47 protein-coding genes and 1 tRNA gene are annotated in these 53,473 nt (G+C 73.1%); 28 read left to right on the top strand and 20 right to left on the bottom strand.

What is annotated here, in order from left to right; all coding sequences use genetic code 11:
* Positions 1-184: 184 nt before the first annotated feature.
* The 3 genes from BIU97_RS02310 to BIU97_RS02300 all read right to left on the bottom strand — a co-directional run bounded on the left by BIU97_RS02310 (position 185) and on the right by BIU97_RS02300 (position 5,234).
* Complete coding sequence (locus BIU97_RS02310) at positions 185-2,677, bottom strand: MDR family MFS transporter (protein ID WP_071296974.1); 2,493 nt, start codon at positions 2,675-2,677, stop codon at positions 185-187.
* Positions 2,678-2,935: 258 nt separating this feature from the next.
* The gene (locus tag BIU97_RS02305; RefSeq protein WP_071296973.1) at positions 2,936-4,180 is read right to left on the bottom strand and encodes a glycoside hydrolase 5 family protein; all 1,245 of its coding nucleotides are present in this window, start codon (positions 4,178-4,180) and stop codon (positions 2,936-2,938) included.
* A gap of 13 nt (positions 4,181-4,193) precedes the next feature.
* On the bottom strand, positions 4,194-5,234 hold the full coding sequence (locus tag BIU97_RS02300; RefSeq protein ID WP_071253634.1) for a LacI family DNA-binding transcriptional regulator: 1,041 nt from the start codon (positions 5,232-5,234) through the stop codon (positions 4,194-4,196).
* 122 nt (positions 5,235-5,356) lie between these two features.
* Between BIU97_RS02300 and BIU97_RS02295 the strand changes: the two genes are divergently transcribed.
* Genes BIU97_RS02295 through BIU97_RS02275 form a run of 5 tightly spaced genes read left to right on the top strand, consistent with a single transcriptional unit; the run spans position 5,357 to position 12,040 of the window.
* The gene (locus BIU97_RS02295; RefSeq protein WP_071296972.1) at positions 5,357-6,646 is read left to right on the top strand and encodes an ABC transporter substrate-binding protein; all 1,290 of its coding nucleotides are present in this window, start codon (positions 5,357-5,359) and stop codon (positions 6,644-6,646) included.
* A 28-nt stretch (positions 6,647-6,674) separates the two neighbouring features.
* Entirely contained in the window at positions 6,675-7,613 is a 939-nt protein-coding gene (locus tag BIU97_RS02290; RefSeq protein WP_071253638.1) for a carbohydrate ABC transporter permease, read from the top strand.
* A 31-nt stretch (positions 7,614-7,644) separates the two neighbouring features.
* Complete coding sequence (locus BIU97_RS02285) at positions 7,645-8,499, top strand: carbohydrate ABC transporter permease (protein ID WP_071296971.1); 855 nt, start codon at positions 7,645-7,647, stop codon at positions 8,497-8,499.
* Positions 8,496-10,769 (top strand): glycoside hydrolase family 3 protein, encoded by a 2,274-nt coding sequence (locus BIU97_RS02280; RefSeq protein WP_071296970.1) that lies wholly within the window; start codon positions 8,496-8,498, stop codon positions 10,767-10,769. The genes BIU97_RS02285 and BIU97_RS02280 overlap by 4 nt, the downstream gene beginning before the upstream one ends.
* Positions 10,757-12,040 (top strand): glycoside hydrolase family 125 protein, encoded by a 1,284-nt coding sequence (locus BIU97_RS02275; protein ID WP_071296969.1) that lies wholly within the window; start codon positions 10,757-10,759, stop codon positions 12,038-12,040. The genes BIU97_RS02280 and BIU97_RS02275 overlap by 13 nt, the downstream gene beginning before the upstream one ends.
* 7 nt (positions 12,041-12,047) lie before the next feature.
* Here the strand turns inward: BIU97_RS02275 and BIU97_RS02270 are convergent, their stop codons facing one another.
* The 8 genes from BIU97_RS02270 to BIU97_RS02235 form a co-directional block, all read right to left on the bottom strand.
* Complete coding sequence (locus tag BIU97_RS02270; protein WP_139195865.1) at positions 12,048-12,959, bottom strand: hypothetical protein; 912 nt, start codon at positions 12,957-12,959, stop codon at positions 12,048-12,050.
* Between the two features lie 33 nt (positions 12,960-12,992).
* Positions 12,993-14,612 (bottom strand): phosphoglucomutase (alpha-D-glucose-1,6-bisphosphate-dependent), encoded by a 1,620-nt coding sequence (gene pgm, locus BIU97_RS02265; RefSeq protein ID WP_071296968.1) that lies wholly within the window; start codon positions 14,610-14,612, stop codon positions 12,993-12,995.
* Positions 14,613-14,718: 106 nt separating this feature from the next.
* Complete coding sequence (locus BIU97_RS02260) at positions 14,719-14,964, bottom strand: hypothetical protein (RefSeq protein ID WP_071296967.1); 246 nt, start codon at positions 14,962-14,964, stop codon at positions 14,719-14,721.
* A gap of 115 nt (positions 14,965-15,079) precedes the next feature.
* Positions 15,080-15,742, bottom strand: coding sequence for a class I SAM-dependent methyltransferase (locus BIU97_RS02255; protein ID WP_071253652.1), 663 nt, complete (start codon positions 15,740-15,742; stop codon positions 15,080-15,082).
* Positions 15,739-16,371: a TIGR04282 family arsenosugar biosynthesis glycosyltransferase gene (locus BIU97_RS02250; protein WP_254782840.1), complete on the bottom strand. Its 633-nt coding sequence runs from the start codon at positions 16,369-16,371 to the stop codon at positions 15,739-15,741. Before BIU97_RS02250 ends, BIU97_RS02255 begins: the two co-directional genes overlap by 4 nt.
* A complete protein-coding gene (locus BIU97_RS02245; protein WP_071296966.1) occupies positions 16,368-17,114 on the bottom strand; it encodes a glycosyltransferase family 2 protein in 747 nt (248 codons plus the stop codon). Before BIU97_RS02245 ends, BIU97_RS02250 begins: the two co-directional genes overlap by 4 nt.
* 198 nt (positions 17,115-17,312) lie before the next feature.
* Positions 17,313-18,383, bottom strand: coding sequence for an NAD-dependent epimerase/dehydratase family protein (locus BIU97_RS02240; RefSeq protein WP_071253658.1), 1,071 nt, complete (start codon positions 18,381-18,383; stop codon positions 17,313-17,315).
* Positions 18,380-19,297 carry an MTAP family purine nucleoside phosphorylase gene (locus BIU97_RS02235; protein ID WP_071253660.1) on the bottom strand — a complete coding sequence of 306 codons (918 nt, stop codon included), beginning with the start codon at positions 19,295-19,297 and terminating at the stop codon, positions 18,380-18,382. Before BIU97_RS02235 ends, BIU97_RS02240 begins: the two co-directional genes overlap by 4 nt.
* Before the next feature lie 106 nt (positions 19,298-19,403).
* Between BIU97_RS02235 and BIU97_RS02230 the strand changes: the two genes are divergently transcribed.
* The 7 genes from BIU97_RS02230 to BIU97_RS02200 all read left to right on the top strand — a co-directional run bounded on the left by BIU97_RS02230 (position 19,404) and on the right by BIU97_RS02200 (position 25,600).
* Positions 19,404-20,630: a molybdopterin molybdotransferase MoeA gene (locus BIU97_RS02230; protein ID WP_071253662.1), complete on the top strand. Its 1,227-nt coding sequence runs from the start codon at positions 19,404-19,406 to the stop codon at positions 20,628-20,630.
* The gene (gene moaC / locus BIU97_RS02225; RefSeq protein WP_071253664.1) at positions 20,627-21,109 is read left to right on the top strand and encodes a cyclic pyranopterin monophosphate synthase MoaC; all 483 of its coding nucleotides are present in this window, start codon (positions 20,627-20,629) and stop codon (positions 21,107-21,109) included. The genes BIU97_RS02230 and moaC overlap by 4 nt, the downstream gene beginning before the upstream one ends.
* The gene (locus BIU97_RS17880; RefSeq protein ID WP_071253666.1) at positions 21,106-21,618 is read left to right on the top strand and encodes a MogA/MoaB family molybdenum cofactor biosynthesis protein; all 513 of its coding nucleotides are present in this window, start codon (positions 21,106-21,108) and stop codon (positions 21,616-21,618) included. The genes moaC and BIU97_RS17880 overlap by 4 nt, the downstream gene beginning before the upstream one ends.
* Positions 21,615-22,061, top strand: coding sequence for a molybdenum cofactor biosynthesis protein MoaE (locus BIU97_RS17875; RefSeq protein ID WP_071253668.1), 447 nt, complete (start codon positions 21,615-21,617; stop codon positions 22,059-22,061). The genes BIU97_RS17880 and BIU97_RS17875 overlap by 4 nt, the downstream gene beginning before the upstream one ends.
* A 458-nt stretch (positions 22,062-22,519) precedes the next feature.
* Positions 22,520-22,918, top strand: coding sequence for a PLDc N-terminal domain-containing protein (locus tag BIU97_RS17870; protein WP_071253669.1), 399 nt, complete (start codon positions 22,520-22,522; stop codon positions 22,916-22,918).
* Positions 22,919-22,921: 3 nt separating this feature from the next.
* Positions 22,922-23,614 (top strand): hypothetical protein, encoded by a 693-nt coding sequence (locus BIU97_RS02205; RefSeq protein ID WP_071296965.1) that lies wholly within the window; start codon positions 22,922-22,924, stop codon positions 23,612-23,614.
* A gap of 114 nt (positions 23,615-23,728) precedes the next feature.
* Positions 23,729-25,600 (top strand): ABC-F family ATP-binding cassette domain-containing protein, encoded by a 1,872-nt coding sequence (locus BIU97_RS02200; protein ID WP_071253673.1) that lies wholly within the window; start codon positions 23,729-23,731, stop codon positions 25,598-25,600.
* Between the two features lie 156 nt (positions 25,601-25,756).
* Here the strand turns inward: BIU97_RS02200 and dacB are convergent, their stop codons facing one another.
* Together dacB and BIU97_RS02190 are read right to left on the bottom strand one after the other, a co-directional pair.
* Positions 25,757-27,079, bottom strand: coding sequence for a D-alanyl-D-alanine carboxypeptidase/D-alanyl-D-alanine endopeptidase (gene dacB, locus BIU97_RS02195; RefSeq protein ID WP_071253676.1), 1,323 nt, complete (start codon positions 27,077-27,079; stop codon positions 25,757-25,759).
* 112 nt (positions 27,080-27,191) lie between these two features.
* Positions 27,192-27,686, bottom strand: coding sequence for a MarR family winged helix-turn-helix transcriptional regulator (locus BIU97_RS02190; protein WP_071253678.1), 495 nt, complete (start codon positions 27,684-27,686; stop codon positions 27,192-27,194).
* Positions 27,687-27,765: 79 nt separating this feature from the next.
* Here BIU97_RS02190 and BIU97_RS02185 point away from each other — a divergent pair.
* A tRNA-Gln gene (locus tag BIU97_RS02185) sits at positions 27,766-27,837 on the top strand.
* A 29-nt stretch (positions 27,838-27,866) separates the two neighbouring features.
* Here BIU97_RS02185 and BIU97_RS02180 read toward each other — a convergent pair.
* Complete coding sequence (locus tag BIU97_RS02180; RefSeq protein ID WP_071253680.1) at positions 27,867-28,463, bottom strand: TetR family transcriptional regulator; 597 nt, start codon at positions 28,461-28,463, stop codon at positions 27,867-27,869.
* Between the two features lie 84 nt (positions 28,464-28,547).
* Here BIU97_RS02180 and BIU97_RS02175 point away from each other — a divergent pair, with 84 nt between their 5' ends.
* A complete protein-coding gene (locus tag BIU97_RS02175; RefSeq protein WP_071296964.1) occupies positions 28,548-29,306 on the top strand; it encodes an SDR family NAD(P)-dependent oxidoreductase in 759 nt (252 codons plus the stop codon).
* Positions 29,307-29,464: 158 nt separating this feature from the next.
* Here the strand turns inward: BIU97_RS02175 and BIU97_RS02170 are convergent, their stop codons facing one another.
* Both BIU97_RS02170 and BIU97_RS02165 read right to left on the bottom strand, forming a co-directional pair.
* Positions 29,465-29,998, bottom strand: a complete 534-nt coding sequence (locus BIU97_RS02170) for a hypothetical protein (RefSeq protein WP_071296963.1) — start codon at positions 29,996-29,998, stop codon at positions 29,465-29,467.
* Positions 29,995-30,534 carry a MarR family winged helix-turn-helix transcriptional regulator gene (locus tag BIU97_RS02165; RefSeq protein WP_071296962.1) on the bottom strand — a complete coding sequence of 180 codons (540 nt, stop codon included), beginning with the start codon at positions 30,532-30,534 and terminating at the stop codon, positions 29,995-29,997. The genes BIU97_RS02170 and BIU97_RS02165 overlap by 4 nt, the downstream gene beginning before the upstream one ends.
* A gap of 95 nt (positions 30,535-30,629) precedes the next feature.
* Between BIU97_RS02165 and BIU97_RS02160 the strand changes: the two genes are divergently transcribed.
* Positions 30,630-31,868, top strand: a complete 1,239-nt coding sequence (locus BIU97_RS02160) for an FAD-dependent monooxygenase (protein WP_071296961.1) — start codon at positions 30,630-30,632, stop codon at positions 31,866-31,868.
* A 4-nt stretch (positions 31,869-31,872) separates the two neighbouring features.
* On the opposite strand, the gene BIU97_RS02155 is transcribed toward BIU97_RS02160, so the two are convergent.
* From BIU97_RS02155 to otnK, 3 genes are read right to left on the bottom strand one after another with little or no spacing between them, the layout of a single operon-like run.
* Positions 31,873-32,691, bottom strand: a complete 819-nt coding sequence (locus tag BIU97_RS02155; RefSeq protein WP_071296992.1) for a DeoR/GlpR family DNA-binding transcription regulator — start codon at positions 32,689-32,691, stop codon at positions 31,873-31,875.
* 19 nt (positions 32,692-32,710) lie between these two features.
* On the bottom strand, positions 32,711-33,400 hold the full coding sequence (locus BIU97_RS02150; protein ID WP_071253692.1) for a class II aldolase/adducin family protein: 690 nt from the start codon (positions 33,398-33,400) through the stop codon (positions 32,711-32,713).
* Positions 33,397-34,617 carry a 3-oxo-tetronate kinase gene (gene otnK / locus BIU97_RS02145; protein WP_071296960.1) on the bottom strand — a complete coding sequence of 407 codons (1,221 nt, stop codon included), beginning with the start codon at positions 34,615-34,617 and terminating at the stop codon, positions 33,397-33,399. The genes BIU97_RS02150 and otnK overlap by 4 nt, the downstream gene beginning before the upstream one ends.
* A gap of 163 nt (positions 34,618-34,780) precedes the next feature.
* Here otnK and BIU97_RS02140 point away from each other — a divergent pair, with 163 nt between their 5' ends.
* The 13 genes from BIU97_RS02140 to BIU97_RS02080 all read left to right on the top strand — a co-directional run bounded on the left by BIU97_RS02140 (position 34,781) and on the right by BIU97_RS02080 (position 50,388).
* Entirely contained in the window at positions 34,781-36,094 is a 1,314-nt protein-coding gene (locus BIU97_RS02140) for a homoserine dehydrogenase (protein WP_071296959.1), read from the top strand.
* The gene (locus BIU97_RS02135) at positions 36,091-37,383 is read left to right on the top strand and encodes an MFS transporter (RefSeq protein WP_071296958.1); all 1,293 of its coding nucleotides are present in this window, start codon (positions 36,091-36,093) and stop codon (positions 37,381-37,383) included. Before BIU97_RS02140 ends, BIU97_RS02135 begins: the two co-directional genes overlap by 4 nt.
* Positions 37,376-38,311, top strand: coding sequence for an amidohydrolase family protein (locus BIU97_RS02130; RefSeq protein WP_071296991.1), 936 nt, complete (start codon positions 37,376-37,378; stop codon positions 38,309-38,311). Before BIU97_RS02135 ends, BIU97_RS02130 begins: the two co-directional genes overlap by 8 nt.
* Positions 38,308-39,252 carry an amidohydrolase family protein gene (locus tag BIU97_RS02125; protein ID WP_071253699.1) on the top strand — a complete coding sequence of 315 codons (945 nt, stop codon included), beginning with the start codon at positions 38,308-38,310 and terminating at the stop codon, positions 39,250-39,252. The genes BIU97_RS02130 and BIU97_RS02125 overlap by 4 nt, the downstream gene beginning before the upstream one ends.
* Positions 39,253-39,276: 24 nt before the next feature.
* Positions 39,277-40,584, top strand: coding sequence for an MFS transporter (locus BIU97_RS02120; RefSeq protein WP_071296957.1), 1,308 nt, complete (start codon positions 39,277-39,279; stop codon positions 40,582-40,584).
* Between the two features lie 80 nt (positions 40,585-40,664).
* A complete protein-coding gene (locus BIU97_RS02115; RefSeq protein ID WP_071296956.1) occupies positions 40,665-41,783 on the top strand; it encodes an Lrp/AsnC family transcriptional regulator in 1,119 nt (372 codons plus the stop codon).
* Positions 41,780-42,727 carry a polysaccharide deacetylase family protein gene (locus BIU97_RS02110; protein ID WP_071296955.1) on the top strand — a complete coding sequence of 316 codons (948 nt, stop codon included), beginning with the start codon at positions 41,780-41,782 and terminating at the stop codon, positions 42,725-42,727. The genes BIU97_RS02115 and BIU97_RS02110 overlap by 4 nt, the downstream gene beginning before the upstream one ends.
* 99 nt (positions 42,728-42,826) lie before the next feature.
* Positions 42,827-44,170, top strand: coding sequence for an MFS transporter (locus BIU97_RS02105; RefSeq protein WP_071253706.1), 1,344 nt, complete (start codon positions 42,827-42,829; stop codon positions 44,168-44,170).
* Positions 44,167-44,997, top strand: coding sequence for an SDR family NAD(P)-dependent oxidoreductase (locus BIU97_RS02100; protein ID WP_071296954.1), 831 nt, complete (start codon positions 44,167-44,169; stop codon positions 44,995-44,997). Before BIU97_RS02105 ends, BIU97_RS02100 begins: the two co-directional genes overlap by 4 nt.
* Positions 44,994-46,022: a ketopantoate reductase family protein gene (locus tag BIU97_RS18240; protein WP_071253710.1), complete on the top strand. Its 1,029-nt coding sequence runs from the start codon at positions 44,994-44,996 to the stop codon at positions 46,020-46,022. Before BIU97_RS02100 ends, BIU97_RS18240 begins: the two co-directional genes overlap by 4 nt.
* The gene (locus tag BIU97_RS18235) at positions 46,019-47,227 is read left to right on the top strand and encodes a M20/M25/M40 family metallo-hydrolase (protein ID WP_217640092.1); all 1,209 of its coding nucleotides are present in this window, start codon (positions 46,019-46,021) and stop codon (positions 47,225-47,227) included. Before BIU97_RS18240 ends, BIU97_RS18235 begins: the two co-directional genes overlap by 4 nt.
* 124 nt (positions 47,228-47,351) lie before the next feature.
* Complete coding sequence (locus BIU97_RS02085) at positions 47,352-48,233, top strand: serine hydrolase domain-containing protein (RefSeq protein WP_071296953.1); 882 nt, start codon at positions 47,352-47,354, stop codon at positions 48,231-48,233.
* A gap of 205 nt (positions 48,234-48,438) precedes the next feature.
* Complete coding sequence (locus tag BIU97_RS02080; protein ID WP_071253731.1) at positions 48,439-50,388, top strand: potassium transporter Kup; 1,950 nt, start codon at positions 48,439-48,441, stop codon at positions 50,386-50,388.
* Between the two features lie 35 nt (positions 50,389-50,423).
* Here BIU97_RS02080 and BIU97_RS02075 read toward each other — a convergent pair whose 3' ends face one another.
* Positions 50,424-52,847: an excinuclease ABC subunit UvrA gene (locus BIU97_RS02075; RefSeq protein ID WP_071253715.1), complete on the bottom strand. Its 2,424-nt coding sequence runs from the start codon at positions 52,845-52,847 to the stop codon at positions 50,424-50,426.
* Between the last annotated feature and the right edge of the window lie 626 nt (positions 52,848-53,473).

Raw genomic sequence — 53,473 nt, 5'->3', positions numbered from 1 at the left:
CCGCAGTGCCGCAGTGCCGCGGTGGCGGTGCATGTGTGTGCACCGTGCGACGGAGCACGAGTCGATCGACACGTGCTCCGTCGCAGGATGCTCACGCACCGGATGCACGCGCATGTGACGACGGACCACGAGCCGATCGACGCGTGGTCCGTCGGAACATGCACCCGCAAGGAGTGCAGGGCGCCTACTCGGCCGAGTGCCGCCCGTGCGGGTGCGTGTCATCGGACACCGGAGCCGACGGCGAACCCGAACCCGGAGCCGACTCCGCAGCCGGCGCCGGAGCTCCGGCGACGTGCGCGGCGTGGGTCCGGATCGCGCCGGTGGCGGTCGGCGGCTCGTCCACCGGTGCCGCGGCCGAGTGCGCACCGTGCGTGGTGGCGTCGGGCAGCGGGGCCCGGGTGTCGTCCGGCTCGGAGCGGGTGTCCGACGGCAGGACGGACACGTCGCCGGCGCCCGCGGAACGGGCCGATCGCGGCTGCGCCACGACGTCCGGCGAGGTCGGCACGGCATCGGCACCTGACGAGGCGACGGCGGCCGGGACCCCCGAGGCACCAGACCCGCCCACGGCGCCGGACCCACCCGAGGCTCCCGACCCGACCGGGGCGGCAGCGCCCACGCTCGGCCCGGGGCCGGCGACGGTGTCCGCGGTGCGTGCGGCGTCGGCCTGCTCCTGCAGGGCCGAGGTCTTGCGCAGCGGTGGCACCCGGAAGAACCAGGTCAGCACGAACGCGAGCAGGATCACGGCGAGCCCGACGTAGTAGACGCGGACGGCCGAGTCGCTGAAGCCGACCAGGAACGGCCGGGTCAGCCGCTCGTCGGCGCCGTTGAGGAACGAGGTGTTGCTCGTGGTCGCGTTGCTCGACGAACTCGCGCTCGTGTCGCCCCGCTTGAGCTGCTCGATGAGCGACGGGGCGACCCCGTCGACGACGTTCTGGCGCTGCGACCGGTTCGAGTAGTCCACCTGCACCGAGCCGTCGACGACCTCGGCGTCCGCCTTGGCGGCCACCGCCTCGAGCGCCTTCTGCTCGGCGGCGGGGGTGGCGTCGTCGACCTGCTGCGCGATGACGGTGTCGGCTGCGGCGGCCGGGAGCGTGCCCGCGTCGACCTGCTCCTGGACGGCGGCGGTGACCTGCTCCGTGACGGCCCGGTCGGCGGACTGCTTCGCCTGCGCGGCGGCCTTGTCGAGGCCGTCCTGCACGTTGCGCTGCACCGGGTCGACGATCTTCGACCAGATCTGGTCCATGACGCCCTCGTTCTCCGAGGCGCTGGCGACCGACGGGGTGAGCGCGGCGTTGAGCGCACGCTTCAGGTCGCCCTCGTTCTGCATCGCGGCCGTGATGTTCGTGGGCATGAGCGTGAAGAGCACGGAGAGCAGGACGGCGGTGCCCATGGTGCCGCCGATCTGGCGGAAGAACGTCGCGGCGCTGGTGGCGACGCCGATGTCGCGCGGGGAGACCGAGTTCTGCGCGGCGAGGGTCAGGGTCTGCATGAGCTGGCCGAGGCCGAGCCCGATGAGGAACATGCCCGTCATGAGGAACCACAGCGGACGGTCGGCCGTCAGGAAGGTCAGGACCGTGAAGCCGACGGCGGTGAAGGCGGTGCCGGTCACCGGGAACACCTGGTAGCGGCCGGTGCGCGAGATGATCTGGCCGGAGGCGATCGACGAGATCATCAGGCCGAGGACCATCGGGAGCATCGCGAACCCGGACTCGGTCGGTGTGACGCCCTTCACGATCTGCAGGTACAGCGGGATCGTCAGCATCGCGCCGAACATGCCGAAGCCGACCAGGACGGACAGGATCGCCGCCATCGAGAAGACCCGCGAGCCGAACAGCTTCATCGGCAGGATCGCGTCGTCGCCCATCGCCCGTTCGACGATGATGAACGCGATGAGCCCGAGCGCTCCGATGGCGTAGCAGGCGAACGCACCGGGGGAGTCCCAGCCCCACTCGCGGCCCTGCTCGGCGATGAGCAGCAGCGGCACGAGGGTGACGATGACGAGCGTCGCGCCCCACCAGTCGATGCGGGGCTTGCCGCGGTCGCCGAACTTCGGCAGGTGCAGGAACGTGAGCACCATGAAGAGGGCGATGATGCCGATCGGCACGTTGATGAGGAAGACCCAGCGCCAGCCGGCGATGAAGAGCAGCTGGTCGGCTCCGGCGAAGACACCCCCGACGAGCGGGCCGATCACCGACGAGATGCCGAAGACCGCCAGGAAGTACCCCTGGTACTTCGCGCGCTCGCGCGGGGCGAGCATGTCGCCCATGATCGCCAGCGGCAGGGACATGAGGCCACCGGCACCGAGGCCCTGCAGCGCGCGGAACCCGGCGAGCATGAGCATCGAGGTCGAGAACGACGCGGCGAACGACCCGATGATGAAGATCGCGATCGCCGTGATGAACAGTGGGCGGCGGCCGAAGATGTCGGAGAGCTTGCCGTAGATCGGCGTGGTGACGGTCGACGCGATGAGGTACCCGGTGGTGACCCAGGCCTGCTGGTCGAGGCCGTGCAGGTCGTCGCCGATGGTGCGGATCGCGGTGCCGACGATCGTCTGGTCGAGGGCGCCGAGGAACATGCCGGCCATCAGGCCGTAGATCACCAACAGGATCTGTCGGTGGTTCATCACGACGTTGGACGCCGTGGTGGGGGCCGCGGGTGCGGTCGCCGTCTGGGTCATGAGCAGGGTCTCCCGGTCCGGTGCGCTGGCGCACACGAATTTTGCGCTGCGTGCAAAGTTACAGCAGCCGCAACGTGCTCGCGCCCGTGGGTTCGGCTTCCTGAACGGATCGGCAGGGATCTGCACGGGTGGCACCGAGGGACGCGCCGGGGGCACCCGATCGGCATCACCGTACGCCTGGTCCGCTCCGCCGGTGCGCCGGCTCCGGACGTCGGCGCGCGGCGTGGACGGACGGCCGGGAGGCCCGGCTCGGCCCCGTCAGACCGCCGCGGGTTCCACGACCCGGGTCACGCCCCGTGCCGCCAGCTCGGTGGGGTCGGCTGCGGTCCGGCTCGTCACGACCGTGACCGCCTGACCGGCGGCACGGAGGCGGTGCCACTGCTCGAACACGGCGCCGCCCGGGGCCAGGTCGGAGCGGCGCAGGGGCAGGTCGGCGTGGTCGACGTCGACCACCACGGCGCTCGTGCGCGGCGTCGGCGCGGGTGCGGCGCGGCGTGCGTCGGCGACGACCTCGGCGTAGCGGCGACCGAGCGGCTTCACCCGGTTGTCGACGTCGAGCAGGCCGAGCGAGTACTCGAGGTCCTTGAAGTCCCCGAGGTCGCGGGAGACGTCGTGCGAGCACCACCACGTCACCGCGTGCAACCGCTCGGTCGTCAGGGCGGCCGCCACCGTGCGCTCGAGGAACTCCGGCATCTCGGACTCGGCGAGGTGCCGGTCCGGGGCGCCCACCTCCTGCAGCCAGACCGCCCGGTCGGGGTCGGTGGCGAAGGCGCGGGCGAGCTCGATCATCCACTCGGCGTGGCGGACGGACTCGTCGGACAGCGCCCCGTAGCGATCGGCGACCCCGTTGAAGATCCACGAGTGCACCGTCGTGACGTCGCCGAGGCGGCTGGCGTGCGCGGGGACGAACGGGTGGCCGTCGCGGTACCAGAGGTGGTCGTTCTCGGAGTGGGTGACGACGTGCCGCGGGTCCTTGTCGTGGGGCGCCCCGAGCAGCGACGTCAGCCAGTGCGTCACCTGGTCGGTGTCCGCGGGCATCGCAGCGGGGTTCGGCGGCTGGAACTGGTTCAGCTCGTTGCCCAGGGTCAGGCCGGTGAAGTTCGGGCGGTCGCGGACGGCGTCGTACACGGCGGCGACGAGGGCGGCCTGCGCGTCGATCGCCGGCTGGTCGGTGAACATGTTGCCGTCGTGCCAGTTCACGAGCCAGGCGGGCACGAAGTCGAAGCCGGACATGTGCCCCTGCACGACGTCGACACTGGCGTCCAGCCCGAACTCGGCGGCGAGGTCGACCACGAGTGCCACGTCGTCGAGCGCCCGGCGGCGGATCAGCGTGCGGTTCGGCTGCAGGGTGGGCCAGAGCGGGAAGAGCCGGACGTGGTCGAGCCCGAGCGCCGCGATCGCCTCGAGGTCGCGACGGACGACGGTCTCGTCGACGGACTGCCACTGGAACATCCAGTCGGTGGACGGTACGTAGTTGACGCCGAAGCGGGTGGCGGTGGTCATCGGTCTCCTTCGGTCAGGGAGCTGGGGTGGGCGCCGGTCCGGTCGACCCACGGACGTGCAGGGCGCGACCGCCGACCTCGGCGTCGGCGACCTCGTCGCCGCGCACGAGTCGTTCGACGAGCGCGACGGCGGTGCGGGCCGAGTCCTCGACCGGGGCGTCGAGCGCCGTGAGCGCGGGGCGGACGATCGTGGAGACCCACGAGTCCTCCCACGCGACGACGGACAGGTCGTCGGGGACGCGGACGCCGAGCTCGGGGGCGTGGGCGACCACCTCGGCGGCGATCGCCTCGCCGTCGAGGACGATGGCGGTCGCCCCGTCGAGCCGGGCGAGCAGGTCGGCGACGGGGTCCTCGGCGCCGGCGCGCCAGTCGAGCACGAGGGCCTCGACGCCCCGGCGCCGCGCGGCCCGGGTGAACCGGGCGTCACGCGCGCCCGTGTGGGCGAGCGCCGGTCCGTCGCCCACGCGGGCGATCCGCCGGTGGCCCAGCGTGCCGAGGTGGTCGAGCAGCGACTCGGTCGCGTCGGCGTCGCTGACGGTCACCGCGGGCACGGTGCTGCCGGGGATGGGGGCACCGAGCATCACGGCCGGTGCGGCGAGGTGCTGCAGCAGGGAGATGCGGGGGTCGTCGGTGCGGACGTCGACGAGCAGGAACCCGTCGACCCGCTGCTCGGTCCACCACTGGCGGTACACGGCGGCTTCGTCGTCGGCCTGCACGAGGGTCACCGACAGCGACCAGCCGATCGCGGCGAGCGGTTCGGTCAGCCCGGCGATGAGGCGCATCGTGAAGGGGTCGCGCTGGAAGGTGTCGCGGGAGCGGGCGAGCACGAGCCCGAGGCTGTGCCCGGCGTTGCCGGAGAGCTTGCGGCTCGCCAGGTTCGGCCGCCAGTTGAGGTCGTCGGCGGCCTTCCGGATGCGTGCGGCGGTGGCGGCCGACACGTTCGGTCGTCCGTTGAACACGTGTGAGACCGCCGACGTCGAGACGCCGGCGCGCTTGGCGACCTGCGCGATGGTCACGCGGCGTCGGTCGACGGCGCCGGCGGTGGTGTCGCTCATGCGGTCGAGCGTAGAGGCTTGACCACCTCGTGTAAAGCGGTATACGTTGCTCGTCACCTGAAGTACACCGCTGTACCGAATCGCATCGGGACCGCTCCACCATCCACTGCCAGGGAGGCACCGTGACGGACGGCATCAGCAGACGCACCCTCCTCGGAGCCGGGTTCGGCGCCGGCATCCTCGCGCCGATCCTGGCGGGGTGCAGCGCCCTCACGCCGGCGTCGAGCGGCCCGGGGACGCTCAGCGTGCACACCCAGCTCAGCGGCGCGGTCGCCGGCGCGCAGACGTTCACGGACGTCGTCGCCGCCTACCGCCGCCGTACGGACCGCCGGGTCGCCCTGCTCTCGAACGGGTCCGACCTGCCGATCGTCTTCGAGACGAGTTCCCTGGCCGGCAAGGAAGCCGACGTCGCGATCGTGAACATGGTCGGGCGCACGCTGTCCTGGACGGGCGAGGACGCCACGATCGACGTCTCCCGCTACCTCGACGAGTGGGACCTGCGCGACAAGATCATCCCGGAGGCGCTCGAGGAGTGGACCGACGACCAGGGGCGGCTCCGGGCGTTCCCGTTCACCCGGACGAACTGGCCGGTGTCGTTCAACACGGCGCTGCTCGAGGAGGCCGGCGTCAGCGAGATCCCGACGACCTCGGACCAGCTCATCGCCGCGGCCGACCGCCTGCGGGCCGCCGGCATCGGCCCGGTCACCGTCGGCGGGTCGGACTGGAGCGGGCAGAAGCTCCTCATGCAGGTCATCCAGGGCTTCGTCACCCAGGACGAAGCCGCGACGGTGTTCTCCACCGGCAAGATCTCGGAGAGCCCCGGGGCGGTCCGCGGCGTCGAGCACTTCGTCGAACTCCGCGACGCCGGGGTCTTCGTGGACTCGGTGCAGGGGTTCACCTCGGACTCCGAACTGACGCAGTTCACCACGCGCAAGGCCGCCATCGTCCCCGCGATGTCCTCCGCCCTCGCGCTGGTGTCGAAGGAACGCGCGAAGGAGGTCACGGTCGGCGGCTGGCCGGTGCCGTCGAAGGACGCCGCCATCGCGCACCCGAGCGTCATCAAGAGCTACAACGGCCACGGCATCTGGATCAGCGAGAACGGCCGGGCGAAGCTCGACCTCATCAAGCCGTTCGTGCAGTACCTGTACTCGTCGGCCGTCACGAGCGAGTTCGTCCTGAACTCCGGCCGCGACATGAGCCGGATCACGGACACCGTCAGCCGTGACTTCCCGCTCGTCGCCCAGGCGTCGAAGCTCACCGACGACCAGGTCACCCCGGTGATGCTGCCCGACCTGCTCGTGCCCGACTCGGCCTACGAACCGATGATCCGCGCGACGAGCCTGGCGTACGGCTCCGGCACCTCGGCCGACCGCATCATCGACCTCTTCGAGCGCGCCTACACGGCCGCCTGACCACCCGATCCGCGAGAAGGAGCTCCCCATGGCAGTGCTCGTCGAGGAACCACCCGTCCGGTCGGCGTCGACGCCGTCCGGCCCCGGCCGCCGGGGCAACCGTGCCGTCGGGACCGCTCGCGGCGCCTTCCCGACCTTCGCGGTCCCCGCGCTGGTCTGGTACGGCCTGTTCATGATCGGGCCGGTGCTCGCGATGATCATCATCGCGTTCCTCAGCTGGCCGGGCATGCTCGTCTCGCCCACCTTCGCGGGGCTCGACAACTTCCGGGTCCTGTTCTCGGACGAGACCTTCTGGGCGGCGGTCCGGAACAGCACCGTGCAGATCGTCGTCGGCTTGCCGATCATGATCGTGCTGGCGTTCCTGCTCGCGTTCCACGTCGTGCAGAAGCCGCGCGGGCACAAGGTGCTCCGCTACCTGCTATTCATCCCGGCGCTCATCTCCGCGCCCGCCACCGCGATGATGTTCTACGCGATGCTGAACCCCGACGGCCTGGTGAACGGCGTGCTGGCGACCGTCGGGATCGGGGGCAAGGCCTGGCTCGCCGATCCCGCCACGGCCCTCGGCGCGCTCATCGTGGTCGACCTCTGGGCCGGCATCGGCTACTCGGCGGTGCTCATCGCGAGCCGCCTCGACGGCGTCGACGCCGAGGTCGTGCAGGCCGCCCGGATGGACGGCGCCGGCTCGTGGCGGCTCGCCTGGGGCGTGTACTGGCCGATCGCCCGCGACTTCATCGGCGTCGTCGCGATGCTCCAGTTCCTGGCGATGCTGTTCAGCTCGGCGCAGAACGTGCTGCTCCTGACCCAGGGCGGACCGGGCACCGCCACCACGACGCTGTCGTACCTCGTGTACCAGAAGGCCTTCGTCGACACCGACCTCGGCTACAGCCAGGCGGTCGGCGTCGTCCTGTTCGTCCTCGGGCTCGTCGGGATGTTCGTCATCCGCCGGGTCCTCCGCAAGACCCACTGAGCCACTGAGCCACTGACCCCGGGAGACCACCATGGCGAAGCCCACCGCCGGCATCCGGCTGCGCGACCGGATCGGTTCCATCACGAGCGGCACCGTGGCGTGGATCTACGCCGCCCTGCTGATCCTGCCGTTCTACTACTTCGTCGTCTCGTCCTTCAAGGACAACGACGGCATCTTCGAGTCCCCGCTCGCCCTGCCCGCCTCGTGGGACCTGTCGAACTTCACCGACGCGATCCGGCAGGCGTCGCTCGGCCCGGCGATCGCGAACTCCGTCATCACCACGGTGGCGGCGCTCGTGCTGACGCTCGTGCTCGCGCTGCCGGCGTCGTTCGCCCTGGCCCGGGCGACCGGCCGCGCTGGTCGCGTCGTCGAGGCGCTGTTCTCGCTCGGGTTCCTCATCCCGTCGTTCGCGGCGCTGTTCCCGACGTTCCTGCTCGCGGCCGGCATGGGCCTGTTCCACACCCGGACCTTCCTCGTGCTGCTGCTGCCCGCGACCGCCATGCCGCTCGCGGTCGTCATCCTGACCCAGTTCATGCGGACGATCCCGCGCGAACTCGAGGAGGCCGCGTCGATGGACGGCGCCTCGGCGTGGCAGGTCATGCGGCAGGTCTACCTGCCGATCTGCATCCCGGGCATCGCCACCGTGCTGCTGCTCAACTTCCTGTCGTTCTGGAACGAGTACCTGTACGCGCTGGTGCTCATCGGCCCGGACACCGCGCAGCGGACCATCCAGGTGGCGCTCCCGACGTTGAAGGTCGACGCCGGCACCGACTACGGGATGCTCATGGCCGGCACCCTGTTCACCCTGCTGCCGGTGTACCTCGTCTACTCGATCCTGCAGCGCCAGATGCAGCGCGCGCTGGTGTCCGGAGCGATCAAGGGATGACCGGGCACCCGACCGCGACGAGCCTCGACGTGCGCGCCCGGATCGGGCAGGTCAACCAGCGGCTCAAGGGGTGGGAGGCCGTCCGCTGGGTCGACGGCCGCCCCCGCATCACCGATGTCCTGCGTGCCGAGGTCGACCGCTGGGGCGGCATCGGCGCGGTGTACGGCGTGCTCCGCGCCGACCCGTGGTCGGGCGTGCACTGGGGGAACGGCACCCCGCCCGAGCGGTCGGCCGAGGCGTACGCGGCCGTGCAGGAGCACGTCGTCGCCCACGCCGACGGAGGCGTCCCGACCCTCTTCGTGGAGGAGGTCCCGCACGGCCTGCAGGCCCTCGGCGGCACGACGGTGCCGGTGAACCTCGCCCTCGGCGCCGCGATGGACGAGCAGCTCGTCGAGGACCTCGCAGCCGCGGTCGCTGCGGAGGTCCGCGCGCGCGGCACCCACGTCGCGCTCGTCTCCGGGCTCGACGTGCTGCGCGACCCCCGCTGGGGGCGGAGCGAGGAGTGCTGGTCGGAGGACGCCGCCCTCGCGGCGGTCATGGTCGCCGCGACCGTGCGCGGCATGCAGGGCGGCGGGGACGGCCCGATCGACGGGCGGCACGTCGCCGTCGTCGCGAAGCACCTGGCCGGGCAGGGTGCCGGCATCGGTGGCCGCAACGGCTCCGGCGCGCCGATCGGCCGACGCGAGTTCGCCGAGGTGCACCTGCCGCCCGCCCTCGCTGCGGCGCGTGCGCACGTCGCCGGGTTCATGGCGGCATACAACGACGTCGACGGGGTGCCCTGCTGCGGCAACCACGACCTGCTCACCACGACGATCCGCGACGCCTGGGGGTGGGACGGGCTCGTGATGGCGGACGGCACCGCCGTCGACCGACTGCGCGACGTCACGCCCGACCCGGCCTCGGCTGCGGCGCTCGCGCTCCGGGCCGGCGTCGACCTGAGCCTCTGGGACGACGCCTTCACCCACCTCGACGAAGCACTCGACCGCGGGCTCGTGGACCTGGCGGACCTCGACCGTGCGGCCGACCGCGTGCTCGCCCTGAAGCGGCGCGTCGGGCTGCTCGGCGCGCCGCCGGCCCCGGTCGAGCACCGGACACCGCCGGAGCGCGCCACGGTGCTGCTCGCCGAGCGTGCGGCCCGGCGGGCGGTGGTGGCCCTCGGCGGGCCGCTCCCGACGATCGCCGCCGACGCCGTCGTGGCCGTCGTCGGCCCGAACGCCGACGACGTCGACGCGCTGCTCGGCGACTACGCGCCGCCGCGGCCGCCCGTCGACCCCGGTGCGTCCACCGTGCGCTCCGCCCTGGAGGCCCGGCTCGGCCCCGACCGGATCCGCACCGCCCGGGGCAGTCGCCTCCGCCACCCGCTGCCGGGCCCCGACGGGATCGCCGCGGTGGACGCGGCGCTCGCCGACGCCGACGTCGCGGTCGTGGTCCTCGGCGGGTCGAGTCGCCGCACCTACGACGACGGCTTCGAGGACAACGGCGCGGTCAGCGGTCCGGCACCGGACACGACGAACGGCGAGGGGGTCGACCTGGCCTCCGTCGCGGTGCCCGAGGCACAGCTCGACGTCCTCCGCGCCGCGCGGGGGAGCGGTCTGCCCGTCGTGGCGGTCGTCGTCGACGGTCGGCCGAGGGTCCTGACCGAGGTGCTCGCCCTGGCGGACAGCGTGCTGGTCGTCCCGTTCCCGGGACCCGCCGGCGGCGGGGCCGTCGTCGACGTGCTGCTCGGCGCCCCGGCCGAGGGGCGGCTCCCCGCGACCTGGCCCGGCGCGGACGGCGTGCTGCCCGTCGCGCACGACGAACGCCTCGAGACGGCGCGCGGCTACGTGGACGTCTCCGCGCCGCCGACCGTCACCGGTGCACCCGGACCGGGAGCCGGCATCCAGGTGGAACTGGCGGACGGGACCGACGCGGTGACGGCCGTGCGCCTCCTGGCCGGGGGCACGGTGACCGTCCCGGTGACGGTGCACAACGCATCGGACGCACCCCGTCGGGTCTCGGTGCCCCTGTGGGGGCGGCGGCGCGAACCGGGCGTGCGGCCGCGGCGTCGGCGGCTGCTCGCCCTGGTGACCGTGGACGTGCCGCCGGGCACGACCGTCGAGACCGCGTTCACCCTCGGACTCGATGCACTCGGCACGTGGGACGCTGGTCTGCGGCTCGGTGCACGGCCGCTCGACCTCGACTGCTGGACGGACGACGTGCTCGATCCGCCCGGGTCGACGCGGACCGTCCGCGTCACCGACGGACAGGAGGCAGTGCGATGGGTGTCGTGACGCAGGTGCGGCTCGAGGAGGTCACCCCGACCCTGGCCGCGGCGGCCGACCGGGCGCGGGCCACGATCGGCGTCGAGGTCGGCGACCGGGTGGAGCGCGCGCTCGTGCGGACCCTGCGCGACACCATCACGCTCGACGACGACGGCGCCTTCGTCATCACGGGGGACATCCCGGCGATGTGGCTCCGCGACTCGACGACCCAGATGACGCCCTACCTGCGCTTCGTCGCGGACGACGCGGCGCTCGCCGACCTGCTCTGGGCGGTCGTGCGCCGCCAGCTCCGGCTCGTCGAGCACGACCCCTACGCCAACTCGTTCAACCGTGAGCCGAACGGCGCGCACTACGACGAGGACGACCTCAACGCGGACCCGCTGGTGTGGGAGCAGAAGTACGAGGTCGACAGCCTCGCCTACCCGGTGACGTTCGCGCACGCGCTGTGGCGGGCGACCGGGCGCACCGACGTGCTCGACGAGCGGGCGCACCGGGTGTTCCGGACGATCGTCGCGCAGTGGCGTGCCGAGCAGGACCACGACGCGTCGGCGTACCGCTTCGTCCGCGATGGTGCGATCCCGACCGAGACCCTGGCGCGGGACGGCCGCGGCACCCCGGTCGCGGTGACCGGCATGACCTGGTGCGGGTTCCGCCCCTCGGACGACGCCTGCACGTACGGCTACAACGTGCCGGCGAACCTGTTCGCGGCCGAGGCGCTGCTCGCCGTCGCGGCGATCGCGCGCGAGGTCTGGGCCGACACCGGCCTCGCGGACGACGCCGACCTGCTGCGGAGCACGATCACGGACGGCGTCCGACGGCACGGCATCGTGCCGGGGCCGTCGGGGACGGACGTGTACGCGTACGAGGTCGACGGGCTCGGCGGCGTGCTGCTCATGGACGACGCGAACACCCCGTCGCTGCTGTCCCTGCCGCTGTCGGCGCCGTCGGTGGTCGACCGAGCGGTGTGGGCGGCGACGCAGGAGTTCGTCCTGTCGCCGGCGAACCCGTACTGGTCGAGCGGTGCTGCGGCGGCCGGGGTCGGCAGCCCGCACACGCTGCCGAACCGGGTGTGGCCGATCGCCCTGGCGGTCGAGGGACTCGTCTCCGGGTCGCCCGCACGGCGGCGGCAGCTCCTCGACGTGCTCGTGGCGACCGACGGCGGGACCGGCGACATGCACGAGGCGTTCGACGTCGACGACCCGACGCGGTTCTCGCGACCGTGGTTCTCGTGGGCGGACGCGATGTTCTGCGAACTGGCGCTCGCGGCCGCCGACGACTGAGCGGTCGTCAGGCCATCGCCTGCTCGAGCGCCTCCTGGAAGCGCTCGTCGACCTCGATGCGCATCGCCCCGGACTCCGGGTCGAACGACGACACGATGCTCACCTCGCCGTCGCGGGCGAACAGCAGCCGGTCGCTCAGCACACCGCCGGGTGCTCCCCGCGGGTCGGACACGAGCTGGACGAGTGCTCCCGCCAGCGTGTTCACCGCGGTCAGGCTGTCTGCGTCGCGGATCGGGACGGCGAGCAGCAGGTGCCGGTGCGGGATCGCGATGACCGCCCCGTACGGCAGCGCTCCGAGCACGGCGGGCAGGTTGACGGCCTTCGACGCGGTGAACAGCGACTCGCCCTCGACGACGACGAACCCGGGGGCGACCTCGCTCTGCTGGTCGACGGGCTCGTCGTCGCTGTTCAGCTGGCCGATCGCGAAGAGCTCGTCGATGCCGAGCGGCAGCCGGTGCACGGTCTCGGCGGAGAGCGTCGCGACGGTCGTCGGGAAGTCGACGCAGAGCGCCGCGACCACGCCCGGCACGAACGGCCGCGCGTAGGACAGGTCGATGCCGTCCGGACCCCGCTCGGCGAGCAGCCGCAGCCGGATGCGCTGCCGGAGCTCGTCGGGGGACATGTCCTCGGCCGCCGGGTCGCTCCGCGACGCGAGCATGGCGTCGAGGTGGCGTCGGACCGCGGCCTCCTGCGTGGCGGCGTCGGCCCCCTCGAGCATCCCCGCGAGGTTGCCGAACAGGTAGACCTGCCCGTCGGAACCGCGCAGCCGGGCGGCCGACGGGTCGTCCGCCGGCCCCTCGACCGTGGTCTCGACGCCCCGCTCGGCGAGCACGCGCCGCGCGAGCACGACGAGCGACGGTGCCGCTCCCGCTCCCGCTCCCGCTCCCGGTTCCCGCTTCTTCCGTCCGAACAACCCCATGACGTCCCCGTCCCCCTCGTGGTCCGCTCGTGCTCAGCCGCCGAGGGCGGCGTCCACGATCTCCTTGGCCTCGCGCTGCACCTGCTCGAGGTGCTCCTGTCCGACGAAGCTCTCGGCGTAGATCTTGTAGACGTCCTCGGTGCCGGACGGTCGCGCCGCGAACCAGGCGTTCTCGGTCACGACCTTGACGCCGCCGACGGCCGCGCCGTTGCCGGGCGCCTCGGACAGCTTCGCCGTGATCGGGTCGCCGGCCAGCGTGTCGGCCGCGATGGCCTCGCCGTCGAGCTTGCCGAGGCGGGCCTTCTGCTCCTTGCTCGCCGCCGCGTCCACGCGCTGGTAGACCGGGTCGCCGAAGCGCTCGGTGAGCTCGGCGTAGAGCTGCGACGGGGTCTTGCCCGTCACCGCGATGATCTCCGACGCCAGCAGCGCGAGGATGATGCCGTCCTTGTCGGTGGTCCACGCGGTGCCGTCGTGACGCAGGAACGACGCTCCGGCGGACTCCTCGCCGCCGAACGCCACGGAGCCGTCGATCAGCCCGGGCACGAACCACTTGAAGCCGACCGGGACCTCCCACAGGCGACGGCCGAGGGACTCCGCGACGCGGTCGATGATGCTCGATGAGACGAGCGTCTTGCCGACGGCGGCGTCGTCGCGCCACGCCGGGCGGTGCGCGTAGAGGTACTCGATCGCGACGGCCAGGTAGTGGTTCGGGTTCATCAGGCCACCGTCGGGGGTGACGATGCCGTGCCGGTCGGAGTCTGCGTCGTTGCCGGTCAGGACGTCGAAGTCGTCCTTCCGGGCGAGCACCGAGGCCATCGCGGAGGGGCTCGACGGGTCCATCCGGATCTTGCCGTCCCAGTCGAGCGTCATGAACGCCCAGGTGGGGTCGACGTCCGGGTTCACGACGGTCAGGTCGAGGCCGTAGTGGTCGCGGATGGCGTTCCAGTAGGGCAGGGAGGCGCCACCGAGGGGGTCCGCCCCGATCCGCACACCGGCACGCTTGATCGCCGCGATGTCGATGATGTTCTCGAGGTCGGCGACGTACGTGTTCAAGAAGTCGTAGCGATCCGGCGTGGCCTGCTCCGTGCGCTGCACCTCGGCGTTGCCGCCCGCGATGATCGCGTTCGCGCGGTCCGCGATCCAGCTCGTGGCGTCGCTGTCGGCCGGGCCGCCGTGCGGCGGGTTGTACTTGAAGCCGCCGTCGCGGGGCGGATTGTGGCTCGGGGTGATCACGATGCCGTCCGCCGTGTCGGCGTGGTCCTCGCGGTTGTACCGGATGATCGCGTGGCTGAGCGCCGGGGTGGGAACGTAGCCGTCCGCGCTGTCGGCCAGGACGTGCACGCCGTTCGCGGCGAGGACCTCGAGGGCGGTGCGCTCGGCGGGGGCGGACAGGGCGTGCGTGTCGCGGCCGATGAAGAGCGGGCCGTCGGTGCCCTGCGACCGGCGGTACTCGACGATCGCCTGCGTGATGGCCGCGATGTGGGTGTCGTTGAACGCGGAGTCGAGCGACGACCCGCGGTGGCCGGACGTGCCGAACACGACCTTCTGCTCGGCGACGGAGACGTCCGGCACGCGGTCGTGGTAGGCGGCGACGAGTGCGTCGAGGTCGACGAGGTCGTCTGCGGTGGCTGGGGTGCCGGCACGGTCGTTCATGGACCCATCCTGGCATCGCGCAGCCGCTCGCGTCCGGCCGGCACACAGCACGACGCCGCCCGGCCGGGGGAGGGCCGGGCGGCGTCGGGTGTGCGCCGGTGGTCGGTCAGGCCGTGCGGAAGGACCCCGTGGCGGTGCGGAACGAACCCGTCACCGTCCGGGTCGAGGCCGTCGACGTGCCGGGTCGCATGCGCTGGGTGTCCACGAAGCGTCCGAGACGCCCGGTCACCGGAGCGCCGGTGTAGGTGCCGATCGAGTCGGCGGTGCGGTTGCCCGTGTAGGTCCCGCGGTCGTCACGCCCGCCGATCCCGGACACGAAGCTGCCGCCGAACGGGAAGGTGCTGTTCGTCATGGTGGTCTCCTCGGTGTGTGGCGACGTCGAGGGACACCGGTCCGGCGGCCCTGACGCCGTCGGCTGGTTCCACCACCCTACGTCCTTCTCTTGCATGATGCAAGAGAAGGATGGCTCAGGCCACGAGCTCGCAGAAGCTGCGGCCCTCGACGGTCCAGCTCTGGCGGGCCACCAGTCCGGCAGCGGCCGCGTGCCGGTGCAGCGCGTCGAGCCCGACCTCGGCCCAGGGGAAGCCGGCGCTCTCGTGGCCGTCGGCGTCCATGACGCGGGCCGTGTAGACACGGTCGGCGAGCGGGTCCGGGTTCGTCTCGACGACCACACGGCCGCCCTCGCGGACGATCGCCCGACAGCGGTCGAGGAGCGCAGCCGGGTCGCCGCCGATGCCGATGTTGCCGTCGATGACCAGTGCCGTGTCCCAGTGGCCCTCGTCCGGCACGGGGTCGAAGACCGACCCCTGCAGTGCGGTGCCGCCGGAGCGCGTGGCGATCGCGACGGCCTCGGCCGACACGTCCACGCCGAGCGAGGGGAGCCCGAGCTGGGCGGCGGCGACGAGCATCCGGCCCGGACCGCAGCCGATGTCGATGACGGCGCCGTCGACGTTCTCGAGCAGCGAGCGGTCCACCTGGTCGGCGGCGGCGCTCCACCGGCCGACGTCGAGCGTCGTCACCTCGCCGGGGCGGTCCGGGTCGGTCAGGCGGAGGCGACCGTCGGTGCGCAGGGCGCGGGCGTAGGGCTCGCCGCCGCCAGCGCCGAACGTGACGGGTGCGTGCATGGTCATCGGGAGCTCCCAACGGTCTCGGCTCGGAGTGCCTCGGCGAAGCCGGAGTCCGGCACGAGGGCGGCGACGCGCTCGGCGTCCGGGATGGTGTCGACGTCGAGCAGCTCGCCGAGGTCACCGGTGTCGAGGCCGGCCTCGACCAGCCGTGCGCGCTGCACGGCCCCGGTGTCGTCCTGCGACATCGGGACACCGCGGAGCAGGTCGCCGGAGGGGTCGCGCAGGTACAGCGACCAGAAGCCGCCGTCCTCGGCAGGGCCGAACCAGGCGTCGCGGCCCGGTTCGTCGAAGACCGGCGCGAGGTCGGCGACGGTCACCTGCGGGGTGTCCATGCCGACGAGCAGCGTCGGGCCCTCGACCGTGTCGAAGAGGAAGCCGAGGCGCTCGTCGAGGCCGCCGCCGGGCTGGTGCAGGACGTCGAAGCCCTCGGAGCCGTCCGGCAGCACCGCGCCGTCGAAGAACAGCAGTCGACGGGCCGCGGGCAGGGCGCGCACGGTGGCCAGGGTGTCGGCGAGGCTCGCGGCGGCGACGCGGGCGGCGCCCTCCGGGGTGAGCGCCGGCGTCAGCCGGGTCTTCACCTTGCCGGGCAGGCACTCCTTCGCGACCACGGCCACGGTGATCCCGGCGCTCACGAGCGGACCTCCTCGACAGCGGTGGCGCCGGCCACGGGACGGGCCGGCGCGGGTGCGACGACGCGGCCCCGGGCGTCCCGGCGGTAGTCGCGCAGCAGTCGGGACATGTCGCGCACGGCGTTGACGGTGCCGCGCAGCGTGCCCGTCACCTTGCTGTCGCCGATGCGCTGGGCGTACCCGATGTCGGACTCGTCGACGCGCCAGCCCGCGGCGTGCGCGGCGAGCACCATCTCGAGCGGGTAGCCGCTGCGGCGGTCCTGCAGGTCGAGCGCGACGAGGTCCTCGCGGCGCATGACGCGCATCGGGCCGAGGTCGCGCAGCCGGTAGCCGGTCGCGCGGTGCATGAGGACGGCGAGGACGCGGTTCGCGAAACGTGCGTGCGGAGCCCACGCGCCCTTGCCCGTCGGGACGCGGCGGCCCAGGGCCAGGTCGACGCGGCCGCTGGCGACGCGGTCGACGAGCGGGGGGAGCTCGGCCGGGTCCATCGACGCGTCGGCGTCGCAGAACGCGACGTAGTCGGCGGTGGCGGCCGCGACGCCCGCGGCGCAGGCCGAGCCGAAGCCCTTGCGGGGTTCGGTGACCACGGTCGCGCCGAGGGCGCGCGCGACGTCGGCGGACCCGTCGGTGGAGCCGTTGTCGACCACGATCGCGCGGTACCCGCTCGGCAGGCGCCCGATGACCTTCGGCAGGGCATCCGCCTCGTCGAGGCACGGCAGGATCACATCGACACGCATACCGGGCATTCGGTGCGGTCCACCGGATCGACGGGTCTGTTGTGTCATGCACCCGACACAACACGATGAAACCGTCAGGAGTACGGGTTCCGACGATCTGATGGACGTTCCGCGCACTTCCCGGGCGCGTCCGCCCCTGGACTGGGGGCGTCCGCGTACCCAGGAACGGTCGGGTCGCCGCTCGGCACCCGACCGTTCCTGCGTGGTCTACTGCACCGCGCTCCGGAGCGGGGCGGTCGCGAAGTCCCGCATGCCCTGCTCGAAGTCGACGGCGGCCCGCCACCCGAGGTCGGCGGCGATGCGCTCCGACGACGCGGTGACGTGCCGGACGTCGCCCAGGCGGTACTCGCCCGTGACGACCGGCTGCGGGCCGTCCGGGCCGGCGATCGCCGCGGCCATGTCGCCGATCGTGTGCACGGTGCCCGAGCCGACGTTGTAGGCGCGGAACGAGTCGGCCGGCAGGTCGGCGGTCGCCGCGATCGAGGCGGCGTTCGCCCCGGCGACGTCGTCGACGTGCACGAAGTCGCGGCGCTGGGCGCCGTCCTCGAAGACCCGAGGGGCCTCCCCACGGGCCAGGGCGGAGCGGAACAGCGACGCGACACCGGCGTAGGGGGTGTTCGCCGGCATCCCGGGACCGTAGACGTTGTGGTACCGGAGCGCGATCGCCCGGCCACCCGTCGCACGGGCCCAGCTCGACGCCAGGTGCTCCTGGGCGACCTTCGTCTGGGCGTACACGTTGCGGGGGTCCAGCGCCGCGCCCTCGTCGATGAGCCCGGGCACGAGCGGCTGCCCGTCCGGCCCGATCGGGTCGAAGCGTCCGGCGTCCAGGTCCTCGCGGCGCCGCGCCGGCGGACGGATCGGGTCGCCCGAGGCGGTCGTGTACGCGCCCTCGCCGTAGACGACCATCGAGCTCGCGACGACGAGCCGCCCGATGTCGTGCCGGTCCATGCCCGCCAGGACGTGGGCGGTGCCGGCGTCGTTCGACGAGACGTAGTCGGGTGCGTCCTGGAAGTCGACGCCGAGGCCGACCTTCGCCGCCTGGTGGCAGACGACGTCGACGCCCTCGAGCGCGGCGTCGAGCGCGACCCGGTCGCGGACGTCGCCGTGCACGAACTCGATGCCCTGCTGCTGGTGGGCGAGCACGACCTCCTCCGGGGCGCCGTGCACGTCGGCCCGCAGCGAGTCGAGCACACGGACCTCGTGGCCCTCGGCGCGCGCGCGACGGACGATGGCGGACCCGATGAAGCCGGCACCACCGGTCACGAGCAGGCGGCTCACGCGGTGGCTCCCGGGGTCGCGGTGCCGGTGGCTGCCGGGGTCCCGGTGCCGGTCGTGCCCGCTGCTGGGGCATCGGTCGCCCGGGCGATGCGCTCGCTCGCGCTGGCCGGGACGAGCTCGCGCGGCGTGAAGTCCGCCGGGATCGCGGCGACGATCGAGCCGATGGCGCGGACGATGACCTCGTTGGCGCGGGCCAGCCGCTCCATCACCATCGCGTGGGTGACCGGCTCTGCCGTGCTGGCGGCCGCCTCGTCCTCGCTCGGGGCGAGCCCGGCGTCGGCGTCGGTCACGAACGACAGGTTGACCGTGCCGATGCCGAGCTCGGCGGACAGCGGCACCTCCGGCGTCATCGTCATGTTGATGGTGTGGCCGCCGGCCTCGCGGAGCCAGACCGACTCGGCGCGCGTCGAGAAGCGCGGGCCCTGGATGACGACGCACGTGCCCGTCGGGCGGAAGGGCACGTCGAGCGCGGCGATCGCCTCGACGGCCGCACGGCGCAGGGTCGGGTCGAACGGGTCGGCGAACGACAGGTGCTGGACGTCGTCCTCGAAGAAGGTGTCCGCACGACCCCAGGTGCGGTCGATGAGCTGGTCGGTGACGACGAAGGTGCCGGGCGCGTAGTCGGGGTGCAGGCCGCCGACGGCGCTCGACGACACGATCGCCCGGACGCCGAGCGACCGGAGCGCCCACACGTTCGCGCGGTGGTTGATGCGGTGCGGGGCGACCGAGTGCTGCCGCCCGTGCCGGGTGAGGAACGCCACACGGCGACCGGACATCGTGCCGATGCTGATCGGGCTCGACGTCGGGCCGAACGGCGTCGGCACGTCTACCTCGTCGGCGCTCCCCTCCTCGAACAGCTGGTAGAGGCCGGAGCCCCCGATCACACCGATCGTCACGGCTTCGTCGTTCTCCACAGGTCCTCCGGATGGTCGTCTGCGCGGTCCGCGCGCTGGATACGCTACTGAAGCCGACCCCGGGCGAACCGGGTGGCGGCGACCCCACCCCTGTTCGGAGGCACCCGTGCGAACGATCGGTCAGCACCGTGACGACCTGGCGGCGTTGCTCGCGCCGGTCCTGGCGGGACTCGGCGCAGAGCAGTGCGCGGTCGACGAGCTCGCCGCCGGCAGCAGCGCAGGCGCCGGGTGGCGTGTGCTCGCGGCACCCGTCGTGTCGCCTGTGCCGCTGCCACCGTTCGACAACAGCCAGATGGACGGCTTCGCGGTGCGCGCCGCCGACGCCGGGGACACGGTCCGGGTCGTCGAGCCGATCCCGGCCGGCGTGGTGCCCGAGCCGCTCGCGCCCGGGACGGCCGCGCCGATCATGACCGGGGCGCGGATCCCGACCGGCGCCGACGCGGTGTTCCCGGTCGAGGCCACCGGGCCCGGTGCGTTCCCCGCGGCACTCGACCTGCCGCAGGTGACCGTGCCGGGCGACCTGACCGCCGGCACCTTCGTCCGGACGACCGGCAGCGACCTGGCGACCGGCGCCGAGCTCGCTCCGGCCGGTGCGGTGGTCACACCGGCGCTGCTCGGCGCGCTCGCCTCGGCCGGGGTGTCGACCGTGTCGGTCCGACGGCCGCTGCGGGTGCTCGTCGTGTCGACCGGCTCCGAGCTGCAGGGCGCCGACGTCGACGCGGCGACGATCGGCGACGCGAACGGCACCGCGCTCCGGGCGGCGCTCGCCGAGGTCGGTGCCGGGTCCCGCGCCGTCCGCGTGCCCGACGACGTGCCGTCCTTCGTCGGGGCGCTCGACGCCGCGGTGGGCAGCTGGGCCGACCTCGTGCTCACGACCGGGGGCATCAGTGCCGGCGCCTACGAGGTCGTCCGCCAGGCGCTCGAGCCCCGCGGGCTCGCCGTCACCCCGGTCGCGATGCAGCCGGGCGGTCCGCAGGCGTCCGGCACCGTTGTGCTCGCCGGTCGGCCGCTCCCGGTGGTGTCGTTCCCGGGCAACCCGGTGTCCGCGCTTGTCTCGTTCGAGGTCTTCCTGCGCCCGTTGCTCGCGCCGCTCGTCGGACTGCCGGCCGAGCGACCCGCACAGCGTCTGCCCGCCGCCGCTGCCGCCGCGTCGCCGCCCGGCAAGCACCAGGTGCGCCGGGGTCGGGTCGCCGACGGGCTCGTGCACCTCGTCGGCGGGCCGGGCTCGCACCTGCTCGCACACCACGCCGCCGCCACCCACCTCGTCCACGTCCCGGTGGGGGTCGACGCCGTCGAACCGGGCGACGAACTGACCGTCTGGAGCCTCCGATGACGACCGACCCGACCGAACTCTCCCACGTGCGTGCCGACGGGTCCGCCCACATGGTGGACGTCTCCGCGAAGGACGTCACCGACCGCTCCGCGACCGCGACCGCGACCCTGGTCACCCGTCCCGACGTCGTCGCACGCATCCTCGACGGCTCCCTGCCCAAGGGCGAGGTGATCGGCACCGCCCGCATCGCCGCGATCATGGCCGTCAAGAAGACCTCGGACCTCGTCCCGCTCTGCCACCCGCTGCCGATCGCCGGGGTGCAGGTCGACATCACCGGGGCCGACGACCGCGTGCGCATCGAGGTCGCCGTCCGCACCACCTCGCGCACCGGCGTCGAGATGGAGGCGCTCACCGGGGCGAGCGTCGCCGCCCTGACCGTGTACGACATGGTGAAGGCCGTCGACCGCGCGGCGACGATCACGGACGTCCGGGTGCTCGAGAAGCACGGCGGGCGCTCCGGGGACTGGAGCAACCGATGACCGGCGAACCGACCCGCGGCCGCGCCGCCGTCGTGGTGGTCTCCACGCAGGCCGCCGCCGACCCCGCACTCGACCGCACCGGTCCGGTCATCGCGGCCTGGCTGCGCGAGCGCTCCTTCACCGTCGACGAACCCGTGATCGTGCCGGACGGGGGCAGCATCGCCGAGACCGTCTCCGCGGCGCTCGACGCCGGTGCCCGCATCGTCGTCACGACCGGGGGCACCGGGGTCACACCGACCGACCGGACCCCCGAGGCCGTCGCGCCGCTGCTCGACCTCGAGCTGCCCGGCATCATCGAGGAGATCCGTCGTCGGGGCCTCGACGGCGCCGGGCCCACGGCGCTGCTCACCCGCGGGGTCGCCGGCATCAGCAGCGGTGGCGCGCTGGTCGTCACACTGCCCGGGTCGCGCGGCGGGGTCGCCGACGGGCTCGCGGTGCTCGACGGCGTCCACGAGCACGTGCTCGCCCAGGTGCACGGTGCGGGGCACGCACCGCGGAGCGCGTCGTGAGCGCCGCCCCGGACGCACCCGTCGACCGCGTCGTGCTCGCCGACGTCGTCGACCGGGCGATCAGCGTCGACGAGGTCTCGGCCGTGGCCGCCACCGAGCACGACGGCGCCGTCGTCACCTTCGCGGGCGTCGTGCGCGACCACGACGGCGGCAAGGGCGTCACCGCCCTCGACTACGAACGGCACCCGAGTGCCGGTGAGGTCATCGCCGAGGTCGCCCGCACCATCGCGGACGCGCACCCCGACGTCCGGGTCGCGGTGCTGCACCGCGTCGGCGCGCTCGGCATCGGCGACGTCGCGCTCGCCGCGGCGGTGGCGTCGTCGCATCGGGCACAGGCGTTCGCGGCGTGCGGGGAACTGGTCGACCTCGTCAAGGAGCGGGTGCCGATCTGGAAGCACCAGCGCTTCACCGACGGCACCGACGAGTGGGTGGCGGCGCTCTGACGGGGTGCGCGCAGGGCGGCGCGCGCGACGTCGAGTGAGCAGAAGACGTCGCTCGGCGTGCGGGGACTCGACACTTTCTGCTCACTCGATGCCCCCCGCCGCCTCCGCCCCCGCACCAGCACGGGGTCGGCACGTGGTGGTGCGGCCGCACGCTTCGTTCGGTGAGCAGAAGATGTCGCCTGGTGTCCGGGGACTCGACACTTCCTGCTCACGAGATGCGCGCCCACCTGCCCGCCCCCGCACCAGCACGTGGTGGTGCGTGGCGGTGCGGCCGCGCGGTTCGCTTGGTGAGCAGAAGATGTCGCCTGGTGTCCGCGCACTCGACATCTTCTGCTCACGAGATGCCCGCCCACCTGTCCGACCCCGACCACCCCGCACCTCTCCGCGCGCAACGCCCGCACCCCGCCCCCCGACGAGGGCGTGGCACGGATCCTCGGCGGCTCTCTAGACTCACGAACATGAGCGTCCTGCTGCCCGGCATCACCGTCGTCCTGCTGGTCTTCGCCCTGATCGACATCCTGACGAAGAACGACGACCAGATCCGGGGCCTGCCGAAGATCGCGTGGGTGATCCTCGTGATCCTGGTGCCCGTCGTCGGCAGCATCGTCTGGTTCGCGATCGGGCACGACTGGGCACCGGGGGAGCGCAACCACGGCCGGTACCTCGAGCCCGCGCGGCACGAGGACCGCTACGCCACCCTCGGCGACGCCCGGAACGCCCACGGCGACAAGCGGGTGAGCGGTACGGAGCAGGAGCTCGCCGAACTCGAGCGCGAGATCGAGTACTGGGAGGCCCAGGCCCGGCTCAAGCGGGCGAAGGAGGCCGCCGGCGAAGGCGACGCTCCCGCTGCGAGCTGACCGGTGTCGAGCGCTGCACCGCAGACCTCGCCCGTCTCCGAGGAGTCCTGGGACCTGGTGGCCGACGCCGTCGCGGGTCGGCCGCACCCCGCGGTCGAGACGGCCCAGCGTCGGCTGACCCGGGTCCTCGTCGTCTCCCTCGTCGCCGCGGTCGTCATCGGAACGGGCGCCGGGCTGCTCGCCGGAGCATCTTCGTCGGCGTCCGGGGGTGGTCTCGACGCCCTGGTGCAGGGCGAGTCCCGTGCGGGCTGGCCCGGCGCGGTCGGGCTGGCCGGCAACCTCGTCGGGCTGCTGTGCATCATCGTCGGTGTGGTCGTGTTCCTGGTCCGGAACCGGTCGGTCGGCGCACGCGCGATCCCGCTGGCCGGTGTCCCTCGCCGCGAGCAGCAGTGGATCGGGCGGATGGCGCTGGGACGGGTGCCGTGCCCACCGCACCGCGTGGCCGAGGTGCGGGCCGTCGCCGCCGGGAAGCTCCGGACGACGGCGTCCACGGCGTTCCTCGTCGGGGGAGTCTGCGCGATCATCCTGGCGCGGGTGGTGTCCACCGAGTGGTCGGTCGTCACCGGTGCGTTCGCGATCGGCGGGGCGGTCCTCCTGGCGCTGCTCGTCGCGACGCTGCGCTCGCGTGCGCGGTGGCGCGCGTTCCTGCAGGAGACCGAGCCCCCTGCCGGAGCCGAGCCCGCCTCGGTGCGCTGACCCGGGCCTCCCGGCAGACCCGCAGCACACCGCAGCGCGCCGCCGGACGGCGCCGGGACCAGGCAGGACGCAGCACCGGACCGACCACCCCGCCACGCCGCCTACCCTTGAGGGGTGGCTCATCTCCTCGGCGCCGAGAACCTGCATCTCGAGTTCCCCACCAAGGTCGTCTTCGACAGCGTCACCCTCGGCATCGACGAGGGTGATCGGATCGGCGTGGTCGGTCGGAACGGCGACGGCAAGTCGACGCTCCTCGCACTGCTGGCCCAGCGCCTCGAGCCGGACGACGGTCGGGTCACGCACCGCCGCGGCCTGACGATCGGCTACCTGGACCAGCGCGACATCCTGCCCGAGGGGGCGACCGTCGGCAGCACCGTCGTCGGCGACCTCGAGGAGCACGAGTGGGCCGGTGACCCGAAGATCCGCGACATCATCGGCGGCCTGGTGTCGGACATCCCGTGGGACGTCAGCGTCGACGACCTGTCCGGTGGGCAGCGTCGTCGTGTGGCACTCGCGCGGCTGCTGGTCGGCGACTGGGACGTCCTGTTCCTGGACGAGCCGACCAACCACCTCGACGTCGAGGGGATCGAGTGGCTCGCCGGGCACATCAACCGCCGGTGGTCGTCGAACCAGGGCGGCATGGTCGTCGTGACGCACGACCGGTGGTTCCTCGACGCCGTGTCGACCGACACGTGGGAGGTCCACGACGGTGTCGTCGACCCCTTCGAAGGCGGCTACGCCGCGTACATCCTGCAGCGCGTCGAGCGTGACCGGCAGGCCGCCACGATCGAGCAGCGCCGCCAGAACCTGGCCCGCAAGGAGCTCGCGTGGCTCCGCCGCGGCGCACCGGCCCGCACGAGCAAGCCGAAGTTCCGCATCGACGCGGCGAACGCCCTGATCGACGACGTCCCGCCGATCCGCGACACCGTCGCGCTGTCCCGGACGGCGACCGCGCGCCTCGGCAAGGACGTCGTCGACCTGCTCGACGTGAGCGTCTCGTTCGACGGCACGCAGATCCTCGACCGCATCGAGTGGCGCATCGCGCCGGGGGAGCGGACCGGCATCCTCGGCCCGAACGGCGCCGGCAAGTCGACGCTGCTCAACCTGGTCTCCGGCCGGCTGCAGCCGACGAGCGGGCGGGTGAAGACCGGCAAGACCGTCCAGGTCGCGGTGCTCGACCAGCAGCTCGCCGACCTGCAGCAGTTCGCCGACGACCGCGTGCGCGAGGTCGTGGCCCGCAAGAAGACGAGCTACGTCGCCGACGGCAAGGAGATGACGCCGTCGCAGCTGCTCGAGCGGCTCGGCTTCACCTCGGAGCAGCTCTCCACCCCCGTGAAGGACCTGTCTGGTGGGCAGAAGCGCCGCCTGCAGCTCATGCTCATCCTGCTCGACGAGCCGAACGTGCTCATCCTCGACGAGCCCACCAACGACCTCGACACCGACATGCTCGCCGCCATGGAGGACCTGCTCGACACCTGGCCCGGCACCCTGCTCGTCGTCAGCCACGACCGGTACCTGCTCGAGCGGGTCACCGACCAGCAGTACGCCGTGCTCGGCGGGCACCTGCGCCACCTGCCCGGCGGCGTCGACGAGTACATGCGGCTGCGCGAGGCCGGCACGGGTGGCGGGACCGCTTCTGCGGCTGCCGCCGCGACTGCCGGGAGGCCCGACACCGTCGGCGGGACCGGCTCGGCCGGTGCCGTGGCCGGGTCCGCAGCCGTGGCCGGTTCCGGCGCGTCGGCTGCGGCGGCCTCCGGCTTGTCGGGTGCGGACCGTCGGACGGCCGAGAAGGAGATGTCGGCGCTCGACCGCAAGATCGCGAAGGTCGGCGCGGACCGCAAGAAGCTGCTCGACCAGTTCGCGACGCACGACCAGTCGGACTACGCCGGGCTCGGCGAGCTGCAGACGAAGCTCGGCGCGCTCGAGGCCGAGGTCGAGCAGCTCGAGGAGCGCTGGCTCGAGGTCGCGGAGCTGCTCGGGGTCTGAGCCTGCGGGGGCGCGCGCCGGCGCGGCGGCGGTGCCGGCGCGCGTCGGTGCCGGTTCCGCACAACCGAAGTGCATCCGCGCCGCGCGATCACGTGGTTCGGGATCACTTGGGTTGTGCGCAGGTGCTGCCGCCGCCGCTGACGCCGCCGCTGCGGGCTAGCGCGCCGCCGGGGCGTGTCCGCCGCAGCGCCACAACGCCGCGGCGAGGGCATCGATCTCCTTGCGTGCGTCCGAGTCGCTCGTCCCCTCGGCGAAGACCGTGAAGACGATGCGGTCCCCGGCGACCTCGTCCGTCACGCCGGTGAGCCCGTACATGTCGTCGAGCGTGCCGGTCTTGCCGCGCACGTGGCCGCGGGCGTCGGCGGCCGCTCCCGTGAACCGGCCGTCCTCGCCGAGCGTGCCCGTCCGACCGGCGACGGCGAGCCCGGCGTCGACCGGCGCGAGGCCGTCCCGGTTCGCGGCGACGGCGCGCATGAGTGTGGTGAGCGCCGAGGCCGGCACGCGGTTGTCCGGGCTGAGGCCCGAGCCGTCCACCAGGCGGAGCCCCGCGGTCGGGATTCCGTAACGGACGAGCGCCTTCGTGCTGCCGGCCTGGACGGCGTCGAAGGACCGACCCGCGCCCTCGGCGATCGCGACGTGTCGGGCGAGCACCTCGGCGAGGGTGTCGTCCGAGTCGGTGAGGAGCATGCCGACGAGCTCCGCGACCGTCGCCGAGTGCACCGACCCGAGGACCTGCGCACCCGCCGGCACCGCCACCGAGGTCGTGTCGACGCTGACACCCGGGCCGAGGAGCGCCGCGAACGCCGTCGCCGCGCGGGCGACCGCTCCGGCGCTCCGCATCGAGTACGACTCGGTCGGGTCGTCGCGGTCGCCGTCGACCATGAGCGACGTGATGTTCGAGACGCTGCCGCTCGTGCGGGCGCTCTCCGGCCAGCTCGGGTGCCACGCGGGTCCGTCGAACAGGCTGGTGTCCACCTGCACCGAGGTGACGGGCTGCCCACCGCGGGCGGCCAGCACCTGCTCGGCCAGGTCGTCGAGGTGCGGGGCGTGCGGGTAGACGCTGTCCTGACCCGAGGGCAGACGACTCAACGTCGGGTCCCCGCCGCCGACCAGGACGACCGCTCCGGGCGTCGCGCCGGCGACCACCGTCGTGGTGAACCGGTGGTCCGGTCCGAGGGCGGACACCGCGGCGGCCGCCGTGACGACCTTCATCGTGCTGCCCGTCTGCGTCGGCACGTCACCCCGGCGGGTCAGGACCGTCGTGCCGGTCCGGGCGGAGCGGGCGTCGAGGAACAGCTCGCCGTGGTGCCAGCGAGCGGCGAGACCGTCGGCGGTGCAGCGTTCCTCGGCCGCTGCCGTTTGCCGCTGCGCGCCGATCGCCGAGGTCGCGGCGGTGATGCCGGCCGCGAGCAGGAGGAGCACCACCGCGAGCGCGAGGGTGTACCGGCGGCGACGGACGAGGGCGCGGAGTCTGGACACGGGATCATCGTGCCGCCGGTGCACCACGGCACACATCGACCCGGCGACCGAAGCACGGCAGCCGCCTTCGGTCGTGCGGGTGAAGCCGGTTCGACGCTGCCGAGCGGTCGGCTCAGTCGCCGAGGCCGAGGATGAGCCGCCGGAGCAACCCGGCGAGCTGGTCCTGCTCGTCGTCGGAGACCCCCGCCAGGATGTCCCGCTCGGCCCCGAGCAGGTCGGCGATGGCGGCGTCGACGGCGGTCCGCCCGGCCGCCGTCAGCGACACGAGGATGCCGCGGCCGTCGCGCGGGTCGGTGCGGCGGGCGACGAGCCCCCGCGAGGTCAGCCGGTCGACCCGGTTCGTCATCGTGCCGCTCGACACCAGCGTCTGCTGCAGGAGCGTCTTCGGGCTCAGCTCGTACGGCTCACCGGCCCGTCGCAGCGCCGACAGCACGTCGAACTCCCACGGCTCCATGCCGCTCGCGTCGAAGGCCGCCCGCCGCGCGCGGTCGAGGTGCCGGGCCAGCCGGTCGACCCGCGAGAGCACCTGCAACGGGGCGAAGTCGAGGTCACCGCGCTCGCGGCCCCACGCCGTGACGATGCGGTCGACCTCGTCCTCTGGTGGCATCCCTCCATCTTGGCCGACGTCGCTGCGGACGGCCAGCCTCGGCAGTCGTGGGAGGATGGTCGGGCACCTCCGGGTGCGTTCCGCCTTGGTGTAATGGCAGCACGACGGCCTTTGGTGCCGTTAGGTCCGGGTTCGAATCCTGGAGGCGGAGCGAAGGCGTGTCCGGTCGTCGGGTGCTGTTCACCGGTGCCGCGGTGCGGCCATCCGTTCCGCGGCCTCGACCACGAAGCGGCGACGTGCAGCACGTTCGTCCTCGTCGGTGGGCCCCGCGCCGGTGATCATCTCGGCGAGCTGTGGCACCGTGTGCCACCAGGCGGCCAGGGCGATCAGCGCGAACACGAGGTGCGCTGGTTCCAGCTCCGGGTCGAGCAGTCCGCTGCGTTGCGCTTCCGCGAAGCGGGCCACCTTCTCCCGGTAGTGCGCGGTGCGGGCCTCGACGCGAGCCGGGGGGTCGTCCTGCAGGCCTTCCCACTGCAGCAGCCGGCCGAGTTCGGGATGGGCCGCGTGGTAGTCGTACGTCGCCCCGGCGAACGCTCCGACGTCGTCGAGCCGGACACCCGTCAGCTCGACGGCGGCGGCGAGGCGTTCGAGTTCTGCCGTGAGGACGACGTCCCAGAGTGCCCGCTTGTCCCCGAAGTAGCTGTACAGGCGCTCCTTGTTCACCCCGGACCGCGCCGCGATGGACGCGACGGTCGTGCCGTCGTACCCGTTGGCGGCGAACTCGACGAGCGCGGCCTCGCGGAGCCGCCGCTGTGTTCCCTCGACATCCCAAGCCACGGACGCAGGTTACCAACTCTTCGGTTGGAGATCGTTCGCCGAGGGGTTACGATTCCAACCACATCGTTGGAGTTGGAGAAGAACATGGAAGAGATCACCCGCCTCCCCGTCGCGGTCCAGGCTCCTGCGCCGGGCACCACCGCGCTGGTCACCGGCGCGAACAGCGGCATCGGGTTCGAGACAGCCCGCCTGCTCCTCGACCACGGGGTGTCCGTGTGGGTCGGGGCCCGTGACGCGGAACGAGGACGACGGGCATGTGCAGCACTCGGCTCCGGCGCGGACCTCCTCGAGATCGACGTCACGGACCCGGTGTCGGTCGCGGCAGCAGCGGAGCGGGTGAGCGAGCTGGACGTCCTCGTCAACAACGCCGGTGTGAACCCGGGTGGTGACGACGTCACCGGGACGTCGCTCGGACAACTCCGTGCCGCCTACGAGACCAACGTCTTCGGTCTCGTCGCCGTCACACAGGCGTTCCTGCCGGCGCTGCGACGGTCCGGCCACCCGCGGATCGTCAACGTCTCCAGCGGCACGGGATCGCTCGCCTGGAACAGCAGCCCGAACCCGCAGTTCGACTGGGAGCAGGCGCGGGGTGCTGGCTTGGCGTACCGGAGCTCGAAGACCGCGGTCAACGCCGTGACGATGCTCACCGCCCAGACGCTGGGCGACGACGTCAAGGTCAACGCCCTGGCGCCCGGGCTCCGTCGCACGAACCTCGTTCGTGGCATGTCCGCCGGCGGCGACGCGGCCGAGGCCGCGCTCGGCGCTGTCCGGCTCGCCTTCCTGCCGGACGACGGCCCCACCGGTGCGCTCTGGTCGTGGGACGGCACACGTGTGCCCTGGTGAGCGAGCGGTGGGGTCGGTCCGTCACTCTGCGTGATCGTCGTGGGTGACGGCCTGGAGGCGCGACCGACGTCGTCGACGCACGTCGCGCCTCCTGGCCGGTCCGGTCGCGACGCCGTGGTCACCGCGACGACGGCGCCGGACGCGGCCACGTGGCGGGGTCAGTCCTCGACGCCGACCGCGACGCACTCGGCCCACTGCTCCGGCCGGTTCGCCGCCAGCCAGTCGGCCAGTTCGGCGTACCCGCGGTAGCCGGTGAACACCATGAACTGCTTCTTCCGGCGGGCGTCCCAGCCGGTGAGGCTGATGAAGGTGACGCCGCCGTTCGTGCGCTGGGAGCCGTGGCGCAGGCGCACCAGGTCCTTCGGTGCGACCTGACGGAAGCGGCCGAGTCCGGTGCGGACCTCGAGTCGGTCGTCGTGACCGCGCACCTGGGAGCCGTTGACGAGGGCGCCGAAGAGCAGGAGCAGACCGCCGACGCCACCGAAGACGACCATCGAGATCGCTGCCGACGTCAGCGCGTCGGCACCGCCCGACGTTGCGTCGGAAATCGCGACGACGACGGCGACGGCGATGACGGCCCAGCCCGGCACGAGCAGGATCGCCGCCTGCCACCGTGGACGCCGCGTCACGAACAGCGGTTCGGTGTCCTTCGCGGGCGTGCTGCCGCCCCACGTGTCGATCTGCTCACTCATGATCCCCCTCGGGGCGACTGTACCGCTCGGGATCCGAGGTCCTTCCGGTGCTGCACGAGTCGGGTGTTCGCGGTGGCGGCAGCCTCGGTCATGCGGGCGAGGAACGCGGTCACCAGGCGTGCCTCCTCCGGGTCGGTCGCGACGAGCGCGGTGGCGATCTCGGTGCCGGCGAAGGCGAGGAACCGGCCGTTCTCGGCGCGGGCCGCCTCGGTGGGGCGGAGCGTCACGCGGCGGCGGTCGGTGCTCTCGCGGTGTCGCTCGACGTGCCCGGCGGTGACGAGGCGGTCGACGAGCACGGTCGTGGCACCCGAGGTCATGCCGATGCGCCGTGCGAGCTGCGCCGGCGAGATCGGTTCGCCGGCCTGCTCGGCCCAGACGACCTGGCCGAGGGCGTTCGCGTCGGACACCGGCAGGTGCATCCAGGTCGACAGGTGCCGGTTCAGCTCGTCGAAGGTGACGGCCCAGTCGCGCAGCGCGTGCATGACGGCGACCTCGTCGTCGGACCAGGCCGTGGTGAGCGGGTCGATCTCGGGCATCCAGGAACCTTTACTGTGAAGTGTCTTTACTGTAAAGCACGGAGGTCGCGACGCGACCGCAGCACGCCGACCCCGACCGAGCACAGGAGCAGACCATGACCGCACCGCACGCAGTGATCTCAGGAGCCAGCATCGCAGGACTCTCGGCCGCCTGGTGGCTCCGGCGGACCGGGTGGTCCGTCACGGTCGTCGAGCGCGCCCCGCGGTTCCGCGACGGCGGCCAGAACGTCGACGTCCGTGGTGTCGCCCGGCAGGTGCTCGAGCGGATGGGGCTCGTCGAGGCCGTCCGCGCCGTGAACACCACCGAGACCGGGACCGTGCTGGTCGACCGCGACGGCGCCGTCCGCGCCGAGCTGCCGTCCGACGGCACCGACGGTGCGACCGCCGAGCTCGAGGTGCTGCGCGGCGACTTCGCGCGGACGATCCTCGACGCCCTGCCCGCCGGCGTGCAGTTCGTGTACGGCGAGCAGATCGACGACGTCGACGACGGCGGGCTCGCCACCGGCCGGGTGACCGTCACGACCTCGGCCGGTCGGGTGCTCCACGCGGACCTGCTCGTCGTCGCCGAGGGCGTGCGCTCCCGGACCCGTGCCCGGGTCTTCGGTGCGCCCGGCGACGTCGACACCCGCGACCTCGGGGTCACCATGGCCTTCGGCACCATCCCGCGCACCGAGGCCGACGACGACCGGTGGCGCTGGTACAACGCCGTCGAGGGCCGCCAGGTGCACCTGCGACCCGACCCCTACGGCACCACCCGCGCGATCCTGGCGTTCGCCGGCGACGACGACGACCTGACCGGGACGGACCGCGACGAACTGGTGCGCCGACTGCGTGCGCGCTACGCGGACGCCGGCTGGGAGTCCGAGCGCGTGCTCGACGGCTTCGCGTCGTCGGACGACCTGTACCTCGACGTGCTCACCCAGGTGCGCATGCCCTCCTGGCGGCGCGGGCGTGTGTGCGTGATCGGTGACGCCGCCTGGTGCGTGACGCCGATGGGTGGCGGCGGTGCGTCGCTCGCGCTCACGAGCGGGTACGTCCTGGCGGCGTCGCTCTCGCGCGTCGACACGTCGTCGGGTCCGCTCGACCGGCAGGCACTCGACGCGGCGCTCGGTGCGTTCGACGAGTGGATGCGCCCGCTCGTCGACGACGTGCAGGGCATCCCGCGCGGGATCGTGCACTTCGCCTACCCGCAGACCGAACTCGGGCTGGCCGCACGGGGCGTGGCGGACAAGGTGATGACGTCGCGGCTCATGCAGCCGGTGGTGGCGCGGATCACCCGGGTCGCGGACACCGACCGCCCGCTGCCGACCATCGTCGACGTCGAGCGGGTCTGAGCGCTCAGGGGCCGGCGGGGCCGATCGGGACGCGCAGCACGGTCGTGCCGCCGTCCCGCTCGACCGCGTCGGCCTCGGCGCGCGGCAGGCCGGCATCGGTCACGACGGTCGTCAGGGCGTCGAGCCCCATCACCCGGTACCGGCCGAACGTGCCGTACTTCGAGCTCGTCGCGACGAGCACCGTGGTCGAGGCGGCCCGCGCCGCCGCCTGCTTCGGCTCGACCTTCGACTCCGACGGGATGGTCACGCCGCGCCGCAGGTCCCAGGAGCTCGTGCTGAGGAACGCGATGTCGATCGAGAGCTCGGCGAGGACGATCGACGGCAGCCGACCGACGGTCGACTGGTTCTGCTTGTCCAGGCGACCACCGACCACGATCACCTCGATCGTCGGGTGGTCGAGGTACGAGGCGGCGATGACGAGGTCGTTCGTCACGATGGTCAGGTCGTGCAGGTGGTCGAGGTGCGGTCGCATCGCCTGCACGGTGGTGCCGGCGTCGAGGTAGACGGTCATCGACTCCCGGACCATGCCCGCCGCCCGGGCGGCGACGGCGTCCTTCTCACGGACCTCGGTCGTGGACTTCTCGGTGCGCGGGGGCTCGGTGGCCACGCGGGCGACGCTCTTGGCACCGCCCTGGGTCGCGATGACCCGGCCCTGTTCCTCGAGCTCGGCGATGTCGCGGCGCACCGTCATGTGGCTCACGCCGAGCAGCGCGGCGAGCTGCCGGTAGCTCAGCACCGAGTCCTGCCGGAGGTGCCGGACGATGCGGTCGCGGCGCTGCTCCGGGATCAGGGGCGGCTCGGACGACGGTTCGGTCGCGGACATCGGCACCTCCCTCACACGGTCACTGTAGCGGCGTGCCGGGGTCCGATCCGCGCGGCGTCCAGGGGGTCCCGGACCGCTCGGCGAGCTCGTGCGCCTGGGCGTCGCTGAGCAGCCGGCGGTCGTGACCGGCGGTGAGCACCGCGATGCGGCACGCCTCCTCGAGCTCGATCGCGGCAGCCAGGGCGTCGTCGACGTCGGTCCCGCTCACGACCTGCCCGTGGTTCGCCAGCAGGACGGCTCGGGAGGGCACCGGTTCGTCCCGGATGAGCGCGCCGATCTCGGGGTCGCCGGGGGCGCGGTAGGGGATGAGCGGGGTCTGCCCGACGCGCATCACGAAGTACGGGGTGATCGGTGGCACGGCGCTCGTCGACGACCAGGGGGCCAGGCACGACGCGGCGACCGCGAACGGCGAGTGCACGTGGACACACGCACCGTGTCCGGCGTTCCTGGCGTACATCGCGAGGTGCATGGCGACCTCCTTCGACGGACGGGGGCCGGCGACGTGCACGCCGTCGAGGGTGAGCTCCGCGACGTCCTCGGTGCGCAGGTCGCCGAGATCGGTGCCGGTGCCGGTCATCGCGACGCGGCCGTCGCGGACGACGCTGATGTTGCCGGAGCTGCCCGGGCTCAGCCCGGCGGCGGCGAGGCGTCTGCCGGTCGCGGCGAGGACCGCGGTGACCGCGGTGGTCCAGTCGTCGTCGGTGGTCATGCGAGGGCCTCCCACGCGGTCGTGTACATGTCCGGCGCCCCGAAGTTCCCGGACTTCAGCGCGATGGCGATCCGCTCGCCGGCCGAGGTGACGCCCTCGGCCCAGCACACGCCCGGAGCGATGACCGCGCCGACGGTCAGGCGCTCGATGCCGAGCCGCGAGACGACGGCGCCCGAGGTCTCGCCGCCGGCGACGATGCACCGGGTGAAGCCGAGCGGGACGGCCTGCGCGACGACCTCGGACAGTGCGTGCTCGATGCGGGCGGAGCTGGCGGCGTCGTCGGAGACGTCGTCCGGGTCGCCGACGCTGAAGACGACGGGCGCGCTGCCCTCCGGCTGGTCGGTCAACCAGGTGAGGGTGTCCGCGACCTCGCCCTCCGGGTCGGTGGCGAGGCGCGCGACGTCCAACCGACGGGTGGGGGAGCCGGCGGCGGCCGCCGCGGCGATCTGCTCGCGGGTCCGCGCGGAGGCGCTGCCGCAGACCACGAGCCGTCGGCCCGGCGCAGCGACGAACGAGGTGGCCGTGTCGGAGCCGCCGGGGGCGGTGCCGATCGCGAGCCCGGAGCCGCCGGAGCGCAGCACGTCGTCCGCGGTCGCGGCGGCGATCACGCCGAGGTCCTCGTCGTCGACGGCGTCGACCACGAGGTACTGGGCGTCCGTCGCGTCGAGTGCGGCGCGGACCGCTGCGGCGCCCTGCCGGACGACGGCCAGGTGCACCTCGTCGACGGAGCGGCTCGTCTGCGGCACGAGCAGGTCGGCGATGCGCGACCGGGTCATCGGGGTGAGCGGGTGGTGCCGCATCGACGAGTGCTCGAGCAGGTCGGACCCGACGAAGAGGTGCCCCTGGTAGGTGGTGCGGCCGTTGGCGGGGAAGGCCGGGACGACGACGCACCGGGACGCCCCGGTGCGCTGCACCAGGGCGTCGAGCACCGGCCCGATGTTGCCGCGGTCGGTCGAGTCGAAGGTCGAGCAGTACTTCACGGTGAAGCGGGTGTGGCCGGCGGCGACCAGCCGGTCGTGGGCGGCGAGGCTCTCGGTGACGGCGGTCTCGACCGGTGCCGTGCGCGTCTTCAGCGCGATGACGACGACGTCGGCCCCGGGGGCGGCGGCAGCGGTGCGACCGGTCAGCACCTCCGTCCGGTACCCCCGTGCGGCGTAGGCCGTCGCGATGTCGGTCGCCCCGGTGAAGTCGTCGGCGATGACGCCCATCGTTGCCATGTCGTTCCCTCCCGGCGGCCAGCGGTGCCCGCCCTCTGAATGAGACTACACGTGAATCCGTGTGATGAAAGTTGAACAACTGTGACAGGCGGTGTTACGGTGACGGACGACCGGCGGGCATCCCCTTCGCCCGCCGGTCGCATCGACGACGAGACGAGGACCGATGACGATCCAGCAGCCGACCGGCGCGCAGACCCGTGTGGCACTGACCGGAGCACGCGGCGGGTACGGGCGCACGCTCCTGGCACAGCTCCGGAACGTCGCGGACATGACGCCCACCGTGCTCGTCGACCCGGACGTCGACGGCGTCCGCGCGATGCTCGACGACCTCGCCGTCACCGACGTCGCCGTCGTGCCGGACCTGGTCGACGTCGACTGGAGCGCCGTCGACGTGCTCGTCGAGGCCACCGGACGCGTCGCCGCGGGCGTCGCGTACGCCGAGGCGGCGATCGCGCACGGCGTGCACGTGGTGATGGTGAGCAAGGAGGTCGAGACGGTCGCCGGTGTCGCGCTCGCCGCGACCGCCGCTGCCGCCGGCGTCCGGTACCTGCCCGGGGACGGCGACCAGCCCGCGAACCTGGTCCGCCTGGTCGCCTGGGTCGAGCGGGTCGGTCTCGAGGTCGTCGCGCTCGGCAAGTCCGGCGAGTACGACCTGGTCTTCGACCCCGCCGCGGGTACGGTGACCCAGGTCGACGAGCGCATCGACGCGCCCGGCATGGCCGAGCTCCTCGCGCTCGGCGACGACCTGCACGCGACCCTCGACGCCCGGGCACGGCTCGTCGCGCCGCTCAAGCGCCGGGCCGCGGCGGACCACTGCGAGATGACGGTCGTCGCGCAGTACACCGGGTACACCGCCGACCGCGAGGACCTGCACTACCCGGTCGTCCGCACGGCCGAGCTCGCCGACGTGTACGCCGCCCGCGCCGACGGCGGGATCACGGGCCGTCCCGGCAGCCTCGACGTCTTCTCGATGCTCCGTCTGCCGGACGAGGCCAGCTTCGGCGGCGGCGTGTTCGTCGTGGTGCGCACGGGCGACCCCGAGACGTGGACGCTGCTGGCCGGCAAGGGGCACGTCGTCAGCCGCGACGGCCGCTACGCCTGCGTGTTCTGGCCGTACCACCTGATGGGCGTGGAGACCCCGCTCACCATCGCGGCCGCGGTCGAGGACACCGCCACGACCCCGGTGCCGAGCCAGTCGTCGGTGCTCGCCGGCCGGACCGCCGCGCCCGTCGCCGCGGGGACGGTGTTCCGGGTCGCCGGGCACCACCACGAGGTGTCCGGCATCGACCCCGTGCTGCTGTCCGCCGCCGAGGCGGCCGAGGGCACGGCCCCGTTCTACCTGCTCGGCGGCGCGCGCCTGGTGCGCGACCTGCCCGCCGGGCACCTGCTGACCTTCGACGACCTCGAGGACGTCGACCCGACCGGCCGCCGCCTGTTCGACCAGGCCCGCGCCGCGTACCAGGGGACCGTCCGATGAGCGCCACCACGCGGCTCGAGCGCGACGGCGGCACCGCCACCGCACGGCCGACCCGCATCCGCTGGGCGATCGTGGTCCTGCTCTTCGTCTTCTACACGATCAACAGCGTCGACCGCAGCGCCCTCAGCGTGGCGCTGCCCTTCATCAGCGAGGACTTCCACGTCTCCGGCACGGTGCAGGGCATCATCCTCAGCTCGTTCTTCTGGTCGTACTGCCTGCTCCAGATCCCCGGTGGCCTGACGGTCGACCGGTTCGGCCCGCGCACCGTCGTCGGGATCGCCTCGGTCGTCTGGGGATCGTTCATGGCGGTCGCCGGCTTCGCGGCCAACGCCGTCATGCTCGTGCTCTCGCGCATCGGTCTCGGCGCGTTCGAGGCGCCGTTCATGCCGGCCGCGTCGACCCTGGTGTCGAAGTGGATGCCGCCGCGGAAGCGGGCGAGCGGGGTCACCCTCATCGACAGCGGCGCTCCGCTCGGCGCCGCGGTCGGCGGGCTCCTCGTCGCCTGGCTGATCGGGGCCACCGGGTCGTGGCGCGTCTCCTTCGTCATCATCGGTGTGGCCACCGTGCTGTTCGGGATCGGTGCGTGGGCCTACCTGCGCAACCGGCCGGCCGAGCACCGCTCCGTGAACGCGGCCGAGATCGCCCTCATCGAGCAGGCCGAGGACGAGCAGCAGGACCGCCCCGGCGTGAGCCGCGCCAACGTCGTCGCGATGGTCATCGGTCGTCTCGCGTGGGCGATGGTGTTCTGGGGCCTGGTCACGTGGGGGCCGAGCTACCTGTCCGCGGCCCGTGGCCTCGACCTGTCGGCGCTCGGCTTCGCGACCTTCCTCATCTTCCTCTGCGGCGCGGTCGGCGAGATCCTCAGCGGGTTCCTGGCCGACCGGCTGCAGCGCCGGTTCAGCCGGAACGTCGCGTTCAAGCTGCTCTTCGGCGGGTCCGGCGCCCTGAGCCTCGCCGCACTGGTCGCCCTGCCGTTCGTCAGCGACGCCGGCATCGCCATCGCACTGCTCTGCGTCGGGGTGTTCTGCAACCTGTTCGGCGGCCTCTACTGGACCATCCCCTCGATGCTCGCCAAGCCGAGCAACGTAGGCGTCGTCGGCGGCGTGATGAACTTCGCCGGCACCGCCGCGGGCATCATCGTGCCGATCGCCGCCGGCGTGCTGCTCGACCTGACCGGCGGCTACACCGCGGTGCTCGTGTTCCTCGCGGTCGCGGCGGCCGTCTACCTGGTCGGCTCGCTCTCCATCAACTTCGCCGGGAACGCCCGGACGGGTGCGGCCCGTGCCTGACCCCGGGTACCGCGGTCCGGTCATCGACGCGCACCACCACCTGTGGGACCTGTCCGACGACCGGTACCCGTGGCTCCGGCCCGACGTGCTCGTGCCGCACCGGTACGGCGACTACACGGCGGTGAAGCACGACTACCGCCCCGAGGACCTGCTGCGCGACGCGGCTGGTCAGCACCTCGTCGCCACCGTCACGATGGAGGCCGAGTGGGACCCGGAGGACCCGGTGGGCGAGACCCGGTTCCTCGAGCGGACGGCGTCCGCGTCCGGGGTCCCCGGCGCGATGGCCGCGCAGGCGCGGCTCGACGCCGAGGACGTCGCCGAGGTGCTCGCCGAGCAGGCGTCGCACCCGTCGGTCCGGAGCATCCGGCACAAGCCGGGAGGCCCGGCCCGCCTCGAGCAGGTCGGCTCCGGTCGCACCCGCATGAGCGACCCCCGCTGGCGTGCGGGCTACGCGCTGCTCGCGACCCACGGACTGCACTTCGAACTCCAGACGCCGTGGTGGAACCTGCACGAGGCCGCCGAGCTCGCCGCGGACCACCCGGAGACGCTCGTCGTCGTGAACCACGCCGGGGTCCTGCTCGACCACCGACCGGAGACCGTCGCGGGGTGGCGTGACGCCGTGACCACCGTCGCGCAGCTGCCGAACGTCGTGGTGAAGGCCTCCGGCCTGTGCACCGAGGACGACGGCTGGGACCCGGTGGCCAACCGCGAGGTCGTCCGCACCCTCGTCAGCACCTTCGGCGCCGACCGCGTGATGTTCGGCAGCAACTTCCCGGTCGACGGCATGTTCACCACCTACGCGGCGGTGCTCGACGGTCTCCGGTCGATCCTCGCCGACCTGCCCGACGCCGACCAGCGCGCGGTGTTCCACGACACGGCGGACCGCGTCTACCGGCCCGCCCGCATCCCCGAGGAGCGACGACCATGACCACCCCGAGCGAGCACCGCCCGCGGATCCTCGACGCGCACCACCACTTCTGGGACCTGGACGGCGACGGCCACTGGCCGTGGATCCAGACCGACGTCGACCCCGACTTCTTCCTCGGCGACTACGCCGCGATGCGCCACACGTTCATGCCCGACGAGTACCGGCGGGCGACCGCCGGGTGGGACGTCGTCGGCACGGTGCACTGCGAGGCCGAGCGCTCCCGCACGGAACAGGTCGAGGAGTCCGCGTGGCTCACCGCCCTGCACGCCGCCGACCCGCGGTTCCCGATGGCGGCGGTCGGACACGTGTACTTCACCCAGCCCGACCTCGACGAGGTGCTCGCCGGGCACGCGGCGCACCCGCTCGTCCGCGGCATCCGGTCGAAGCCGGTCACCTCGGTCGGGCCGGGTGCCTCGGTCCGCGGTCTGCCCGGTTCCATGCAGGACCCGGTGTGGCTCGCGGGGCTGCACCGCCTCGCCGAGCACGACTTCAGCTGGGACCTCCGGGTGCCGTACCACCACCTCGCCGAGGCCGCCGACGTCGTCCGCGACATCCCGGGGACCACCGTCGTGGTGAACCACTGCGGTCTGCCGCTCGACCGCAGCGACGACGGGATGCGGATCTGGCGCGACGGCCTGGAGGCGCTCGCCGCCCTGCCGAACACCGTCGTCAAGGTGTCCGAGCTCGGCCTGCCGGGGAACCGGTGGGACCGCGCCTCGAACGAGGTGGTCGTGCGCGAGACCCTCGCCGTCTTCGGCCACGACCGCTCGATGTTCGCCTCGAACCTGCCCGTCGCGACCCTCACCGCGCCCGACTTCGACGAGGTCGTCGACACCGTCCTGTCCGGCGCCGCCGGCGCCACACCCGACCAGCTCGACGCGCTCTTCCACGGCACCGCCGCGCGCGTCTACCGCATCCCGCTCACCGACACCGTCGGCTGACCAGCACCCGAACGAAGGAACCCGATGACCACCGTCAACGACGACGCCCTCTTCCGGAAGGTCTCGACCCGCGTGCTCCCGCTCGCGATGATCGGGTTCTTCCTGTCCTACCTGGACCGCGTGAACATCGGTTTCGCGCAGGAACAGCTCAGCACCGACCTCGGGTTCTCGTACGCCGTGTACGGGCTCGGCGCCGGGCTCTTCTTCGTCGGGTACTTCCTGTTCGAGATCCCGTCGAACCTGATCCTCGCCAAGGTCGGGGCCCGGAAGTGGATCGCCCGCATCATGATCACCTGGGGCCTCATCTCCGGGTGCATGTTCCTCGTGGACTCGGAGACGACGTTCTACGTCCTCCGGTTCCTGCTCGGCGTCGCCGAGGCCGGGTTCATCCCCGGCGTGCTCTTCTACATGGCGCAGTGGTTCCCGGCGAGCCGCCGCGGGCGTGCGTGGGGCATCTTCTACATCGCGCTGGCGGCCTCCGGCGTGGTCGGCGGTCCGGTCTCCGGGATCATCCTCGACGGCATGCGCGGCGTCGCCGGGCTCGACGGCTGGCAGTGGCTGTTCATCATCGAGGCGCTGCCGACGGTCGTCCTCGGCTTCGTGGTGCTCCGGTTCCTGCAGGAGGACCACCGCACGGTCCGCTGGCTCACCGAGCCCGAGCGCGCACGGCTCGGCCACCTGCTCGAGGCGGAGGCCCCGCCCGCCGGGCACACCGGCCTGGCGACGGTGTTCCGCAGCCCGATCATCTGGATGCTCACCGGCATCTACTTCTCGTACAACTTCGCGCTCTACGGCATCAGCTTCTGGCTGCCGAACCTGATCCGCGACCTCGGGGTCGAGGGCGACGTCACCGTCGGGCTGGTGTCCGCGCTGCCGAGCCTCGCGGCGATCGTGGCGATGGTCCTGTTCGGCCGCAGCTCGGACCGGCACGGCGAGCGGAAGAAGCACATCGCCGCGGCCTTCGCCCTCAGCGCGATCGGTTTCGTCACCTGCATCCTCGCCGGCGACAACACGGTGCTCGGGATCATCGGGCTCATGCTCGCCAACGCGGGTGCGCTGTCGATCCCGGCGGTGTTCTGGAGCTTCCAGACGTCGATGCTCACCGGGACGGCCCTGGCGGGCGGCATCGCGCTCATCAACTCGACGGGCAACCTCGCCGGTTTCGCGGCGCCGTACGCGATCGGCGCGGTGAAGGACGCCACCCAGACGGCGACCATCGCGCTCTGGATCACGGCCGGCTTCATGGTGCTCGGCGGGATCCTCGTGCTGACGGTCCGGACCCGCAAGCAGCCGGCGACCGAGCCCGACCGGGTCGAGACGCCCACCGAGTGAATGAAAACAACGTGTTACGGCTCGACGGTGACGAATAGCAACGGTTGACCGCCTCCGAGTGATCGAATACGTTGGCTCGCATGTCGATCACGGACGAGGCGCCCCGCCGGGCGGACGACGTCGACCGCGCTGTCCTCCGCGCACTGGCCCACGACGGCCGGGCGTCGTGGGCCGCGATCGGCGAAGCCGCCGGCTGCTCGACGTCGACGGCGCAGCGCCGGGTCACCCGACTGGTCGAGGACGGCTCGGTGCGCGTCATCGCCGCGTCGGACGTCCTCGCCGCCGGGTTCGGCACCGCCACCAAGGTGCGGGTGCGCTCCGGCGCCGCCCGGGCCGACGCCCTCGCCGACGCCCTGGCGCTCCGCCCCGAGGTCCGGTTCGCCGCCACCCTGACGGGGTCGGCGGACTGCACCGCCGAGGTCGTCCTGCCCCGGGTCGCCGACCTGACGGCCTTCCTCAGCACCATCGAGGTGGACGGCCGCCCGGTCGAGACCGAGGCGCTGCCGATCGTCCGCACCTTCACCGCCCCGTTCACGGTGTTCCCCGGTGACGCCCTCGCCGGCCCGACGCCCCGGTCGGCGACCGCGAACGCCCCGGCACCCGACCCGTCCTCGGGTCAGGGGGTCGCGCCGCTGCACGCCGAGGCGACCCCGGAGGAACAGGCGGTGTTCGCCGCGCTCGTCGACGACGGCCGCAAGCCCCTGACCGACCTGGCCCGCGAGGTCGGCCGCTCCGAGGCGGCCACCCGCCGCACCCTCGAGGACCTGGTGCAGAGCGGCCGGATGCGCATCGGACCGCTCGTCGCCCCGGCGCTGCTCGGCCGCACCACCGAGCTCGAGGTCTGGATCTCCATCGCCCCCGACCGGCTCTCCGCGGCGGCGGCCCAGCTCGCGGCCCACCCGTCGGTGCACTACGCCGCGGCCTCGCTCGGCCGCTACAACCTGATCGGCCAGGTCTTCCTGCCCGACTTCGCCTCGGTGTACGTGTTCACGACCGACGTCCTGGGCGCCCTGCCCGGCGTGCGCGAGGTCGACGTCACCGTGCAGCTCCGCACCGTCAAGCGGATGTGGAGCCGCATCGTCGACGGCCGCTTCGTCCCGCCGGCCGAGCGGGGACCCGGCGACCGCCCGGCCCTCGGCGTGCCCGCCCCCGACCACACCGCCGGACCCCTGTCCACCACCGACGGAAGGACCCCGTGAACGACGCACCCCAGCAGCAGCCCTGGCAGTGGGACGAACCGACCTGGCGCGGCCACGTCGAGGCGGTCCGCGCCGGCCGCACCCTGCTCCCGCCGGCCGGCCCCGAGCGCTGGCCGGGCGGCGCCGCCGTCGCGGTGGCGATCTCGTTCGACTCCGACCACGAGACACCCGCGCTCCGCGACGGCGAGACCTCGCCCGGCCGGATGGCGATGGGGGAGTACGGCGCCCGGGCCGCGGTGCCGCGCATCCTCCGACTGCTCGACCGCTACGAGGCACCGTCGTCCTTCTACGTGCCGGCGGTGTGCGCGCTCCTGCGCCCCGACGAGGCCCCGACCTACGTCGAGCACGGCCACGAGGTCGCCGTGCACGGCTGGATCCACGAGCGCAACACGCAGCTCGGCCACGACGACGAACTCGACCTGCTCAGCCGCGCCGTCGACGTGCTCACCAGCCAGACCGGCACCCGGCCGACCGGCATCCGCACCCCGTCGTGGGACTTCAGCGACTCCACGCTCGACGTCGCCCGCGAGCTCGGGTTCCGCTACGACTCGTCGCTCATGGCCGACGACGACCCCTACGAGATCCTGCACCAGGGCGAGCCGACCGGCATCGTCGAGATCCCGGTGGACTGGATCCGCGACGACGCGCCCTACCTGATGATGGAGCGCTTCCAGTCGCTGCGGCCGTACACGCCGCCGCACGAGGTCGGCCGGATCTGGCGCGACGAGTTCGACGTGGCGCGCGCCGAGGGCGGCGTCTTCCAGCTCACCATGCACCCGCACTTCATCGGGCACCGGTCGCGCCTCGTCGTCCTCGAGGCCCTCCTCGCCCACATCCGCTCGTTCGACGACGTCTGGTTCACCACCCACGCCGGCCTCGCCGAGCACGTCGCGACCGCGAGCGGTCTCGACCGGCCCGCGTCCGTCCCGGACGCGACCCCCTGACGGACGGGAGGCCCGGTGCCGACCCGCCCCGCGCCTCCCGTCCGCTGCTCCACCCGTTCCGCCCCGTCCCCATCCCTCCGCACGGAAGTCGACGCAACGATGACAGCAGGAACCACCGGTCCGGTGACCGGCGCCCCCGGCACCGCCCCGACCACCGTCCACGAGACCCGGCTGACCGCCCGCGGTCGCAAGGCGATCATCGCCGGCGGCATCGGCAACGTCGTCGAGTGGATCGACTGGGCCGTCTACACGACGTTCTCGTCGGTGTTCGGCCACCACTTCTTCCCGCCGGGCAACGACACCGCAGCGCTGCTCGCGACGCTCGCCGTCTTCGCCGTCGGGTTCGTCATGCGGCCCATCGGCGCCGCGGTGCTCGGCGTCTACGCCGACCGGCACGGCCGCAAGAAGGGCCTGATGCTCACCATCGGCCTGATGGCGGTGGCGTCGCTCGTCATCGGCATCACGCCGGACTACGCGACCATCGGCATCGCCGCGCCGATCATCCTGCTCCTCGCCCGCCTGGCGCAGGGCTTCTCGGCCGGTGGCGAGTTCGGGTCGTCCTCGGCGTTCCTCGTCGAGTCCGCCGCCCCGAAGCGCCGCGCCTTCGCCGGCTCGTGGCAGCAGGTGTCCGTCGGCGCCGGCGTGCTCATCGCGTCCGGCATCGGGGCGATCATCACCTCGACGCTCTCCGACGAGGCGCTCGACGCCTGGGGCTGGCGCGTCGCCTTCGTGTTCTGCGCGCTCATCGGACTCGTCGGCATCTGGCTGCGCACCTCGGTCGAGGAGACCGAGTCCTTCACCGCCCAGCGCGACCGCGACGCCGAGGCGGCCGGGCCGAAGCGGAACGCCCTCGTCGCGATGTTCCGGGACCACCCTGGTGCGACCGCCCGCGTCTTCGGCATCACCATCGCCGGCACGCTGCTCTACTACATGTGGGTCTCGTACATGCCCACCTACGCCCACGTCACCACCGGCATCCCGCTCAACCAGGCGCTCATCGCCAACGTCGTCGCGATGGTGGTCTTCCTGGTCCTGCTGCCGTTTGCCGGCATCCTGTCCGACAAGATCGGCCGCAAGCCGACGATGGCCGCGTTCGCCGGGGGCTTCCTGCTCCTCGCCTGGCCCGCCTTCACCTTCCTGTCCGGCAGCTTCTGGTCGCTGCTGCTCATCCAGGTCCTCGGCATCCTGCTCCTGCTCGGCTACTCGGCGAACTGCGCGGCGATCATGGCGGAGCAGTTCCCGCCCGAGGTCCGCGCCACCGGCATCGGCCTGCCCTACGCGCTCGCCGTGGCGATCTTCGGCGGCACCGCGCCGTACATCACGACCTGGCTGAGCGGGGCCGGGCTCGGGCACCTCGTCTGGGTCTACTGCGCGATCGCCGCGGCCATCGGGCTGGTCGTCTACCTGACCATGCCGGAGACGAAGGGCAAGGTGCTCCGGTGAGCCGACACGTCCTGGTGACCGGTGCGGCGAGCGGGATCGGCCTGTCGGTGGCGCAGCACGCGGCCGCGGCTGGCGACGACGTCACGCTCGTCGACCACCGGCCGGAGGCGCTCGATGCGGCCGCCGACACGGTGCGGGCGGTCGCCGGCTCCGGCGCGGCCGACGGCGGGCGCGTGTCCGTGCTCGTGGCGGACCTGCGCGACCCCGAGGCGCCGGGCTCGGTCGTGTCCACGGCGTGGGACACCGCGCCGGTCGACGTCCTGGTGAACGCCGCCGGTGTCTACCCGGCGACCCCGTTCCTCGAGCTCGACGCCGCCACCTGGGACGGCGTGCAGGACGTCAACGTCCGCGCGCCGCTCCTGGCCACCGTGACGCTGGGCCGGCTCGCCACCGCCGCGGGACGGACCCCCTCGGTCGTGAACATCACGTCGGGAGCGGCCCTCCGCGCCCGACCCGGAGCAGCGCCGTACAGCACGTCGAAGGCCGCCCTCGAGATGGTGACCCGCGCCAGCGCGCTCGAGCTCGGCGCCGCCGGCATCCGCGTGAACGCCGTCGCGCCCGGGTTCGTCGTGGTGGACAGCACGGTGAACCCGGTGAGCGACGAGTACGCCGCCGCCGTGTCGCCGAACCCGCTCGGCCGCCCCGGCGCACCGGCCGACATCGCGAAGGCCGTGCTCTGGCTCGCCGACCCGGAGCAGTCCGGCTGGGTGACCGGCACGGTCCTGCGAGTCGACGGCGGCTCGTCCACCGGCGCACACACGCTGCCGCTCAGCACCACCACGTCGACGCCCGGTACCGACAGCACACGACAGGGAGTCCCCGCATGACCGACCGCACCCCGTACACGATCGTCGGCGCCGGGGCCATCGGCGGCACCCTCGCCGTCCACCTCGTCGCCGCCGGCGTCCCCGTCCAGCTCGTCGACGCCGACCCCGAGCACGTCGCCGCCGTCCGGGCCGACGGCCTGCGCCTGCGCACCGCGGCGGGCGAGCAGACCGCCCGCATCCCGATCTGGCACGTCGACGACCCGGACGCCCCCGCGACGCTCGGGCCGGTGCTGCTCGCCGTCAAGGCCCTGGCCACCGACGCCGCCGCCGCGTGGATCGCACCCCGACTCGCCGCCGACGGCTGGGTCGCATCGCTGCAGAACGGCCTGAACGAGGCCACCATCGCCGCGCACGTCGGCGCGGACCGCACCGTCACCGCGTTCGTCGACCTGTTCGCCGACGTCGTCGCCCCCGGCGTGGTGCAGGACGGCGGCCTCGGCGCGATGGCCCTCGGCGAGTACGCCGGCGGCACGAGCGACCGCACCCGGCAGCTCGCCGAGGACCTGCGGCAGTGGGGCGACCCCGTCGTCACCGACAACGTCGCCGGCTTCCTGTGGTCGAAGCTGGCCTTCGGCGCCATGCTCACGGCCACCGCCCTCGCCGACGAGGACATGAGCGTGCTCATCGACCGCAACCGCACCGTGATGACGGCGCTCGCGCGCGAGGTGCTGGCCGTCACCGAGGCGCAGGGCATCGTCGCCGAGCCCTTCGACGCGTTCGAACCGAGCGCCTTCGCCCCGGGGGCACCGCCCGCCGCGACGACCGCGGCGCTCGACGCCCTGGTGGCCTGGCTCGCCACGCAGTCGAAGACCCGGTCCGGCATCTGGCGGGACATCGCCGTCCGGCACCGGAAGACCGAGGTGCCGCTGCACTACGCGCCCGTGGTCGCCCGCGGCGACGAGCTCGGCGTGCCGACGCCGGGCATCAGCGCGCTCGTCGACGAGATCGTCGCCGTGCAGGACGGCGCCCCGATGGACGAGTCGCGGATCCGCGGGCTCGTCGCGGCCGTGGGAGCGGGCCGGTGACCGCCCACGACGGCGCGACCGCCCGGGACGGCGCCACCGCCGCGACCGGCACCGACGCCGAGCTCCTCGACGCCGTGCGGGCCCGACGGTCCCGGATGGTCGACGACCTCGTGGCGTACATCGAGACCGAGACCCCCTCGGACGACACCGCGCTGCTGCGCGCCGGCCTCGAGCACGTCGAGCGGTTCCTCGCCGCCACGGTCGGCCCGTTCACGGCCCGCACCCTGCACGAACCGGACGGGTACGGCCCCGTCGTCGTCGGCGACCTCGTCGCACCCGTGCCCACCGACGCCTGGGCCGTGGTGCTCTGCCACTACGACACCGTGTGGGCCGCCGGCACCCTCGCCGAGTGGCCCGTCCGCACCGACGGCTCGCGGCTCACCGGACCGGGCGCCTACGACATGAAGGCCGGCCTGGTGCAGTTCGCCCACGCCGTCGCCGTGCTCGACGCAGCCGGGGCCGCCCGCCCCAACGTGCGCCTCGTGCTGAACGGCGACGAGGAGATCGGCAGCGGCGGCTCACGACCCGTCATCGAGGACACCGTGCGCCGCACCCCGGGCCCGGTCCTGGTCTTCGAGGCCTCGGCCGGGGCGGACGGCGCGCTGAAGACCGCACGGAAGGGCGTCGGCCTGTTCGACGTGCACGTCCGCGGCGTCGAGGTGCACGCCGGGCTCCACCCCACCGGCGGTGCGAGCGCGATCGACGAGGTGGCCCGCGTCGTCCTCGCCCTGCACGGCGCCGCCGACCTCGACGCCGGCACGTCGCTCAACGTCGGGGTGCTCAGCGGCGGCACGCGCCCGAACGTCCGGGCCGGGGCGGCGACCGCGGCGCTCGACGTCCGGGTGTCCTCGGAACCGGAGTCCCGGCGCATCGACGGGGTCCTCGCCGGTCTGACGCCGCACGACCCCGCCGCGTCGATCGAGGTCACCGGCGACTGGAACCGACCCGTGATGGAGCGCACCGACCGGAACGTGCGGCTCTTCCGGGTCGCCGAGACCGCCGCGACGGCCCTCGGGCTGACGGTCACCGAGACGAGCGTCGGCGGTGCCAGCGACGGGAACTTCGCCGCGGCGCTCGGTGCCGCGGTCCTCGACGGACTCGGCGCGGTCGGCGACGGCGCACACGCCCGCCACGAGTTCGTCGACCTCGACCGGATGGTCGAGCGGACCGCCCTGGCGGCGGGGGTGCTGCGCCGACTGGCGTAGCACCGACAGCCGTCCGCGGTGGCGTGAGATCGCACTCCGGCCCGGTTCGTCGTCGGGGTTCCGGGCCGGAGTGCGATCTCGCCGCGACCGACGTCCTGGACCGCCGCGTACGAGAGGATGCACTGTGACCCGTGCGACCAGCCTCCTCGACGCGATCGTCCGGTACGTCGACGCGACCGGCTTCGTCGCCCACGGCGTGCACGTCCGCGCGGGTGACGACACCGCCGCGCACCACTGGACCCCCGACGTCCGCCGCGAGGTCCACTCCGTCGCCAAGGGCGTCTGCGTCCTGGCCACGGGCATCGCCGCCGACGACGGCCTGGTCGACGTCGACGAACCGGTCGCCGCGTCGCTGCCGGGCCTGGTCCGTGGCGACGGCGTCGACGGGGTCACCCTCCGCCACCTGCTCACCATGACGAGCGGCATCGACATGCCCTGGTCGCCGACGGAGCTGACGGACTGGCCGGACCTGGCCGCCGAGTTCCTCGCCCGGCCGTCCCGCGGTCGGGTCTTCCAGTACGCCAACGTCAGCACCTACACCGCGATGCGCGTGCTCGAGACGAAGGTCGGCGACGTCGGCGCCTTCGTCTCGCGACGACTGTTCGACCCGCTCGGCATCGACGACGTGCACTGGGCGCGGTGCCCGAACGGGTTCGTCGCCGCGGGGGAGGGCCTGGCCCTCCGCACCGGGGAACTCGCCCGCATCGGGCGGCTCCTGCGCGACCGTGGGGTGTCCGACGGGCGACGGATCGTCGGCGCGCGGTGGTGCGACGCGATGCACACCGACTGGGTGCACCGGCAGGGTTCCGGCCCCGGCTACGACCGGTACGCGATGGCCGGGTGGGGCGGTCCGGGTCGGCTCTGGCGCCTGCACGGCGCGTACGGCCAGATGCTGCTCCTCGACGAGGCTGGCGACACCGTCGTCACGGTCACCGCCGACGACCACGCCAGCGCGGACGCGCTCGCCGCGTTCGTCGCCGCCGACCTGGCGGACATGGCGGGCTGACCGGGCGGGCGCGCGCGTGGGGCTGCCGCGACCACGGGCGGACGGGAGGCACGGGGCGGCCCCGCCACGGGCCTCTCGTCCGACCGGTGCGCGCGACGAGAGCCGCCGTGCGCACGCCCGTGCGCCACCTGCACGCGATCCCCGCGAACGGTGCCATGATGAGCGACGGCCGTCTCCCGGACGGCCGGAGACGGAAGTGGCGAGCGTGACCGAGACCCGCTCTGGAACACCGACCACCGAGACCACCGAGGACGGTGGGCACGGTCCGCGCAAGGGCGTCGCCGTCCTCGCGCTCGCCGCGCTCGGCGTGGTCTTCGGCGACATCGGCACGAGTCCGCTGTACGCGCTGCGCACGGTGTTCACCATCGACGACGGACTGGTGCGCGCGAACCAGGAGGACGTCTACGGCGTCATCTCGATGATGTTCTGGAGCGTCACGATCATCGTCTCGATCAAGTACGTGCTGGTGCTCATGCGCGCCGACAACGACGGCGAGGGCGGGGTGATGGCGCTCGCCGCGCTGGCCCGACGGCTCTACGCCAAGCGCCGCGGCGGCGCGACGATCTTCCTGGTGATCGGTATCGTCGGCGTCTCGCTCTTCTACGGCGACTCCGTGATCACGCCCGCCGTGTCGGTGCTGTCCGCGGTCGAGGGACTCGGCACCGCAGCGCCCTCGGTCGAGCACCTGGTCGTGCCGATCGCCGCGGTCATCCTCATCGTGCTGTTCGCGGTCCAGCGGTTCGGCACCGGCAAGGTCGGCAACCTGTTCGGCCCGGTGATGCTGCTCTGGTTCGTGGTCATCGCCGTCGCGGGCGTCCCGCACATCCTGGCGCACCCCGGCGTGCTGCAGGGGCTGTCGCCGACGTGGGCGATCGCGTTCACCTTCGCCCACCCGTACGCCACGTTCGTGGCGATGGGCGCGGTCGTCCTGGTGATCACCGGCGCCGAGGCCCTCTACGCCGACATGGGGCACTTCGGCCGGGCGCCGATCCTGCGCGCCTGGTTCTTCGTCGTGTTCCCCGCGCTCGTGCTCAACTACCTCGGGCAGGCCTCGCTCGTGCTGAGCGACCCGACGGCCGCGAAGGACCCGTTCTTCCTGCTGTTCCCGGACGCACTGCGGATCCCGGTCGTCGTGCTGGCCACGCTCGCGACGGTCATCGCCAGCCAGGCGGTCATCTCCGGGGCGTTCTCGCTCACCCGGCAGGCGATCCAGCTCGGGCTGCTGCCGCCGCTCACGATCCGGCAGACCTCACGGCAGGAGAGCGGGCAGATCTACCTGCCGGCGGTGAACCTGCTGCTGTTCATCGGCGTGCTGGCGATCATGCTCGCGTTCCGGTCCTCGGCGAACCTCGCCACCGCGTACGGGGTGTCCGTCACCGGCGCGCTCGTCGTGGACACCCTGCTGCTGCTCCTGGTCGTGCGACCGCTGTGGCGGTGGAAGCCCTGGAAGCTCGTCGTCGCCGCGGTGGCCTTCGGCGGTCTCGAGCTGACGTTCCTGGCCGGCAACCTGTCGAAGATCGTGCACGGCGGCTGGGTCCCGCTCCTCATCGCACTCGCCGTGATCACGGTGATGACCACCTGGCGCCGCGGCCGTGCACTCGTGCAGGAGGAACGGAAGGAACGCGAGGGGTCCCTCGCCGACTTCATCGACCGGGTGAACGAGAAGCACATCCCGCGGGTGCCCGGGGTCGCGGTCTTCCCGCACCCGAACAAGGAGACCACCCCGCTGGCCCTCCGCGCGAACGTGGAGCACAACCGGGTGGTGCACCGCACCGTGATCATCGTGTCCGTCCTCACCGCGAACGTGCCGCACGTGCCGCACGCGAAGGCGTTCTTCCGCGACGACCTCGGCTACGCCGACGACGGCATCGACCACATCACCGTGAAGTTCGGGTTCTCCGACGACCAGGACCTGCCGAAGGCCCTGCACGCCGCCTGCCTCGCCGACGTCCTGCAGATCGACCCCGACGAGATGCAGCGCGCGTCGTACTTCATCTCGCGCGGTGCGCTCCGGCCGATGCCGGGCAACCGGGGCATGGTGTCGTGGCGGAAGAAGCTGTTCGTCGGGCTCGCCCACAACGCGGCCGACCCGGCGGCACGGTTCGCCCTGCCCGCCCAACGCACGGTGACGATGGGCAGCGACGTCGAGATCTGACCGCGCGGCCGCGGGTCGCTGCCGCTGCCGCGGTGTCAGCGGCCCAGCTGGGCCCGCAGGTACGGAGCGGTCCGGCTGTCGGCGGACCCGGCGACCTCGTCGGGCGTCCCGGCGGCGACGACACGGCCCCCCGCTGCGCCACCGCCCGGCCCCATGTCGACGACGTGGTCGGCACTCGCCACGACGTCCATCGCGTGCTCGACGACCACCACGGTGTTGCCCGCGTCGGTCAGCCGCGCGAGCTGCGCGGTGAGCAGCTCGACGTCCGCCGGGTGCAGGCCGGTGGTCGGCTCGTCGAGCAGGTAGAGCGTGTGCCCGGTGCGGGCACGCTGCAGCTCCGTCGCGAGCTTGATGCGCTGCGCCTCGCCGCCGGACAGCTCCGGTGCCGGCTGCCCGAGCCGCAGGTAGCCGAGCCCGACCTCGCGCATCGTCTCGAGCCCGCGCGCCGCGGCGGGCAGCGACGCCAGGAACGGCGCGGCCTCGTCCACGGTCATCCCGAGGACGTCCGCGATCGACGCACCGTTCCACCGCACCTCGAGCGTCTCCGCCGTGTACCGGGAACCGTGGCACTCCGGGCACGGGGCCCAGCTGCCCGGCAGGAACAGCAGCTCGACGGACACCGACCCCTCGCCCTGGCAGACCTCGCACCGGCCGCCGGCGACGTTGAACGAGAACCGTCCCGCGGTCCAGCCGCGGGCCTTCGCCTCGTCGGTGGCGGCGAACGCCGCCCGGACCGTGTCGAACAGGCCCGTGTACGTCGCGAGGTTCGACCGCGGCGTGCGGCCGATCGGCTTCTGGTCCACCTGGACGACGCGGTCGACCAGCGGGTGCTCGGTCGCGACCGCGGGCAGGACCCCGCCGACGAGCGAGGACTTGCCCGAGCCGCTCACCCCGGTGACGGCGGTGAGCACCCCGAGGGGCAGGTCCACGTCGAGGCCGTCCAGGTTGTGCAGCGTCACGTCGCGCAGCTCGAGCGTGCCGATCGGGGTCCGCGCGACCCGTTCGTCGTCGCGGACGCGGGGCTCCAGGTACCGGCGGGTGCGCGAGGCCTCGACGTCGGCGAGTCCGGCCACCGGCCCGCTGTACAGCACGGTGCCGCCGCCGGACCCCGCACCGGGACCGACGTCCACGATCCAGTCGGCCCGACGCACGATGCTCATGTCGTGCTCGACGACGAAGACGCTGTTGCCGCCCGCCCGCAGGTCGTCGAGCACCTCGACGAGGGACTCGGCGTCGGCGGGGTGCAACCCGGCGCTCGGCTCGTCGAGCACGTACACGACGCCGAACAGGCCCGAGCGCAGCTGCGTGGCGATGCGCAGCCGCTGCGTCTCACCCGGGGACAGCGTGGGCGTCGCCCGGTCGAGCGCCAGGTACCCGAGCCCCAGTCCGACGAGGACCTCGACCCGTGCCACGAGGTCGCGCGAGATCGCCACGGCGACCTCGGTGTGCTCGCCCGACGACGCACGGCTCGTCGCGGCGGCGGCGTCGGTGATGGATGCGATCGGCCGCAGGACCTCGGTGAGCCCGGTGAACGGCATCGCGTTGAGCTCGGCGATCGAGTGCCCGCCGACCGTGACGGCCAGCGCCGCCCGGGTCAGACCGGTGCCGCCGCAGAGACCGCACGGCCCGGACTCGACGAACTGCAGCACCTTCGTGCGCTGGGTCTCGCTCTGCGAGTCGGCGAGGGTGTGCATCACGAACTGCCGCGCGCTCCAGAACCGCCCCTTGTACGGCTTCGCGACCCGGTCCCGCTTCGGGTGCACCTGCACGACGGGCTGCTCCTCGGTGAAGAGCAGCCAGTCGCGGTCCTCCCGCGGCAGGTCACGCCACGGCCGGTCGATGTCGTAGCCGAGCACGGCGGTCACGTCCCGCAGGTTCTTGCCCTGCCAGGCGCCCGGCCACGCGGTGATCGCGCCGTCGCGGATGCTCAGCGAGGGGTCGTGCACGGCCGAGGCCTCGGTCACCTCGTGCGCGACACCGAGCCCGTGGCACCGCGGGCAGGCGCCGGCGACCGTGTTCGGGGAGAACGAGTCCGATTCGAGCCGCTCGGCACCCGGCGGGTACGTCCCCGCACGCGAGAACAGCATCCGCATCGAGTTCGACAGCGTCGTCAGGGTGCCGACGGTGGAGCGGGAGCTCGGAGCACCCCGTCGCTGCTGCAGCGCGACCGCCGGCGGCAGCCCCGTGATCGAGTCGACGTGCGGGGTCGACCCCTGCGCGATGAGCCGGCGGGCGTAGGGCGCGACGGACTCCAGGAACCGACGCTGCGCCTCGGCGAACACCGTCCCGAAGGCGAGCGACGACTTCCCCGACCCGGACACCCCGGTGAACGCGACGATCCGGTCGCGCGGGATGTCCACGTCGACGTCCCGCAGGTTGTTCTCGCGGGCACCGCGGACGCGGATGAAGTCGTCCGGTCCGGGGGTGTCGTGGGGCGCGGTCGAGCGGGGAGTGGGCATCTGATCGATCGTAGGCGCGGCCGCTGGGCGGTCGCGGTCGCGGTCGCGGGGCGTGGGGCCTGGCGGGGCGGGGCGTGGGCGTGGGTTTCGGGCAGGGGGCGGGTGCGGGTCCGTGCGCGTCTGCGTGTGCGTGTGCGTGTTCTTTCCCATCGTGTGTGGGATGGGAAGCTGTTTCGCGCGTAGGTGGTCAGAACGAATGGCTTCCCATGCGCGGAATGTCTCACCACGTGCGGGATGTCAGGCGGTGTCGCGGTGACGCGGTGACGGTCCGTTGTGCCGGTGGGACGACGGGCGCGGTCGGGCGGGGCTCGGGAGGACCGGTGGGCGCGCGGTGCTGACGGTCTTGGTTCGTGGGGGCCGGGTTTCGGGAACCAGGACCGTCACGGCGTGCTGCTGGTCCCGCGGTGCGCCGGGTCCGGGCGGGTGTTCCTTCCCATCGCCCGTGAGATGGAAAGGTAATTCGCGCGTAGGTGGCCGGAACATCGGGCTTCCTACGCGCGGAACGTCACACCATGCGCGGAACGACCACCCATGCGCGGAACAGCACCCGCGAACCACACTCGGGGCGTGCAGAAGGGCCGCCCTGGTTGCCCGGGGCGGCCCTTCGCGGTGGTGCGGGGTGTTAC

Origin of the sequence: Curtobacterium sp. MCBA15_009 (assembly GCF_001864895.1) — a bacterium.
Taxonomy (GTDB): domain Bacteria; phylum Actinomycetota; class Actinomycetes; order Actinomycetales; family Microbacteriaceae; genus Curtobacterium.
The sequence above is the reverse complement of the archived record's forward strand: the minus strand, read 5'-3'. Positions and strand labels throughout refer to the sequence as shown.

Excerpts from the sequence above, each read along its gene's own strand:
- BIU97_RS02270 (WP_139195865.1), bottom strand. The coding sequence starts at position 12,959 with ATGGGGTTGTTCGGACGGAAGAAGCGGGAACCGGGAGCGGGAGCGGGA.
- BIU97_RS02280 (WP_071296970.1), top strand. The coding sequence starts at position 8,496 with ATGACCGGGCACCCGACCGCGACGAGCCTCGACGTGCGCGCCCGGATC.
- BIU97_RS18240 (WP_071253710.1), top strand. The coding sequence starts at position 44,994 with ATGACCGACCGCACCCCGTACACGATCGTCGGCGCCGGGGCCATCGGC.
- BIU97_RS02075 (WP_071253715.1), bottom strand. The coding sequence starts at position 52,847 with ATGCCCACTCCCCGCTCGACCGCGCCCCACGACACCCCCGGACCGGAC.
- BIU97_RS02305 (WP_071296973.1), bottom strand. The coding sequence starts at position 4,180 with ATGACCACCGCCACCCGCTTCGGCGTCAACTACGTACCGTCCACCGAC.
- BIU97_RS02260 (WP_071296967.1), bottom strand. The coding sequence starts at position 14,964 with ATGACGAACAGCACCTTCCCGTTCGGCGGCAGCTTCGTGTCCGGGATC.
- BIU97_RS02150 (WP_071253692.1), bottom strand. The coding sequence starts at position 33,400 with ATGACCACCGACGACGACTGGACCACCGCGGTCACCGCGGTCCTCGCC.
- BIU97_RS02120 (WP_071296957.1), top strand. The coding sequence starts at position 39,277 with ATGACCACCGTCAACGACGACGCCCTCTTCCGGAAGGTCTCGACCCGC.
- BIU97_RS02135 (WP_071296958.1), top strand. The coding sequence starts at position 36,091 with ATGAGCGCCACCACGCGGCTCGAGCGCGACGGCGGCACCGCCACCGCA.
- BIU97_RS02275 (WP_071296969.1), top strand. The coding sequence starts at position 10,757 with ATGGGTGTCGTGACGCAGGTGCGGCTCGAGGAGGTCACCCCGACCCTG.
- BIU97_RS02170 (WP_071296963.1), bottom strand. The coding sequence starts at position 29,998 with ATGAGTGAGCAGATCGACACGTGGGGCGGCAGCACGCCCGCGAAGGAC.
- pgm (WP_071296968.1), bottom strand. The coding sequence starts at position 14,612 with ATGAACGACCGTGCCGGCACCCCAGCCACCGCAGACGACCTCGTCGAC.
- BIU97_RS02290 (WP_071253638.1), top strand. The coding sequence starts at position 6,675 with ATGGCAGTGCTCGTCGAGGAACCACCCGTCCGGTCGGCGTCGACGCCG.
- BIU97_RS02165 (WP_071296962.1), bottom strand. The coding sequence starts at position 30,534 with ATGCCCGAGATCGACCCGCTCACCACGGCCTGGTCCGACGACGAGGTC.
- BIU97_RS02155 (WP_071296992.1), bottom strand. The coding sequence starts at position 32,691 with ATGTCCGCGACCGAACCGTCGTCCGAGCCGCCCCTGATCCCGGAGCAG.
- BIU97_RS17880 (WP_071253666.1), top strand. The coding sequence starts at position 21,106 with ATGACCGGCGAACCGACCCGCGGCCGCGCCGCCGTCGTGGTGGTCTCC.
- BIU97_RS02245 (WP_071296966.1), bottom strand. The coding sequence starts at position 17,114 with ATGCCCGGTATGCGTGTCGATGTGATCCTGCCGTGCCTCGACGAGGCG.
- BIU97_RS02125 (WP_071253699.1), top strand. The coding sequence starts at position 38,308 with ATGACCACCCCGAGCGAGCACCGCCCGCGGATCCTCGACGCGCACCAC.
- BIU97_RS02160 (WP_071296961.1), top strand. The coding sequence starts at position 30,630 with ATGACCGCACCGCACGCAGTGATCTCAGGAGCCAGCATCGCAGGACTC.
- BIU97_RS02175 (WP_071296964.1), top strand. The coding sequence starts at position 28,548 with ATGGAAGAGATCACCCGCCTCCCCGTCGCGGTCCAGGCTCCTGCGCCG.
- BIU97_RS02115 (WP_071296956.1), top strand. The coding sequence starts at position 40,665 with ATGTCGATCACGGACGAGGCGCCCCGCCGGGCGGACGACGTCGACCGC.
- moaC (WP_071253664.1), top strand. The coding sequence starts at position 20,627 with ATGACGACCGACCCGACCGAACTCTCCCACGTGCGTGCCGACGGGTCC.
- BIU97_RS02255 (WP_071253652.1), bottom strand. The coding sequence starts at position 15,742 with ATGACCATGCACGCACCCGTCACGTTCGGCGCTGGCGGCGGCGAGCCC.
- BIU97_RS02310 (WP_071296974.1), bottom strand. The coding sequence starts at position 2,677 with ATGACCCAGACGGCGACCGCACCCGCGGCCCCCACCACGGCGTCCAAC.
- BIU97_RS17870 (WP_071253669.1), top strand. The coding sequence starts at position 22,520 with ATGAGCGTCCTGCTGCCCGGCATCACCGTCGTCCTGCTGGTCTTCGCC.
- BIU97_RS02105 (WP_071253706.1), top strand. The coding sequence starts at position 42,827 with ATGACAGCAGGAACCACCGGTCCGGTGACCGGCGCCCCCGGCACCGCC.
- BIU97_RS02190 (WP_071253678.1), bottom strand. The coding sequence starts at position 27,686 with ATGCCACCAGAGGACGAGGTCGACCGCATCGTCACGGCGTGGGGCCGC.
- BIU97_RS02285 (WP_071296971.1), top strand. The coding sequence starts at position 7,645 with ATGGCGAAGCCCACCGCCGGCATCCGGCTGCGCGACCGGATCGGTTCC.
- BIU97_RS02300 (WP_071253634.1), bottom strand. The coding sequence starts at position 5,234 with ATGAGCGACACCACCGCCGGCGCCGTCGACCGACGCCGCGTGACCATC.
- otnK (WP_071296960.1), bottom strand. The coding sequence starts at position 34,617 with ATGGCAACGATGGGCGTCATCGCCGACGACTTCACCGGGGCGACCGAC.
- BIU97_RS02140 (WP_071296959.1), top strand. The coding sequence starts at position 34,781 with ATGACGATCCAGCAGCCGACCGGCGCGCAGACCCGTGTGGCACTGACC.